Source organism: Kineococcus sp. AC630 (genome assembly GCF_979255925.1).
The window spans coordinates 1-57,147 of sequence record NZ_CEEDMJ010000016.1 but is presented as its reverse complement, the minus strand read 5'-3'; the positions used below and the strand labels follow the sequence as shown (position 1 = coordinate 57,147).

Genomic DNA, 57,147 nt, shown 5'->3' with positions numbered 1-57,147 from the left:
CGGCGAGCACGGTCGCGATGCGCAGCGGCAGCACGACGATCCGCCAGATCAAGCGCTTGGGGCGCCGTTGATCGATGGACCACGTGACCTCATCGAGCACTGTCGTCGCCACTGCTGTCCCTTCTCGCGCTTCGGGTCCTGTCCTGCATTCAAGCTGGACACGAACGCACGAACCACCCGTTGCGGGTGCGGACCTCCCTACCGGTCGTACCGCGCTACCCGCGGTCGCCGGTGGCTGGCGAGCAGGCACCCGCCGGCTCCGAGCGCCCCACACGGACCCGCCTCCCCGGCCCGCTCGCGAGAGCCTCCACGACGAGGCTCCTGAGTGGAATGAACCACCCGGCGACGATGGGGAACGACCCACCTCGTGAGTTCGCGGACGCCGGCCACAGGCAGGCGTCACGGTCATCCCGCGGTGCGCGTGACGCCACGATCGCGAGACCGTCTGGTCACCACGTGATCGTGCAGGCCGCCGGCGCAACAGATCGGCAACCCCTGACCCGCCACCTCGGCAACACTGAAGCGGTGGACCCGCTCTACCGCGCCCGAGCCCGCGCCCTCATCGGCGATCCACCTCCCGAGCAGATGCCCCGGTGGGCCGCCCTGGCCCTGACCCGCGGCTACGACTCCCCGACCCTGCGCGAACTCGCCGGCGCCCACGAAGACCCCGCCACCCTGCGCGACCTGCTCACCGACGCACTCGGCGGCCCCCGACTCAACGAGCACCAGGCCCTGTGGGTGATGGCCCACACCTACGCCCGCAGCATCGTCGACGGCCTGATCAGCCCGAAGGAGGGAGGAGAACTCCTCTGGAGCATCTCCACCAGCCTCGGGCACCCAGACGAGCTGAACGGGCTGCTCGACGAGACCACCGACTGGGAGTACGCCCACGAACTCGACCCCGAGGAGATCCGGCAGCGCATCGTCACCGAAGCACAGCACCTCCTGGAGGTCGTGACCATCGAAACCCTCGACCAGGAACCCGACCCCGACCGTTTCCTGGACCTCGACGACGAAGCCGCTCCCACCCGAGAAACCTGACGTCCACAGCAGGACGTCGCCGACGATCCCGCCTCCGGGACCGATCACCGCACGGTCATCCCGCATCCGGCGTGATGGGCGTCTTCTGCGCGTTCACAGCCTGAGCGGGCAACCGCCGGGCCAGCCACGGCAACAGCACCAACGCCCCCGCACAGCCCAACGCGACCGCGGCCCACGGCAGCCACGACCCCACCGCGAACAACCCCACCAGGAGCGGCGCCAGCAGCGCGGCGGCGTTGAAGCTGTACTGCACCGTGGCCATGTACCGACCGTGGGCCCGCACCGGTGCGGATGCCTCAGCCATCGCCAACACCCGACCGGTGAGCATCCCCGAGCACGCCAGCACCACGGTGGCGGCCAACAGCCACACCGGCTGCCACGACCTGGCGATCAGGGGTGCGCCCGCACACATCGCGCACCACGCGATGGTCAGCACGGCACCCAGGGCGACGGTGCGCGTGCGCTTCCACGATCTGGTCCACCGCACCACCAGACCAGCACAGGTGGAACCGATGGCCGTCAGCAGCACCACGCACGCGCCGGGGATCCAGGCGGGTGCGCGAAGCCGGTCCAGTGCCCAGACGGAGAACCCCACGAGGAAGACGTCGGTGGCCAGACCGGTCAAGGCCATCATCACCAGCAGGACGAGGAAGGGGCGGTCACGCCACGGACGGGGGGTGTCAGGGGTGCCCACGAGCTGAGCAGGCCCCTTCTCGCCGGGCCGGTCTTCACCCGTTGCGAAGAGGTCGTGCTGCGCCTTCGTCAGCGGCGCGTCGGAGTCGCTGTCAGCGTCTTGCCGTGCCGCCGGGGTTCCGCCTGCGCGCTGGACCCGGAGGTTGCCTGCGACGAGGCGCCACAGCAGGCCCGCGGCCAGCAGGAAGGTGAGCGCGTCCACAGCCACGGCGATGCGCAGGGCGGGCGTGTCCAGCCAGGTCAGGAGAGCCGCAGCGACCAGGGCACCGATACCGAAGGCGGCCGAGCGGATCATCTCGACGTGGGCGAAGGCACCGTCCTTGGGTCCCTCACCGGCGACAGCGGAGATCAGCGAGAACAAGGAGCTGTAGAAGGTCTGCGTACCTGCCGCGACCAGCACAGCCCCACCGATCGCGAAGACCACCCCGGGCCCCAGCCGAGTTCCCGCGCTGCTGCCGACGGTGCCGGCCAGGAGGTAGAGCGTCATCCCGACGGCCTGGATGAGCTGAGAGGTGATGACGACGCGGCGGGGTCCGAAGCGGTCCACGACGCTCCCGACGACCAACGGTGCACCCAGGCCCAGGAGGGTGCCCAGGAAGAGCAGGGTCCCAGCCAGTCCGACGGAGAGGCCGACGACCTGGACGCTGTAGACCAGCACCAGGGGCAGGAACAGGCCGGAGCCGAAGTTGTCGACGGCCAGGGCCAGGAGCAGTCCCCGTCGTGAGCGACCGTTCTCGCGGGGCCAGGTCGGGGCCTTCTCGCTGTCCACGGCGGCGTGTGTCACAGGTCTTGAACGTAGGGCAGAACCGTCGCCGCAGGAGGAACCGCCGGTGTCGGCGTGGCGCAGGCCGACGTCACGGTCATCCCGCAGTTCGGGTGATGTGAGTCCAATCCGTCGTCGAGGCGGAAGTCGTGGTCCGGGTCAGCCAGTGCCCGTACCGGTCATGACGACAGGGCGGGCCGTTGCCGCAGAACCCCCGCTGCTGCCGATCGGCGCGCCAGTGATCCCGTCGCCGACGTCTCACGGTCTCGCTGCCGTCGTGGGGACCCCGAACCCGACACACCGACGGAGACCTGACGCTCCCGGCACCAGACCCTCAGCAGCTACCACCACCGCCACCGTCCCCGCCGCTGCACCCCCCGCCGTCCCCGAAACCGCCTCCGAAGCTCCCACCGGTGTCGCCACCCGGGTCGCCACCGGACCACCCCACACCGTCGGATCCGCCCCCACCGCCGTCGTTGAACCAGAACGGAGTCGTGCGTGCAGATCGATGAGTTCTCCGACCCGGTCGCAGGTGATCGACGACACCGAGCACCAGGACCACAGCGGCGACGATGAAGAACAGGACGACCACGAGGACCACCTCCGTTCGTCTCCTCCGCTACCGGCAGCAGCAGGAGCAGAGACGCTGAGCGCAGCGTGGCACAACACCTCCACCCCCTGAGGCAGAACGCATCGATGTCCGCTCCCACCAGGCACACCCGAGGCACCTCGGGCCGGTAGGGGCCGAGACGTCCCGGAGGTACTCCCTTCCCGCTTCCCGCCGTCGCGGACGTCGGCGACGTTCCGGTCACGACGACGTGCGGGCGGCGCCGCGGTCGTGGCACGGCTGCTGTGGCACTCCACCTCCGGCAACAGCACCCGGTTCGACGTCGCCGTCGCAACAGGCTGATCCCAGCAGACAGGACCCCCCAAGCCCCGGCATCCTGACCCGGTGACCGATCGCCCTACGCCGCCACCCGTTCTTGCCCGGCTGCTGGGTCGACGACGCGGAACGGATCCCAAGAACCCCCTCCTGGTGGCCCTGGACTGCTTCACGGCCGTCATCGCCCTCCACCTGGCCGTCATCGGCTACCTGGGGTTGCCGCCCTGGTTCGCCGTGACCCTCACCCTCTTGGCCGGCCTCGCGATCTTCTACGCAGTCCGAGAACTCTTCCTCTGGCAGCAGCACCTGCGCCTCACCCACCGACGAGGCATCCCTGACGTCACCTCGCCGCGGACGTTTCCGGCGTCTGACCCTCCACAGCGGTAGGCCCCGCACGGCACTCTGCCCACCTCGCTGACTCACCTTCCACCGTGGATCGCTTCGACGTACCGCACCCGCCGGCCGAGCAGACGGAGGTCGCCCGGCTCAGGTCACGACCAGACGCAGCAGGACCTCCCCGGCCGCACCCAGCGGCAACACCAACAGCAACCACGCCGCCGCCGAACCCACACCCCGAACTCGTGCACCCACCGCCCGCGCCGCCGACGCGGTGGCGCCGAGGACCACCACCAGCAGAACACCGAGGACGCAGGAGACGACCGCCTCACCCGGGTAACGCAGGTAGACCCCGTAGGTGACCACTCCCTCCGCGAGGAAGACCCCGCCCAGCAGCGCCGCCCCCAGCGCGGCCACCCGTGGCGCAACCGCCCGTCGCCACCACCAGCCGGCCACTCCCAGGACCGGCCCGCCGAAAACACCGGTGGCGGCCCACAGCACGACGTTGGAGGGGTTGACGCCGAAGCCGCGCGCAGCGGACACGGCGTAGTAGCCGGCGACCTCCCCGAAGCACACCGCGACACCGGCCAGGACCGCGGCCCAGGGCCGCCGGCTCCAGGCACCGACCAGGAACGCGGGAGCGACCCAGGGGCCCACCGCGTTGGCCAGCCCGGCGAACGGCCAGGGCAGCAGCGTCTGCAGCCCCGACGTCGACGCCCCCCACACCACGCCGATCAGCACTGCCGCACCGAGCAACGGTGCCGCGCCCAGCCCACCGACCGAACCGTCGCGCCGGCCGCGCCCAGCCCACGGGAGACGGGGCGAGGTCCTCACGGTGGCGGGTTCGCTCATGGTCGAAGCCTGCCCCGCGGCGATCGGTCTGAACATCACCGCGTGGTCGGATCCTCGACCAGCGATTCATCATGCCCCGGGTTGACGGCCGAGCTCGAACCCACGCTCGCGGCGGTGCTGGTGCCGGCGGTGGCGGGGGAGGTCCTCACCGCGGCCGTGGCCCACCTCCTCCCCCGCCGTGACACTCTGCTCCTCCTGGAAGTCCTCCAACCGGTGGGGAAGGTTCCCGTGAACGTCAGCTACTCCCTCGCCTACCGCCTCGGCATCACACCGTGGGAACGCGCCATGGAGGTGGGCGCCGCCCAGTTCACCGCGCTGATCGAGCGCGAGGAGGCCGAGCGCGTCGCCCCCTTCGGCCACGCCCTCGACCTCGGGTGCGGCACCGGCGCGCACGCCGTGCAACTGGCCGGCCGTGGTTGGGACGTCAGCGCCGTCGACGCGGTGCCGTCCGTCGTGCGCCGCACCACCGAGCGGGCGCAGGAGCACGGGGTGGACGTCCACGCCCTCGAAGGCGACGTGACGGCACTGGACCCGGCCCGGATCGGAGCCCCCGTCGACTTCTTCCTCGACGCGGGCTGCTTCAACGGCCTCCGCCGCAGGCAGCGCTCCGCGCTGGGCCGCGGGATCACCGCCTGCGCCGCGCCGGACGCCACCCTGCTGGTGCTGGCGTTCGCGCCGGGGCGCCGGGGGCCGCTGCCCCGCGGGGCCAGTTCCTCCGACGTGACCGAGGCCTTTCCCGGCTGGGACGTCGTGGCCCAGGACGCCACCGACAGCCGGGGATTCCCGGGGCCGCTGCGCGCTACCGCTCCGCAGTGGTACCGCCTGCGCCGCCGCTGACGAGTGTTCGTCCCGGACGTTCCGGGAGGTGTGCCACCCCCGTGGACGGGGAAGGTACCGGGGGTGATGTTCACCCTCTTCCGCACCCTGGCCGCCGTCCGCGGGGCCAAGGCGCTGCACCCGCGCGGGACCGTCCACACCGGCCGACTCGTCCGGCACGGCCTGACCCCGGGGACCGGGGTCGCCTGGATCGACGAGCCGGGCGCGGACCGCACGGTCGTGCGCCTCTCCCGCGGCGCCGGTCTGCCCGCCCCCTGGCCCGACGTCCTGGGCCTGGCCCTGCGCGTCGAGTCCCCCGACGGCGGTCCCTGGGACGTGCTGCTGTCGACCACGCTGGGCCGGCGGGTGCCGTTCCCGCGCCGTGACGTGCGCTCGGGTCTGCACTCCAGCATCGCGGCCTTCCACGGGCCGCGCGGGCCGTTGCTGCTCGGCGCCCGGCACGTCGGGAACCGGTTCCTGCTCGCGGTGGCGACCCCGCGCGGGCCGTGGAGGCCGTTCGCCGAACTGTTCCTCGACGAGGGCGAGGTGGACGAACCGATCACGTTCGAACCGGTCCGGAACGCCGTCGCGGGGTTGAGCGTGCCGCAGCGGTGGCGCCGGATCCGCGAACCCGGGTACGCCGGTTCGCGACAGGGCCGCCGCTGACCGGGTTCACCGGGTCCGCACGTTCACCGGCAGCGGTGGGTAGAAGGTCTCCGGCAGGGCCCGCAGGGCCCGGACCATCGCGTCCGTCCCGTCGAACTGGAAACCCAACTGCGTGACGTACGCGGCGCACGCCTCCACCTTGGCGTCGAGTTCCTCCTCCGTGGGGTACCGGGGGTCACCGAGGGGAGCCTCCGCTCCCGCCCGCAGGACGTAGGGGGTGTCCGCCCACCGGGCCAGAGGCAGACCCCGGTCGTGGGCGAGGGCGTCGACCGCCGTGCGCACGTGGCGGTGGTCGACGTGGTCGCCGAGAGCCTGCGGCCCCAGCAGCAGGTCCACGGAACCCCCGAACCGCTCGTCGAGGAACGCCGTGAGGGCCTCCCCGATCGCGACCGGGCACCCCTCGTCCCCGGCGACGACGGGCCCGAAGAGCGCTGCAGCGCTGTGGTACCCGCGGTGCGGCGCTTCGAGCAGGGGGAGGTGGAAACCTCTCGTGCCGAGGGCAGCGCCGGCCGCGACGTCCTCGGCACGACGCAGGGCCATGTAGTCGACGTCGTCGGCCAGACCCTTGTCGGTCTGGCAGGCCAGCGCGAAACCCGTCGGATCCGCCACGCTGCCGGTGAAGACGGTGAGCACCGTGACCTCGGCCCCCGCGGCCACCAACCCGGTCAACAACGCCCCGGCGGAGAACACCGCGTCGTCCAGGTGCGGGGAGACGGCGAGGACCCGCGCGGGGTCCACCCCGGCGCGGTTCACAGGAGGTGGGGGGTCACGAGGAACCGGCAGTCGGCGTCGGCGGTCGTGGGTTCCACGCCCCGACCCCTGCTGGTGGGGCGTTCGGCGGGCGGGACCTGCGTCCACGCGGTGTCCGGCGAGGTGGCGACGACCCGGTGGTAGACGGCTTCCACACGTTCCGTCAGAGCCGGCCAGGACCAGACCTCGCGCACCTCGCTCAGCGCCTGCTGCGCCAGCTTCGGCCCCAGGGCCGGGTCGTCGAGCAGCCGACGCAGGGCGTCGACCAGACCCGCGACGTCGCCGACCTCGTGGAGCAGACCGTTCTCGCCGTCGCGCACGCAGTCCACGACGCCCACCGTGCGGGTGGTGACGACGGGGAGCCCGGCGGCCATGGCCTCCAGGATCGTGTTCGAGAAACCCTCGGACTGGGTCGGCGAGACGAACACGTGACCGTCGCGGTAGACGGCGGGCGCCTCGGTGTAGGGGACGTAGCCCCGCTGCTCCACGACGTCGTCCAGCCCCAGTTCGGTGACGAGTTCGGCGACGGCGGTGACGTCGGGGCCGATGCCGGAGACGAGGAGCCGCACCTCCCGGCCCTCCGCGCGCAGCAACGCGAGACCGTGCAGCAGGTCGAGGACGCCCTTGCGACGGTCGACGCGGCCGTGGAAGAGGAGCGTCACCGGCCCGTCCGCGGGCAGCACACCCACGGCGACCTCGTCGGCGGGGGTGAAAGCCTGCGTGTCGGTGGCTCCACCGACCAGGTCGAACCGTTCCGGGTCGGTCCCGTGGTGGTCCACGACCTCGTCGGCGAACGTCCGGGAACCGATGAGGACGGCCCCGGCGTGGTCGAGGACCGTGCGGATCCCGACGGAGTGGGCGGGACAGCACAACCCCACCCAGTGCCCGTCGCCCCCCTGGACGCTGACCACCGAGGGCAGGCCGAGCGAGGCGGACGCCTCCAGGACGGCCATCCCGGTGGGCCAGGCGTACTGGGCGTGCAGCAGGTCGAAGGGTTCCTCGGTGTGCAGGCGCTCCACGGTCTCGCGCATCGTGGCGATGTCGGCGTCGAAGTCGGCGGGCAGACCCTCGCCCGACCGCTGCTCCCCCGACGCCTCCAACCCGATCGCGCGCACCCCGGCCGGGACCCGGTCCGCGGGCGGCGGACCGCCGCCGTAGACGGCGCTGCCGGCGGGGTCACCGCGGAACTGCGACACCAGCACGACCTCGTGGCCGCGGGCCACCAGACCCTCCACGAGCTTCTCCGCGTACACGCTCATGCCCGAGACGGCGGGCCAGTAGCGGCGGGAGACGAGGCAGATCCTCATGCGGTCCATCCGTTCTCGCGGGCCACGGCGGCCGCGTGCAGTGCCGGTTCGCGGTAGAGCGGGTACAGCTCCCCCAGGACGCGGTCGAGCGCGGCCCGGTCCAACCAGGCCGGCTCGCCGAGGCGTTCCCGGGCGGCGTCGGTGAGGTGGACGGGTTCGGCCGAGGCGGGGACCCCGTCCTGTCCGGGCACCCCGAGGCCGGCGATGCCGTGCAGGCCCGTTCGCCCGTCCCCGCGTTCGAGGAGGTCCACCACCCCGCGTTCCCCGATGCGGCCGTAGCTGACGATCTCGACCTCCAGCCCCGGAACCACGACCCGGGCCACGGCGACGGGCTCGGCGGAGCAGTCGAGCACCAGCACGTCGAACCCGCGCTCGCGCAGGAGACCCACGAGGTGGGCGCAGAGGGCCTGCTGCTCGTCGACGCCCTCGGGGGCCCGCCAGGTCGGCAGGGTGTCGAAGCGACGCCGGCTGCGTTCGGCCAGGACGACGGGTTCGAGCAGGGACCGCAGCTGGGCGGCGTCCTTCTCCAGCCAGCCGAGCATCCCGCGCAGGGCGCGCTCCTCCTGGGTGGAGGGGTCGGCGGCGTAGCGCTCGACGTAGCCGGCGGGGCTGATGTCCCGGACGGCGTCGAGGTCGCCGTGGGTGAAGGCCTTGCGGGAGCGGGCCGCGGCGAACTCCAGCACGGCCTTGCGCAGCGCCACCTCGCGGTCGGGGTGGGCGGCCTCGCCGGCGGCGGTCACCATGACCGGCTGCAGCGGGTCGTCGTCGGCGCCGACGACGGTGATGTTGGCGATCCCCCACCAGTCGTTGGCCAGCTTGGGCACGACCCGCACGCCCGCCGCCCGCAGCCGGGCCAGGGCGTCGCGGGTCACGGGGTCGGTCACGAGCTCGTCGTCGGGGCCGAGGTCGAGGACGACGCCGGTGTCCAGGGCCCGGAAGCGGGTCCCGTTGCCGTCGCGCTGCAGGAGTTCTCCGATCCCGTGCGCGACCGCGCGTTCCAGGCTGTCGCCGGCGCCGAGGCCGTTGCCGTGCCGGGTGACCAGGCGGGGCAGGTCGTCGACGAAACCCTCGGGCAGTTCGTCGGAATCGCGCAGCACGACGTCGGCGGGGGCCCAGACGCGCTCGCCCGTGCCGTAGCGCTGCAACGGCAGCCAGTTCAGCGTCACGTCGGGCGTGTAGGGCGCGCCGGCGTCCAGGCACACCGCCGGCGGGTCCAGGACCGCGTCGGCTCCGAGTTCGGCGACCAGCTCGTTCCGCGTGGCGCGCCGGTGTTCCAGGGTGGCCACGGTGCGGCGCAGCAGACCCAGTTCCGCGGACTCGCCCCAGCTGGAGCGCCGCGCGTCGGCGTCGGTGCCGCCGTACCCGTGGCCGATGGCGGCCACCCCGGCGTCGCCGGTCGCGGCGATCGTCCACCACGAGGGGATGCCGACGGTGTCCAGGCGGTAGGTCGGGAACTGGAAGCGGTCGCGCTCCCCCAGGACGTCGCGGAAGCGTTCGGTCGCGAGGTGGTCCTGCCCCTCCTGGACGGGGTGGTCGACGGTCAGGCGACGGGGTGCGGTCACGCGAAGACCTCCACGGTCCTGGTCAGCAGGTCCATCGGCACCGGGGACGCCGACGGGGGGTTGGCGAGCATGTGGTCGACGAGGGCCACGACGTGGGCCGTGGTGACCCCGCGGGCGAACTCGAAGGGACTGAAGACGGTGTCGAACTCCAACTGCCCGACGATCTCGCGCATGCTGCGCAACTCGGCCCGGGACAGCGGGATCTGCGCGTGGAACGCCTTGTGGGCGCTCAGCGCCGCGGCGTTGCCGTCCTCGTCGAGGTCGATCTTGAGGGAGTCGCCGCAGAAGAACAGTCCGCGATCGGCGTCGTGCAGGACGCTGTGCCCGGGGAAGTGCCCCCCGGTGCGGTGCAGGGTGATCCCGGGGGCCAGCTCGGTCCGGTCGTCGGCCGGCCAGGTCACGCGGAAGGCCTTGGTCCAGGTGAGGTCGTGGACGCCGACGGAGACGACCGGCGGGTCGAGTTCGTCCTGCAACTGCCACAGCCCGCCGAAGCCGTGCACGTGGCTGGAGGCCAGGACGCGCAGGCCACCGCGGCGGCGCAGTTCAGCCAGCGCATCGGCGGAGTACCACGGAGCGGCCTCGAAGCCGAGCAGGCCGTCGGAGGTCTCCAGCACCCAGCCGTGGGACCCGAGCCCCACGACGGGGTCGCACCAGAACTCGGTGACCCCCGGTACGGCCTCGCGCCAGGACGTCGTCACGAGCGCGTCGACCTCGGTCTCGCGCAGGAACTCGAACCCGTCGACGGGCAGTTCGTTGCGGACGTCGGAACACACCGGGCACGACGGCGGCGGGGTGTGCGCGAACCAGCGCTGCCAGTGGCCGCAGTTCGTGCAGGAGTAGGCGCGGTGCTCGCGGTGGGCCCGGGTGGGCAGGGGTGCCAGTTCCGCGGCGCGGACACCGCGCATCGCGTGGGCGTCGTCGGGTCCGGTCATGCTCGTGCCTCCACGGGTCGGGGCTGCGCGCCGAGGGCGTCGTGCAGCAGGTTCAGCAGGCGCAGGTCGCGCGACATCGGGAAGCGCCAGTCCTCCCCGCCGGTGACCGCGGCCTCCAGGGCCCGCAGTTCGCCGGTGAACGGCGAGGTGGTGGTGTCGAACTCCAGGTCGCGGGACGCGCCCGTGGCGGCGTCGATGAACTCCACGCGGCCACCGGCGTCCTGTCCCATGGTGTCGTTGGCGACGAGCTGCCCGGCGGTACCGACGATCTCGAGCCGACGGCGCGGCAGGGTCTCGACGGTGTTGAACGAGTTCGAGATCGTCACCAGCACCCCGGAGGGGGTGCTGCCGACGAGGACGGAACCGTCGTCGACGGCGTAGTCGTGGACGCGGTGCTGCACGTGGGTGGTGGCCGTGGCCACGTCCTCGCCCAGCAGGGTGCCGACCAGGTCCAGCCCGTGCGGGGCGAGGTCGATGTAGGCCCCGCCACCGGCCCGGACGGGGTCGACGCGCCAGTTGTCACCCGTGGTGCTGCCGGGCGGAGCCCACCCGGGCGGCAACCAGCACGCGTAGACGATGCGGACGGCCGTGACGGTGCCCAGGTCACCCCGGGCGATGAACTCGGCCATCACCTCGTGGGCGGGGTGGAACCGTTGGTCGAAGGCCGTCGCGGCCACCACTCCGGCGCGTTCGCACCCGGCGACCAGCGCCGCGGCGTCCTCCAGGCTCGCCGCGAGCGGCTTCTCGCACAGGACGGCCAGCCCCGCGTCGGCCGCGGCCAGCGCGACCTCGCGGTGGGCGTGGTTCGGGGTGGCGACGTAGACGATCTGCGCCCCCGGGGTGACGAAGGCCGTGGCCAGGTCGTCGTGCGCCTGCGCGCCCGGGAAGCGGGCTGCGAGGGCGGTCGCCGCCTCCAGGTCACGGTCGACGACGGCGACGACCCGGCTGGTGGCCGACGAGGCCAGGGCGGGGGCCATGTGGTCACGGGCGACCCAGCCCGCTCCGGCGATGACCCAGCCGGTCCGCTCGCCGTCGTGCAGTTCGTCAGGGGTGTTCACGGGACTCCTCGGTGGACGGGGTGCTCAGCGCACCGGGATGCCGGCGCCCGCGAGGACACCGAGCTGGAACTGCTGGACGGTGCCGGGGTGGACGATGTCCAGGTCGTCGAGCGCCTGGGCAGCGGTGAACGCCGCCTCGCGGGCGTGGTGGTGGACCTGCAGCACGCGGTCCAGGACGTCAGCCGTGTTGAAGACCCGCCCCACGGGGGTGTCGGTGGTCTCGCGCTGCGGCAGCAGCACCCGCAGGCGCTCCGCGAGGCCCTGCGGCAGCTGCTGCAGGGAGCGCTGCTCCAGGGCCGCCAGCACGCGCAGGTAGTGCTCCCCCAGCAAGACCTCGCCCCCGAACCCGGCGTCGGGGAGGTCGCCGTTGGGCAGGTGGTGAGCCAGTGCGACGAGGAACGCCTCGCCGCGCCCCACGTCGAAGTGCGGGGCGACGAGCGCGGAGTACACCGCGGTGACGAAGCAGTGGTCGCCGTGGCTCTCGGGGGGTTCCACGACGACGCGCGGCAGCACCGGGTGGGTGGCCCCGGCTCGCGGCTGCCGGACCAGGGCGTCGACGAAGGCCGGTGCGGCGGGGAGGAGCTCCTCCGCGAACGGGTCCGGGTCCAGCGCGGCGCGCAGGTCGGCGAGGTCACCGAAACCGCCCTCGGCAGTCGCCGTGACGGCGTCGAAGGCGCGCTGCAGCACGAGCAGACGTTCACCCCGGTCCAGACCGGCCGTGGCCAGGACGTCGGCGTCGACCCCGGCGAGACGGGCCGCGACCAGGGCGTGGGCCACCTCCCGCAGGGCCAGGGCCAGGATGTGCTCCACCGACCAGTCCTGCAGGAGAACGCGCCAGGACCGGACGAACGCGCGGTCGGCGAGGGAACCCGGTCCCCGGGCGTCGCGCAGGCGCTTAACGTCCGCCACCTCCCGCAGGAGCTGCAGCGTGGAGGGTTCCACCACCGGACCTGCGGAGGAACCGGAGTTCGCGGGATCGGGCCCCGCGACGGAGACGGGTCGAGGAGAGGTCATCAGCGGGTTCGAGCTCCTGCGCTCGGCACGGTGAACGGCACGGCGTCACTGTGCCCCGCTCCCCGGGAGTCCGCACACCGGACTCCCCGTGACGATTCTCACGTCCTGTGACTCCGGAAGCGCGCTCGGTCAGATCGTGCGTATCGTCGTCGGGCGCAGCACCGAGACTGCTGCCAGGCTGATCCGACTCTTCCCCTCCACCGCGACTCACGCGACCACGAGGAGCACCTGTGCCCGAAACCTCCCTGACCCCCTCGACCTCGCGCGCCCGTCTCGCCTACAACGCGAACGGTTTGCGCTCGGTGAGCCTCGACGACGCCGTCCGGACGCTGGCCGACCGCGGGTACGACGGCATCGAACTCTCGCTCAACGCCCAGCACGTCGACCCGTGGACGTTCTCCGCCGCCGACGCGGCCCGCCTGCGCGAAACCCTCGCGACGACCGGCATGGTCGCGTGCAGCCTGGCCACCGGGGACCCGCACCTGCTGAGCGAGGTGGCCTTCGAACCCGCGCTCGTGGATCCCGACCCCGCGGAACGGGCCCGCCGGCTGGACCTGTTGCAGCGCAGCGTGCGCATCGGGGTTCTGGTCGGAGTTCCGCTCGTGGCGTTCTCCACCGGCAAGCGGCGTCCCGAGGTCGCTGCAGCCCAGGCCGACGCGTGGCTGGACGAGGCCCTGGCCGTCCTGCTCGACACTTTGCACGAAACCCTCGACGCAGCGGGACTCCCCCGCGGCAGCACGGTCCTGGGCATCGAGCCCGAACCGGGGTTCCACTGCCGGACGAACGCCGACGTCGCGGTCGTGCTGGAACGGACGGCGAGCCCGGACCTCTGGCTCAGCCAGGACCTCGGACACTGCGTCGTGGAGGAGGAGGACGCCTTGGGTTCACTCTCCCGCCACCTCCCGATCACCCGCCACCTGCAGGTGGAGGACATCGCCGACCGCGTGCACGCGCACCTCGTTCCCGGAGACGGGGACGTCGACTTCGACGCCGTGGGCCGGGTCCTGGCCGAGGGGTACGAGGGCTGGATCAGCGTGGAACTCTACGACCACGACCCGGTGCACCGCGACGCCGCTCAGCGCAGCGGGGAGTTCCTCCGCGAGCGCTTCCCGTCCCTGACGCGGCCGTCCCGGTCGATCGACCTGTCGTCCCTGGAGACGAGGAGCACCGCCGCGGCTCACTGAGTCGGACCGGCCGTCGCGGGTTGCTGCTGGGTGATGCAGTGGACGCCGCCGCCGCGTTCGAACAAGGGGCGGGCGTCGACGGTGACGACGGTGCGGCCCGGGTAGGCCTCGCCCAGGATCGAGCGGGCGCGGGCGTCGGCCTCGGGTTCGCCGAAACCGCAGGCCACCACCCCGCCGTTGACGACGAGGTGGTTGATGTAGCTCCAGTCGACGGGGCCCGTACCGTCGTGCAGCGTCGCGGGGGCGGGCACGTCGGTGAGGGTGACCGTGCGGCCCACGGCCTCGAAGGCCGCCTCCAGTTCCGCCCGGCACTGGCGCGACACGGCGGCGTCGGGGTGTGCCTCGTCCCGCTGGTGGTGGACCAGGACGTGGTCGGGCGCGGCGAAGGTCGCGACGATGTCGACGTGGCCCCGGGTGCCCAGTTCGTCGTAGTCGCGCGTGAGACCGCGGGAGAGCCAGACGGCCTGCGTCGCACCGATGGTGCGCGCCATCTCGGCCTCGACCCGCCTCCGGTCCGCGAACGGGTTGCGCCGGGGATCCAGCTGCACGGTCTCGGTCAGCAGCACCGTGCCGGTGCCGTCGACGTGCAGGCCGCCGCCCTCGGCGACCAGCAGGGAGTCGACGACCTCGGCGCCGACGTGCTCGGCGACGACCCGGGCGATGCCCGCGGACTTCTGCCACTCCGCCCAGTCGGGGGCACCCCACCCGTTGAAGATCCAGTCGACGGCGCCGAGAACTCCCGGACGGTCGCGGTCGAGCACGAAGGTCGGGCCCACGTCGCGCATCCAGAACTCGTCGAGAGGGGCTTCGACGATCTCCACGGCCGGGTCGAGCGTGCGCCGGGCCCGGGCGGTCTCGCTCGGGTCGACCACCATCGTCACGGGTTCGAACTGCGCCACCGCGTGGGCGACGTCGGTCCAGGCCCGGTACCCCTCCTCCCGGGTCTGCGCCCCGTCGCCGAGGGTGAAACCCTCGCGGGGGAACGCCATCCAGGTGCGCTCGTGCGGATCGGTCTCAGCGGGCATCTGCCACATGACAGTTCCTCTCGGTTCGGGGACGGCGGTGTTCGCGTGCCCGGCGGTCACCAGCCGGTCCTCAGGACGTGCCCCAGCGCGTCGGCGAACACGTCGACCGAAGCGCGCGAGACGCACAGGGGTGGTTTCACCTTCAGGACGTTGAGGTGGTCACCGGTGGGTTGCATGACGACCCCGAGTTCCAGCAGGCGGTCGCAGATCGCGGCCGTCTCCTCGGTGGCGGGTTCGAGGGTGGTGCGGTCCCGCACGAACTCGACGCCGAGGTACAGGCCGGAACCGTGCACGGTGCCGACGAGGTCGTGCTCGCGGCCGAGGTCCTCCAGCCGCCGCTTCAGGTGCGCGCCCACCACGCGGGCGTTGTCCTGCAGTCGTTCCGACCGGATCACCTCGAGCACGGCCGAGCCGACCACCGCCGAGACGGGCGACCCGCCGGTGGAGGAGAAGAAGTACCCCTGCGTGCGGTAGCGGTCGGCGATCTCCCGGCGGGTGATCACCGCCCCGAGGGGGTGGCCGGCACCGATGGACTTCGCCACCGCCACCACGTCGGGCACGACACGCTGCTGCTGGAACCCCCAGAACCACTCCCCCAGGCGTCCGAAACCCACCTGCACCTCGTCGGCGATGGCGAGACCACCGTGGCGGCGCACCGCGGCGTAGACCTGCTCCAGGTACCCCTCGGGCAGCGCGACCCCTCCCGCGTTGCCGAAGTACGGCTCGCAGATCAGCCCCGCCGGCGGACGTCCGCCGGCGGCGAGTCCGTCGATGACGGCCACGGCCTCCGGGGCGTAGCGCCAGGCGTCCGCGCCCCGGTGACGCCCGCGGTAGGAGTTCGCGGCGTCGACGGTGTGCACCCACGCGGGACGCGAGGAGAGAGCGTTCGGGTTGTCGGCGATCGACGTCGACACCGCGTCGCTGGCGTAGGTCCAGCCGTGGTACGCCTCACGCATCGCGACGACGTCGGGACGTCCGGTGGACGCCATCGCTAGCCGGACGGCCAGGTCGGTGGCCTCGGAACCGGAGTTCACGAAGAACACCGTGTCGAGCCCGTCGGGCAGCGTCGCGGACAACTGCTCGGCGTAGTCGGTGATGGCCCGGTAGTGGAACCGGGAGTTGGTGTTCAGCAACTGCATCTGCCGGGCCGCCGCGGCGACGACGCGGGGGTGCGCGTGCCCCACCGACGCGACGTTGTTCACCATGTCGAGGTGGACGCGGCCATCGACGTCGAGGAGGAACTCGCGCCAACCCCGTTCGATCTGCGGGGGCACCGCGTAGTAGTGCTCCTGCACCTCGGCGAGCACGCGGTGCCGGCGGCGCAGGACGTCGTCCCCGGTTCCCTCGCGCTCCCCCTCGGAGGGGACGCCGATCGCCCCCCCGGGATCACCGACGACCGCCCGCCACGCCCGCGCGAGCCGGGGTGTCACCCGCGCCGGTGGCGGGTCCTGTCCTGCGGCGCAACGCTGCACGAGGAGTCGGGTGCGGGCGGGGAGCACTCCTGACCCGTCGTTCCCGAGGTCACCGGTGACAACCACGGTCCCTCCCGTCGACGTCCAGCGGAGCGACTGCGCGCTCCGGCTGACCTCACCGGAACCCACCCCGAGGACCGTCGGTCGGGCCAGCCACAGGGTCACGCCGGTGGCCACGGTCTCGGCCGTCGCCGCCGGCGGTGGCAGGGAACCGGTGACGACCGGGCGCCAGGCGGGCACGGTGACGATCTCGGCGCCGGCGTCGAGGGCCGCCAGGGCGGCGGTCTCGAGGGTCGACGCGTCGAGCCAGGCCCCGGCGTCGTTCAGCGGCGACTCGGTCGAGGCGTCGAGTTCGACCCGGCGCGTGACGTGAGGCAGGAGGGTGTCCCCCACCCACGCCGGTTCCGGCGCCACCGGTCGTGCCAGCGCCGCGCGGGTCGCGGCGGTGAGGACGGCGAGCGGTACCGACGTGGCCCGTTCCAGGATGCGGAACTCGCGGTCGAGGGCGTCGGAGGCGTAGGAGTTCTGTTCGTCCAGGCGCACCTGGGCCCGGCCGCTGAGGACCAGCACCGCACCGCGCAGGACCACCAGCGGCCACAGGGCGGTGATCTCGTCGTCGTCCAGCGGACGGTCGCGGTCGAAGGCGCGGACGGCGGTCAGCGCGCTCTCGGGCGTGGCGCCGTCGTGGTGCAGGATCGAGGACACCGTCACCGCGATCTCGCCCACCCGCCACGACGCGCACACGTCGCCGAAGTCGATCACCGCGTCGGGGACGACCCCGCCCTCGGGCCGCAGGACGTTGTCGTCGGTGACGTCGAAGTGCCCGGCCTGCACCGGGAGTCCCGCGGCCACCGGGTCCAGCGCGTTCCGCGCCTGCGCGGCGGCCGCGCCCACGACCGCTCGTACCGCGGCGTCCGGTTCGAGCGGGAGGAGGGTGTCGACGACCCGGTCCGCGTGGCGCAGGTTCCACTGCAGCACCCGGGTCTGCGCCGGGTGGGTGAAGTCGGACAGGGCGGTGCTGATGGCGGCGGCGAGTCGCCCCATCGCCTCGACGACGGGTGGGGACAGGTACCCCGAGCCCATGAGGGTCCGCCCCGGGACGTTCTCGATGACCCGCGCGTGCAGCCGTCCGCCCGTCGTGTCCCACCACGCCGACATCACCCCGCGGGGACCGTCGACCAGACGCGGCACGCGCAGGCCGGGGTGGCGGTGCGCGACGACGGCGGCGGCCTCGTCCTGCATCTCGATCTCGGACTCGCTGAACACCGGGTTGCTGAGCTTGAGGACCCCCAGCGGCTCGCTGGACCCCCGGAGGAACAGCCGGAAGTTCTGGTCCTGCTGGCTCCCGAGGGATCGCAGGTCGACCTCGACGCCGAACACGTCGGCGACGTGGCGGCGCACCTCGTCGTCGGTGAGCGTCGGGGTGGGCAGGTCGACCTGGGCGAAGTAGTCGAAGACCTCGGACACGGCGTCTCCCTCGGGGACAGGACGGGACGGGTGGGCGTTCACAGCGGTGACTGCGGCGTCGTCGCGACGGCACCGGCGACCACGCCCGACCCGTCGCGCACCAGGACGACGACGAGAGGCCCGAACGGGGCGAGCCAGTCGCTGACGGGCGCGCGGTGGGCTCCGGCGTCGACCTGCGCCGTGCCCTGCAGGCGCCCTCGCTCCGACGTCGTGACGACCCGCACCCCGTCGACGAAGGCCGCGTGCTCGAAGCTCTCCCCGCCGACCACGGTCGCGCAGAAGCGCACGACTCCGTCGGCGTCGAGGCGCACCGCGTCCACGGCGACGGCGAGCTCCCCCGTCGCGGCGGGCCGGGCGACCGCGAACACGGCCTCGTCCGGCAGTTCCGGGGTGCGTGGCGGGCTCGTCCGGCGCTCGCGCAGGGCGGTGACCGCCGCGGCCAGCTGGACCAGCCGGGTGTCGCTGTAGGCGGGGCCGGCGATGGTGAGGCCGACGGGCATCCCCGTGTCGGCCATCGTGCCCATCGGCACGGTGACGGTCGGGATGCCGAGGTGACGGGGCACGAGGTTGCCGTTGGAGACCCACACGCCGTTGCTCCAGGCGAGGTCGGCCGACGCGGGGTTCACGTCGGCGTCGGCGGGCCCGACGTCGGCGGCCGCCGGGAAGACCACGGCGTCGAAACCCTCGGCGGTGAGCCAGTCCTCGAAGTCGACGCGCCGCGTGTGCTCCAGCCCACGCAACCCCTCCTCGAGGCTCTCGATCGCGCGCCAGTCGCACTGCCCCTGCCGGGCGCGGTCGACGTAGCCGGCGATGTCGTAGGCGAGGTCGAACGCGAACACCCCGTAGCGGTCCTCGAGCGCGCCGGGCGGCGCGGGGAAGATGCGCGCGGGATCGGCGTCGGCGAGCCGGTTCAGGGTCGGATCGTCGTTGCGGCGCAGGAAGTCGTCCATCGCCCAGACCGAGAGGTCGCCGATCTCGTCACGCAGGAACTGCCGGCTGACGAAACCCCGGTCGACGAAGTCGCGGTCCCCGTCGTGGAGCTTCTCGTAGTTATCCACGACCGGGAAGGGGGTTTCGACCACCTCCGCGCCGGCGGCCTCGAGGTCCGTGCGCAGGTCGGCCCACAACCGCATCACGCTGTCGCGGGTGCGGATCGGGTGCCTGGTGTCCGGGTCGGCGTTGACGTAGAGGCGCGGAACGGCCAGGCGCAGCCCGGCCAGCGGCAGGTCCTCGAGGTCGGCGAACGACGGCGGGCGCACCTGCGAGGGGCGGGGGAGGTCGATCCACGGCTGGGTGCGCCACAGGTCCCCGGAGGGGTCGGGGTCGTCGGCGACCACCACGTCCAGCACGTGCTGCAGGTCGCGCACCGACCGCGTGTGCGGGACGACCACGTCCATCGTGGGGACCAACGGCCAGTTGCCGCGCACCGAGACGACCCCGCGTGAGGGGGTGTAGGCGACGAGGGCGTTGTTTGAGGCCGGCGCCCGTCCGGACGACCAGGTCTCCTCCCCCAGACCGAAGGCGGCGAAGCTGGCCGCCGTCGCCGTGCCGGAGCCGTTGGAGGACCCGGAGCCGAAGGCGGAGGTCAGGTGGTCGGCGCTGTAGGGCGACTCGGCCCGTCCGTAGACGCCCCGCTGCATCCCGCCGGCCGCCATCGGCGGCATGTTCGTGAGGCCGAGGAACACCGCCCCCGCGGCCCGCAACCGTGCGACGGCGAAGGCGTCGTCGCGGGCCACCAGGCCGGCGAAGGCGGGAGAACCGCTGGCGACGGGCAGCCCCTTCACCTGGTAGGAGTCCTTGGCGGTGAAGGGGATCCCGTCGAGGAGTCCGAGTTCCCGACCGCGCGCGCGGCGCTCGTCGGCGGCCCGCGCCTCGTCGAAGACCGCGGGGTTGAGCACCGGGACGGAGTTCAACCGGGGGCCGGAACGGTCGTGGCGACCGATGCGGTTCAGGTAGCGGGCCACCAGTTCGACGCTGGTGACGGTGCCCGCGGCGAGGGCGTCCTGCAGCTGCTCGACGCTCGCCTCGACGACGGTGAAGGGCCTGGTGTCCACGGCGGGAAACATACACCGTTTGTTTTCCGACGGCCAGGGTTCCGAGCAGCCTGACGGCCGGTGACGCGTAGGCTCGGCGCGTTCCCAGGAGGTGCCCATCGCCAGACCGACGCGTCCACTGCTCAACCGTGAACTGATCACCCGGACGGCGCTCGCCCTCATCGACAGCCAGGGCCCCGAGGCCGCCAGCATCCGCGGGGTCGCCGCCCGTCTGGCCGTCAACCCCGCCTCGCTGTACAACCACGTGCCCAACCGCGCCGCCATGATCGAGGACGTGCGGGCCCTGGTCTCCGCACGTATCGACTCCGGACCGCTGCGGTCCCTGCCCTGGGAGGACGGCCTGCGCGCGTGGGCCCGCTCCTACCGCAGCGCCTTCGCGCGCCACCCCCGGGCGATCCCGCTGCTCATGACGGAGCGTGCCTCGGCACCCGTCCTGCTGGCCCAGTACGAGGACTTCGCGGTGGCCGCCGCAGCCGTCGGCTGGCCCGAGCGCGACGTGCTCCCCCTGCTGACGGCGTTCGAGTCCTTCGTCCTCGGCAGCGTCCTCGACATGTCCGGGCCGAGCGTCGTCTTCGACCCCACCGGCCAGGAGGCCGCCTTCCCCACGTTCACCGCGGCGTTCGCGACCCTGGCCGACGAGGACCCGCACGACCCGGTGGCGACGCGGGCCTTCGAGATGGGCCTGGAGATGCTCGTCGCCTCGTCCCGTCCCGGCGGCGCGACGGCCTGAGTCGGGATCAGAGGTTCCCCCGAGCACCTCACACCCGGTCCTCGACGGAACGGGCGTCCTCCCGCACCACGATGATCCCGGCCAACGACATCACCAGGAGCAGCGCGACGCAGAAGTCCGCGAACACCAGGTGCTTGATGAGGTCGGATGCCCCGTCGGTCAGCAGGGCCACCCAGAACTGCCCGGCCGCGGCCACGGCCAGGAACAGGCCGGCGCCACCGGCCGCGCGGGCGCGGGGGTTGTCGCGCACCATCCACGCCGTCGACGCGCACACCCCGACGGCCAGGACCAGCACCAGCACCAGCACGTTGGGAGTTCCGGCGAAGGCGGCCTGCCAGGCGGTCTGCACCAGGCAGACCCGGCACTCCTGCTGCTCCGGCCCCTTCCCCGCCTCGGCGGGGTAGGAGTACAGGTAGTCGCTGCGCAGCACGCCCATGGCCTGCACCCCGCGACCCAGCATGGGCAGCAGCCGCGACGGTCGGCTCAGGTACACCGCCAGCCGGTCCGACAGGCCGGCGTGTTCGTCGAAGTCGGCGAAGGCCGGCGAGTTCGCCGCACTCCCGGGAGCTCCGATCGCGACGCCGGAGGAATCGATCCACGAGGCGGGCAGGTCGAGGGCCCGGAGATCGGCTGCGGGGTCCGGGCTGTGCGGGAGCATCTCGACGAAGACGGCCGCGTAGTCGTTCTGGGTGGCCAGGCGCTCCGGCTGGGACCGCAGGAAGAGTCCGGTCCCGGCGACCAGGACGGCGGCCACCGCCAGAGCCGGGAGGCGCACGAGGAACCCCCGGCGGACGAGGCGCCACAGTTCGGCCCGGGTTCGGCGGACCCGCAGCCGGCGACCGCGGGGGGAACGCACGACGGGCGGTGCACGACGTCCGACCGGCCTCAGCAACAGCAGGGGCACGACGGCGACGAGCAGGGCGGCGTTCTGCGTCTTGGCCGCGATGGTGAACATCGCCACCGCCGCGACGAGGAGGAGGTGGCGCACTCCGACGACGTCGGCGCGCAGGTGGACCAGGACCGCGACGAGCAGGGCGAGCAGACCGGCGAAGGCAGCCGGTTCGGAGTAGGCCGAGGCGTAGTACCCGGCGAAGGCGCCGTCGGCGACCACCACCAGCAGTGCACCCGTCACCACGACCCGCGCGATCGGACCGGTGACCAGGAGCACGGCCGCCGCCGCGACGAGGCAGCCGAGCAGCACGCTGAAGACCACGGCGAGGTAGCGCAGGTCCAACCCGTCGACCCCGCCGAGCAGGTGGGTCAACCGGGTGGCCAGCCAGGCGAACCACAACTGGGTCGAGTGGTACGTCTCCCCGTCGGCCCCGCAGTCCTCCCCGTACCAGGTGTGGTCGAGCCACAGCGGGTAGAAGAACTCCCGCGTCGACGTGTTGTAGGGGTTTCCCTGACGCAGACCCAGCTGGCACAGCAGCCGGTTGCCGTCCCCCTGGTCGCTCATCCCGACGATGCCGCCGGCGAGCATCCGCAGGAGCAGGAACACCGTCGACGACACCGCCAGCACGGCGAAGGCCGGGAGGTTCCGGCGGAGGCACCGGTTCAGCAGACGCCGGACGCGTCCCCCGACGGCCGTGACGTCCAGCCCTGCGACCACCTGTCCACGGACCGGTCCGGTGGTCATCGCGGCGTCAACCCCCCGCGCACCGTGCCGGTGCGGGAACCGTCGAGAGTGGTGAGCCAGCACTCGGCGATCCCGTTGCGGTGCAGCACGGTGGGGCGCCACCCGGACGTTCCGGCCACGCCGCCCGCGGAAGCCGGTGCGCCACCGGTCCCGCTCGCCCCGTGGCCTCGGACGTAGGTCGAACCGTTGGACGCGCAGGCCTGCCGCTCGGTGGCCGGGTCGGTGACCGGGACGTCGCCCGCGCGTTCGGCGGTGTGCGGCTGGTCGCAGGTGAGCAGTTCCTCCCCGTCGGCGCACAACCGGATCCGGGCCGAGTCCTGGCGGCCGAGGGCCCCCGCCAGTGAGGTGTCCAGCGTCGGCACGACGCCCGGGGCAGCGCTGACGACGAGGTCGCAGGCGACGGTCCGCTCGCCGTCGGCCCACTGCGCCCGCGTGGGGTACTTGGCGAAGACGCTCAACCCCCACTGGCTGTCGAGGGCGTCGGCGCCGAGGTAGTCGCGCACCGTCAACGGGCAGACGTCGGCGCCGTGGGCGGTGAGGATCTCGGGAGCGGGACGCTCCGGGCCCAGGGCGGCGACGTCGGCGTCGAGGGTGCCTCGGGCGTAGGTCTCCAGCGTGTGCGGTGTGGCGCAGTCCACCGCAGGCGAGGTGTCGCTCAGGGCCACCATCTCCTCGGCGGTGGTCTTGAGCTTGCACGCCCCGACCACCACCGGCGCTTGCCCGGCCGTCGCGGGACTCGTGGGCGCACTGCAGGAAACAGCGCACACCCCGAGGGACAGCAGGAGCGCCGCCGCCGAGGCGGGGCGACGCCGGGTTCGAGGGTGCGACGAGCGGCTCCGGGAGGTGTGACGACCCACGCTGACTCCTGACCTGGAAGACGACCGCCTCCCATCGGTCAGTCAACTAACACCATGAGCCCAAACAACTAGTTGCTTAGCGGACACCGGTGCACGATGGACACCTCAGGGCAGGTGCCCGGCCTCACGGGCGGCGACGGCCGCCGCGGCACTGCTGCGGACCGCGTACTTGCGCCGCGCGCTGGCCAGGTGCTGGGCGACGGTGTTGGTCGACAACCCCAGCCGCACAGCGATCTCGGCGCCGTTCAACCCCTGCTCGACCAGGCCCAGCACCTCGCCCTCCCGCGCGGTGAGGACGGTGGCGGTCGAGGCCGGACGGGCGGCGCGAGCCTGCTCCTCGAGACGCGTCAGCTCGGCTTCGGAGATCAGCACGACCCGGCCGCCGGCGGCGGACTCCAGCACCATGCGGTGCTCGCCGGCGGCGATGGCCTCGAGCAGGTGCGGCCACAGTCCGGCCGCCAGGTCCCGGGCGGCGTCGGCAGTGCTCTCAGCCCGCATCAGGGGTGCCTCCTCCAGGGTTCTCGCGATCGGGGCCGGGCCGTGGGTCGTCGGCGTCACTCGCCGTTCCCCCGATCACTCTCCCGCGTCGTCCAGGACTCCCTGCACACTAGTCACCCTCCGCGCTCGCGCACGTCCGCCCTGCCGGGGGTCCACCCGGATCCCTCCGCGCCGCAACGGTTCGCGTGATCACCGCTTCCTCGACGGACCGCGGCGCCCGTCGTTCCCGCGACCGCCGACGGTGTGACCGTCTTGCAACTAACCATCTCGCCAGGAATGGTTAAGCAATCTGGTACGCCGACCGATCCTTCTCTAGAAGCTGCAGCAGACGGCCTGAGGAGGATCACCATGCGCTGGAAGCGATGGGTGGAGGACGCACGGGGCACCACCGGCCTCGCCGAGGACGGAGCGTCCACGGGTCGCCTCGTCTCGGTCTCGGCTCCGCTCCCGCAGCTGGTGGTGCGAGGCGCGCAGGCCGACCAGGTGGGCCGCGGCGGGGACGCAGGGGCCGAGCAGCTCGAGCTGTTCCCGCCGGCCGTTCCCATCGTCACGACCGCGGCCGAGCACGACGTGGAACCGGCACCGCCCAGGACCTTCGCCGACGCCGCCCACGACGTCCTGGCCGAGCTCAACGACCGCCTGCCCATGGCGACCTGGGGGGTGAGCCGGGTCGTGGACCCGGTCTACACCGTCCTGGCCGTCGCCTCGGGCATCGTCACCGTCGGCGACGCCTTCCGCTGGGAAGACACCCTGTGTCGCACCATGGTCGCCAGCGGCAGTCCTCGCCTGATCGTCGACGTGGCGGACCAGCCGGGGTACGCCGAGAGGGGCCTCGCCGAGGTCCTCGGCATCCGCTCCTACACCGGCGCCGCCCTGCGGGACCGCGACGGTCGACTGCTGGGCACCCTGTGCGGGTTCTCGCAGGAGGTCATGGACCTCAGCGGTCTGGGTGTCCGGTCGTGGCTGAGCACGCTGCAGGCCCGGGCGAACGAGCTGGCCGAGGTCCTGGAGGCGGAGCTGGAGCTCCTGGAGGACCAGCGCGGCGCCGAGCGGCGCGTGACCCGGGAGCGTGGCGACGAACTGACCGGGCTGCCCGACCGCCGCGGCTGGGGCTTCCTGATGCAGCGCGAGGAGGAACGGGCCCGGGCCTACGCGGAACCGTCGGGCGTGCTGCTGCTGGACCTGGGTGCCACCCGCAGCGTCCGTCCCCTGCGCCGCGCCGCCGCCGCCGCCGCCGGCGCGCTGGCCGGACGGGGCAGCGTGGTGCGCCTGGACGGGCGGCAGCTGGGGGTGCTCTGCACCGCCGACGACCACCAGCGGCTGCGTGCGGTGGCCGACGCCGTGCAGACGGCGGTGCTGGCCTCGGGATGCATGCTCACCTCCGGGTGGGCCGTGCGGGAGGCCGGCGCCGGTCTGCCCGGGGCGTGGCAGCAGGCCGAGCGACGGCTCATGCTGGTGCGCCGAGCGCAGACGACCGCGTGAACCCGCCGCAGCGGGGCGAGCCGGGCAACGTCGAGCCGATCCTGCCGTCCGGCGAGGTGTTCCTGCACGAGGCGGAGCAGGCCTTCCAGGACCTCGACCCGCGCACGGCGGGGTCCGAGCGGGCCGCCAGCCTCGACGTGGGGCTGGTGCGTCCCGTCCTCGCCGCCTGCTCCGTGGCCGTGCTGATCGCCCTCTTCGTCCTGGCCCGGCACGTCCAGCACGCCGAGGCGGTGGTGTCAGCGGTCCTCGCCCGGACCGTCGGGCTGACCGACGCCCACGCCGTCGGCAGCGTCGTCCTGTTCAGCGTGCAGGGCTACTGGACCGGATACCGGGTCACGCTGGGGTGCACCGTGGCCTTCCTCATCGTCCCGTTCTTCGCCGCCACCGCCGTCCTGACGGGCATCCGACGGGTACCCGTCGCCCGGGCCCTGACGGCCCTGACCGCCGCGGTGGTCACCGTGGTCACCTTCAACCAGGTGCGGCTGACCACGATCGCCCTGGGCATGGCGACCTGGGGGCCGGCCGCCGGCTACTCCTACACCCACGTCTTCGTCGGCACCGTCATCAGCACCTTCGGCGTCATCCTGGCCGGGGTCGCGTACCTGACGGTCGTGCTGCGCGGCACCTTCACCCGCGCGGGTGCCCACCATGAATGATCCCCGCTGGTACCTGGCGATGCTCAACACCGGCGCGTTCCTGCTGTGCGTCAGCTTCCTGGTCTACGTCCTGTGCATCCTGCGCCCCTTCCTGCGCCGGCGCGACACCCTGCCCGGGGACCCCGACGGTTTCGACCTGCACTTCGTGGTGCCCTGCCTGAACGAGGAAGCCGTCATCGCCGGCACCGTGCGCCACCTGGCGTGCACCTTCCCCTCCGCCCGGCTGTGGTGCGTCGACGACGCCTCCACCGACACCACCCCCGACCTGCTCGCCGACCTGGCCCGGGAGTTCCCGTCCGTGCGCGTCCTGACGCGCCGTCGCCCCGAGGCCCAGAAGGGCAAGGGGGCGGCGCTCAACCACGCCTGGCGGGCCATCGACGCCGCCCTGCCCGCCGGGGTCGACCGCACCCAGGTGCTGGTGGGCATCCTCGACGCCGACGCCCGACTGGACCGGTCGTGCCCGGACCTCATCGCCGGTCCGGCGATGTTCGGTGACCCCGAGGTCGCCGCGGTCCAGGTGCAGGTCCGCGTCACCTGCGACGTCGACGCCCTGGTGAGCACCGACCTCGACGACCTGGGCAGCGTCTTCGACGCGGCGGTCCTGGACGCTCCGCCGCGGCGGGACCCGCTGCTCATCCAGCTGCAGGACCTGGAGTTCACCGGCCCGATCGCCGCGATGCAGGTCCTGCGCCGACGCACCGGCAGCGTCGGCATGGGCGGCAACGGGCAGTTCACCCGGATGTCCGCGCTGGACCGCGTCGCTCTCGAGCACGGCACCCCCTGGCACGGGGCGCTGCTGGAGGACTTCGAGCTGGGCCTGCACGTCCTGCTGACCGGAGGGCGCACCGAGTACTGCGACGACACCTTCGTCTCCCAGGTGGGGCTGACCCACCTGCGTCCGCTGATCCGTCAGCGCAGCCGGTGGGCGCAGGGCGGCATGCAGTGCATGCAGTACCTGTGGCGCGTCCTGAGCTCCCCCGACGTCCCGCTGCCGGCCGCCCTGGAGATCGCCTACTACCTGTGCGTGCCGTGGTCGCAGATCGCGGGCAGCATCATCTTCCCGCTCGCCCTGGGGCTGGACGTGTACTACGCCGCCACCACCGGCGGCGGGCCGACGGCGTGGTGGGTCGCCGGAGCGTGGGGGGTGGTCCCGCTGGCCGTCCTGTTCGGCGCGCTGCCGCACGCGCTGTGGGGCCCGCTCTACCGGATGCGCACCCGCAGCGGGATCAGTCACGGCCGTGCGGTGCGTCTGGGGCTGGCGAACATCGGTTACGGCTACCTGCTGCAGCTGGCCGTGTGGTGGGCCCTGGTGCGGGTCCTGCGGGGGCGCAACGACTGGAAGAAGACCGACCACGCCGCCGACACGGCCGGCACCCACACCGAGACCCACTCCCGGGCCCCCCTGGTGCAGCCGGCCGTGATCAGCCCGCGCACCGGCCACACCACCCACGACCCGCACGCCGAGCTGCGCGGAGGCGCACGATGACCACGACCCCCACCACCACGAGCACCACGGTCACACCCCGGCGCCGGAACCGCTGGGCGGGACGACTGCTGGCCACGGCCGGCGCCGCCTCGGCCCTCCTGCTGGGCGCCACCGGCCCGGCTGCCGCGGCGGGTGAGTGGATCTCCGTCGCGTCCGCCACGGCCGTGACGGTCAACCTGGTCGGTGGGTCGGTCACCTCCGGCACGGCCAAGGCGAGCAACGACGGGACCCAGAGCGAAGCCCCGCAGAGCGTCACCCCGGCACTGGCCGTCAGCGGCTCCGCCCCCAACGTCAGCGCCGGCGTCCTGACCCAGCAGGCCCGCGCCTTCGTCAACGGCAGTTCCGCGGCGTGCGCCGGCGTGGTCGGCACCGGCGGGAGCATCTCCATCAACTCCGCCGGGGTGTGCACGGTCAACGCCGGATCGGGCGGGGTGGTGATCGAGGTCCCCGGCGTCCTGCGCATCAAGGCCTCGGCCATCACCGCGCAGTGCACCGCTGACGCGACCGGGAAGGTCACGGCGAGTGCCTCGTTGGCCAACGCCGCCGTCTACACCTTCGCCCCGATCACCGGTACGGAGCTGAAGCTGCTCGACCTGCTCTCCACCCCGTCACCGAACTCCGGGCTGAACGTGCTGGCACTGGCGAAGCTCGGACTGAACGTGCAGACCAGCCCCGACGGGGCAGGCAGCATCTCGGCCAACGCCCTGGAGGTCACCGTCTTGGGCAGTGTCGTGGGGATCAAGGTCGCGAACGTGACCTGCGGTCCCACCAAGGCCACCCCGGCGATCCCCGCGCAGGGTCTACCGGGGGCCGCCGGGGTGCTCGGCGCGGCCGGGTGGGCGCTGTTCCGCTACCGGGACGTGCTGCTCACCTCCCCGCACCGCGGACGCGTGAGGGCGTGACCGCGGTGACCAGGGAGAACCAGTCCCTGACCCGACGATCCAGGACCCCCCGGACGACACCAGGACGGACGACGCCATGACCACGCAGGCACCCCGCATCGCGGTGGTCCTGGGCACCCGCCCGGAGATCATCAAGCTCGCCCCCGTCCTGCACGCGCTGGGACCGGCGGCGGAGACGGTGTTCACCGCTCAGCACTACGACCCCGAACTCAGCTCCGTCTTCTTCGCCGCGTGCGGCCTGCCCCGGCCCGCGGTGACCCTGGACGGCGTCGGCGGGAAACCCCGCGCCGAACAGATCAGCGTCATGCTGCACGCCCTCGGCGACCACTTCCGGCGGTACCGCCCGGACGCCGTCGTCGTGCAGGGCGACACCAACAGCGCCAACGCCGGCGCCCAGGCCGCTCACTACCTGGACGTCCCGGTGGTGCACGTGGAAGCCGGTCTGCGCAGCCACGACCGCGCGATGCCGGAGGAGATCAACCGGCTGGTCATCGGCGCGGTTGCGGACGTGCACTGCTGCCCGACGCCGCGCAACGTCGACAACCTGCTGGGTGCCGGTGCGGCACCGGACACGGTGCACCTCACCGGGAACCCGGTGGTGGAAGCCACCTGGCGGGCCCTCCCGACGCCGGGCGAGCGGGCCGCGCTGCTGGCGACCTGGGGCGTGCGGGCCGGGCAGTTCGTGCTGGCGACGGTGCACCGGCCCGAGAACACCGACACCCCGGAGCAGTTGTCCGCACTGCTGGACGGACTGGGCGCCCTCGGGCAGCCGGTCCTGCTGCCGCTGCACCCGCGCACCCGCGCCCGTCTGGACACCTTCGGCCTCTCCGTCCCTGCGGGCGTGCGGTGCCTGCCGCCCACCGACCACGCGACCTTCCTGGCGCTGGCCGCCGAGGCGGCCGTGGTCGTGTCGGACTCCGGGGGCGTGCAGGAGGAGGTCACCGTCCTGGGGAAACCCCTCGTCGTGGTCCGCCGCAGCACCGAACGGCCCGAGAGCGTCGAAGCCGGTTTCGCGGTGCTCACCGACGTCACGGGGATCGCGGACGCCCTCCGGCGTCAGACCCGGTCCGGCTGGCCCGAGCACCTGGCCCAACTGCCCTCACCCTACGGCGACGGCCAGGCGGGCCGGCGGATCGCCGGCCTGGCCCTGACCGCGGCGGACCACGCACGCCGTACCAGCGCGGGCACGACCGTGCAGTCTCCTCGGTGAGGACACACCGGCCTCAGCGCAGGACCGGAGTGGAGGCCGCCAGCGCACCTGTCAGGAAGTTCCTGGGGACCCGACGCGTGGTCCGCTGCACCGTCGTGGAGCGCTCGCGATCGGAACTGCCGGTGACAGGCGGGAGAGAGACGACCGTGGCATTCTAGATACGGTCTGTGCGGATGCTTCCAACCCGGGGAGGACGACAGTGGAGGACGAGTTCTCCGACGGCTCGGCGCGCTACGCCCGCGCGCGCCAGTTGGTGCAGGGCCTGCAGGACCTGTGGGGCGACGAGATGCCCCCGACGCCCGACCCCGCTCTGTCGATCCTGCACGACGCGGTGGCCCTGGACGACGAAGCCGGCCGCGGGCGCGGGCTGGTCGTGCAGGGTGATGGCCTGAGCTACGAGGTCCTGGCCGAGGTGCTGCGCCGCTTACCGGGAGCGGACGGCGGGGCGCCGCTCCCGCTGGCGCTGCTGGGGGAGATCCGCGCGGCTCTGGGTGTCGGAACGGGCGGACGACCCGGGGTGGGATCCCAGGAGCACCCCGACCCCGAGCGGGGTCCACCACGACCCCTCGTACCGCTGCTGACTCCCGGGGTGGGGACGTGGGAGTTGGACCTGCGCAGTGCGCGGGTGGTCTGGGACACGAAGTGCGCGGCACTGCTCCACGTCGAGGATTCGGGTGCGCCCCTGGCGCAGCAACTGAACGAGGTCATCCACCCCGACGACCGGCACCTGGTCGAGCGGTCCCTGTCCACCACCTTCGACACCGGCGACGACTACGACGTGCGGTTCCGCACCCGCCGGCCCGGCGGCGGGTGGACCTGGCAACGCGGGAGCGGACGGCTCCTGCAGCTACCCGACGGGGACGCCCGCATCCTCGGTCTGCTCTCCAACGCAGGCTGATCCTCTCCCTGGCCGCAGCGTCTGGAGGGAACCGGGTCGGTCCTGTCCGGGGGCGGGGCCGACGCTGCACCGGTGAACGTCACGAGTGGCGGTTCAGTCGCGCGACTGGGGTGAGCCCGGTCCGACGTCCTCCTCGCGCGCGTGCAGGTCCGCGGCTCCGTAGACGCCGCCGAGGAGCCCCTTCGCCGCGTCGTGCGTGTCGTGGCCGACGACCTGCGGGTGGTGCAGGTCGAACGCCGGACGCTCCGACCGGATCCGGGGCAGCGACGTGAAGTTGTGCCGCGGCGGCGGGCAGGACGTCGCCCACTCCATCGACATCCCGAAACCCCACGGATCGTCGACGGTGACCCGCTCGCCGTGGCGCGCGGTGCGGTAGACGTTCCACAGGAACGGGAGCATCGAGGCACCCAGCAGGAAGGAACCCAGCGACGAGATCTGGTGCATGCTCTGGAACCCCTCCCCCGGGAGGTAGTCCGCGTAGCGACGGGGCATCCCGGCCGCACCCAGCCAGTGCTGGATGAGGAACGTCGTGTGGAACCCGACGAACAGCATCCAGAAGTGCAGCTTGCCCCAGCCCTCGTGCAGCATCTTCCCGGTCAGCTTCGGCCACCAGAAGTAGAAGCCCGCGAACATCGCGAAGACGACGGTCCCGAAGACGACGTAGTGGAAGTGGGCCACGACGAAGTAGGAGTCGTGCAACTGGAAGTCCAGCGGCGGCGCGGACAGGATGATCCCGGTCAGCCCGCCGAACAGGAAGGTCACGAGGAACCCGACCGCCCACAGCATCGGGGTGTCCAGGGTGAGCGTGCCGCGCCACATCGTGCCGATCCAGTTGAAGAACTTCACCCCCGTCGGGACCGCGATGAGCATCGTCATGAACGAGAAGAACGGCAGCAGGACCTTGCCCGTGGCGAACATGTGGTGGGCCCAGACCGTCACCGAGAGGCCGGCGATGGAGATCGTCGCGAAGACGAGACCCTTGTAGCCGAACACGGGCTTGCGGCTGAACACCGGGAAGATCTCGGTCACGATGCCGAAGAACGGCAACGCGATGATGTAGACCTCCGGGTGCCCGAAGAACCAGAACAGGTGCTGCCACAGCAGCGGCCCGCCGTTCGCGGCCTCGAAGACGTGGGCCCCGAGGATGCGGTCCGCGGCCAGCGCGAGCAGCGCGGCCGCGAGCACCGGGAACGCCATGAGGACCAGCACGCTGGTGATGAGGACGTTCCAGGTGAAGATCGGCATCCGGAACATCGTCATGCCGGGAGCGCGCATGCAGAGGATCGTGGTGATGAAGTTGACCGCACCGAGGATCGTCCCGAACCCCGAGAGGGCCAGACCCATCACCCAGAAGTTGCCCCCGAGTCCCGCGCTGTGGACCTGGTCGGACAACGGAGCGTAAGCCGTCCAGCCGAAGGTGGCGGGGCCGCCCGGCACGAGGTAACCCGCCCCGGCGATGGCGCCACCGAACAGGTACAGCCAGTAGGACAGCATGTTCAACCGCGGGAAGGCGACGTCGGGGGCCCCGATCTGCAACGGCATGATCGCGTTGGCGAAGGCCGCGAACAACGGCGTCGCGAACAGCAGCAACATGATCGTCCCGTGCATGGTGAAGGACGCGTTGTACTCGTTCTTCGTCGCGTACACCTGCATACCGGGCTCCCACAGTTCCGCCCGGATCAGCAGGGCGAGAACTCCGCCCAGCAGGAACCACACGAACGCGGTCACGAAGTAGAGGTTGCCGATCACCTTGTGGTCGGTGCTGGACAACCACCGGGCCAGCACCGACCCGCGCCGCGGCGGCACGGGAACCTCGCGGGGCTGACGGGTGGTGGGTTCGGTCGGCGTAGTCGTCACGGCTCGTCCTGGGCTGTGGGCAGGGGGTCCGCGTGGCTGCAGACGATCACTCCGGCGGGTGGTCCACCAGGAGCACGGAACCAGCATGGTCGTCCCGGCCCCCGGAGGCAAGTGCCCCCTCTCGAGTCCGGTGCGGTTGCCGGTCCCACCGGACCTGGGCACCATGGGGCGAGGACCACGTCCAGGGTCGAACCGACCTCGGTGTGGTCCGCCACCGCTGCCGAACCAGGCGCAGCGCACGAGGCGGGGAAGTCCCCGCCCGAGCCCCCGGGGAACAGCCGTGATGCAAGCTCAGATCGTGGAACGTCTGCGTGACGCCGCCGAGGAGATCCGCGTCCACCCGGGATCGGCGGACGCCCTGACCGTCCGGCTCGACGACGGGACCAGCCTGACGGGAGTTCCCGTCGCCGTCGAGGACCGGGAGGTCTACCTGCAGGTGGCGCTGGAACCCGAACCCACGGCGGTCCCGCTCGAGGCCGTGTGCGCCCTGGAGGTGGGGCTGCCGTGAGCGCGGACCACTCGCGAGTGCCTGTGCTGCAGGCCATCACGGAATTCCACCGCCGCGGGGACGTGGTGTTCGGACCCCCCGGGCACAAGCAGGGTCGCGGCGTGGACCCGCGCGTGCTCGAGGTGATGGGCCGGGGGACGTTCGCGTGCGACATCCTGACCCTCAACGGGCTCGACGACCGCCGGGAGTCCCAGGGTGTCGTCAGCCAGGCCGAGGAACTCATGGCCGACGCCGTCGGAGCGGACACCACGTTCTTCTCGACCTGCGGGAGTTCCCTGTCGGTCAAGGCGGCGATGATGTCCGTGGCCGGTCCCGGGGAGAAGCTGCTCGTCTCCCGCAACGCGCACAAGTCCGTCATCGCGGGGGTGATCCTCTCGGGCATCGACCCCGTGTGGGTGCACCCGCACTTCGACGACGACCTCCACCTCGCGCACCCCCCGGAGCCGGCCGACGTGCGTCGTGCGCTGGAACTCCAGCCCGAGGCGAAGGGTGTGCTCCTCATCACCCCCACCGACTGGGGCACCTGCGCGGACATCGCGGGCGTCGCCGAGGTGTGCCACGAGTTCGACGTCCCGCTGATCGTCGACGAGGCGTGGGGCGCGCACCTGCCCTTCCACGGCGATCTTCCCGCGTGGGGCGTGGACGCGGGAGCGGACCTGGTCGTCACCAGCGTGCACAAGATGGGATCGGCCATCGAGCAGAGTTCGGTCTTCCACCTCAAGGGTGACCGGGTCGACCCCGTGGTCCTCAGGCAACGCGAGGACCTGCTCGGCACCACGAGCTCGTCCCCCCTCGTGTACGCCAGCCTCGACGGCTGGCGTCGGCAGATGGTCGAGCAGGGTGAGGAACTCCTGGGGTCGGCGCTGCGGCGGGCCCACCGCGTGCGCGCCGAGGTGGACGGCCTCCCCGGCCTGCGGGTCATGGGCCGGGAGGTGGTGCACCCCCGGGGAGCCTTCGACCTGGACCCGCTGGCCGTGACCGTCGACGTCCGGCCGCTCGGGATCACCGGGTTCCAGGCCGGTGACTGGTTGCGGGCGGCCTGCCACGTCGACGTCGGCTCGGCGGACACCTGCCGCATCGGTGCCCGCCTCACCCACGCCGACGACGCCGCCACGGAGGAGGTCCTCCTGCGCTCGCTGCGCCGCATGGTCGCGGAAGCCGACGGGATCGGCGGCGGACCCTCCGTCCGGTTGCCCTCGCGGGCGGGTCTGGCGGTGGAGAGCGTCATGACGCCGCGCGAGGCGTTCTTCGCTCCCGCCGAGGAGGTACCCCGCGACCGCGCGGTGGGCCGCGTGTCGGCCGAGGTCGTCAGTCCCTACCCACCGGGCGTTCCGGTCCTGGTCCCCGGGGAGGTCATCACCCGGGAGGCGGTCGAGTACCTCGCCAGCGGGGTGGCCGCAGGGATGCTGGTCCCCGACGCGGCCGACCCGTCGATGGAGGTGCTGCGCGTCGTCCGGGGCTGAGGGCCGGCCGGCGTCCGGTCACCCCCGGGGTCCCCGGCTGCGCGGGCGCGGGGACGACGCTCGGTACGCGACGAGGAGCTCGCGCAGTCCGGTGGAGAGCGGGTCACGCACCAGCAGGACGGCCAGGTCGCGGAGCTTGACGTTGCGGTCCTGGCTCAACCGGGACATCACCTCGAACGCCTCCTCCAGACCGCACGACAACCACGCCGCGACCATCCCCTTCGCCTGCTCGATGGACGCGCGACTGGTCATGGCCGTCCGCAGGTTCTGCACCTCCTGCTGCAACGCCTCCACCTGTGCCCGCGCCCCGAGGACGGTCGCCGCGGCGGCGGTCACCGTGAGACCGAGATCGAGGTCGTCGGCGGAGTCGAAGGCGCCCCGCTGTGCGCTGTAGTAGGTGAGCACGCCGATCACCTCGCCGTTGAGGGTCCCGTTGGGAACGGCGTTCACGGTGATCGGTACCGACAGCCCGGCGCGCACCGGCGAGGCCCCGGACAGCACGCTGAGACGCGGCCACCGGTGGTCCTGACCGACGTCCTGGACGAGCACCGGAACGCCGTGGGCGAAGGCGTCGACGCCGGGGCCCTCCCCCGCACGGCTTTGCAGACCGTCGGCGAGCTGCGCGGTGCGGGAGTCCGCCGCCCCGTCGCGCGGGGCGCAAGGGTCTCCCAGCGCGATGCTGCACCAGTCGGCGGTCGGCAGCGCCCGTCCGGCCACCGTCACCAGCCGTGACAGCAGGTCCGGACCGCAGAGCTCCTCCGGTGGGAGTTGCGCGAGCTGGGCCAGCTGCAGGAGGACCGCCGTCTGCTCGAGGTCCACCTCCAGCGCGTCGAGGCCGGACGGTTCCTCGGCTCGTTCCCGGCTCGGGGGTGCGGTGCGGACGATGGACGCGGTACGTGCAGGCATCGGGTGCGGGGTGGTGGCGCCGGTCGTGGTGGACATCGCGAGATGACTCCAGGGTCGGTCGGAGTGCATTCCCGCTGTTGGACGCAGAGCAGATGATGGCACGTCCGCCGCGCGTCCGGCAGGTGGGTTCCGCGTCGATGATCACCGTATCCCCGGGCTGATCGTCCGGGGGCACTCCCGAGCGGCCGGGTCGCCGCGTCGCGCAGGACGGAGGCCGGCCAGTGCGCGGATGCGCACCCAGCCGGCGAGGTGGGCGAGGAGGTCGTCACGGGGTTCGACCGCGTGGACACGAGCTCGTCCGCGGGGTTCGTCCGGGACCGGGTCCCGTGCCAGCACGTTCGGCCGCCACCGCAACCCGGTCCCGCAACTGGTGCGACGGGTTCCTGCGAGTACTCTGTGCCCAGAGTCGAAGGAGCGGCCGCTCTCCCACCCCGCGAGGTGTCGCCGTGGACCTCCTGTCCCCCACCGAAGAACTCTCCGTCGTCGTCGCCCGCAGCACCGGTGCGCTGCTGACCGGCGGGGTCGTCGAGGTCGTCCTGCCGTTGCTGACCGAACTGGTGCTGGAGACGGTCTCCGGGGCGGACGCCTGCGCGGTGACGGTCCTGGACACCGCGGGCCGCGCCTCCACCACCGCCGCCAGTGACGAGATCGCGGCGCATGCTGACGAACTCCAGTACCGGGACGGCCAGGGGCCGTGCTTCGAGGCCGTCGCCCGTCGCCACCGGACGGTCGTCCACGACGTGCGGACCGAGGCCCGGTGGCCGCGGTGGGCCCTCGACCTGGAGGGCCTGGGGTTCCTGTCGCTGCTGAGCGTCCCGCTGGTGGCCGGCGACGACGTCCTGGGCGCGATCAAGGTCTACGGGCGCGCCCCGCACGCCTTCGACCTGCGCAGCGAACGCGTCCTCAGCCTCACCGCCGCCCAGGCGGCGGTGCTGCTGGCCGAGGCCCGGGTCGCCGAACGCGGACGGCACCTGAGCGCCGACCTGAAGCGGGCGCTGCGGCAGCGCGACGTCGTGAACACCGCCCGGGGGATCGTCGTCCAACGCGACCGCGTCGACGAGGACCGCGCCACCGAGGTCCTCCTCGACCTGGCCACCCACGAGGGCCGACCCGTCCACGTCGTCGCCCGCGCCCTCGTCGACGCGGCGACCCGCCGCCGGCCGTGAACGGCTCGGTGGCCGCACCTCCCGACCCGGTGCAGGAGGCCCAGCGACGAGCGCTGCGCCGGGCCCTCACCCACCCCGGCCTGAGCCTCGGGGAACTCTGGCGGACGTTCTTCGCCCTCGGGGGTTCCCTCGGTCCGGACGAGGTGGAGGGTTTCCTCGCCGGTGAGTCGTTGCCGGTCCGGGACCGCACCCTGCTGGCCCACGCCGCCAACCAGCGGCTGACCGAACGCAGCGCCGGGTTGCTGGTGCCCGTCGGTCCGCGCCGCCCCCGCGCGGCCCGCAGCGCCGGGACCGCACTGGCGACGCTGTTGGACAGCGTGCAGCAGGCCTCGGCGGGCGAGTTCGGGCTGATCGCCGACCGGGTCGGCCGCAGCCGCGGGGTCCGCCTGGTGATCTACCTGGCGGACGACGAACGCCGGCTCCTCGTCCCGTTCGACCCCGTCCGCGAGGACCGCGTCCGCGGACCGCTCCTCATCGAACGCACCCTGCCCGGGCGGGCGTTCCGCAGCGGGCGCACCCAGACCGCACTGACCGGTCCGCACCCGCGCTGGTGGATCCCCGTCTTCGACGGCGCCCAGGTCACCGGCGTCCTCGACGCGTCGCCCCTGGACCGGCACGATCTCTTCGACCCGCTGCTGCGCAACGAGTTCGAGGTGCTGGCGCGGCTCGTCGGGAGACTCGTCACGGCCGCCGGGGCCACAGGTGACACCGTCGACGCCACCCGGCAGACCCGCCCCCGGTCGGTCGCCGCAGAACTGATCTGGCGACTGCTCCCACCGCTGACCGCGCGGACCCGGTCGTTCAGCGTCAGCGGACTGCTCGAACCCGCGGCGGACGTGGGGGGCGACGTGTTCGACTACGCCCTCGCCCCGGACCACGTCGACCTCGCCGTCTTCGACGCGATGGGTCACGCCCTGGACGCCGGCCTGATGGCCTCCGCGACGCTCGCGGCCTACCGCACCTCCCGCCGCGCCGGCGGCGGCCTGCAGGCCCAGGCCGCGGCCATCGACGCCGTCCTCGCCGTGCACTTCCCCGACGCGCTCGTGACGGGGGTCCTGCTGCACCTGGACCTCACGACCGGGCGCCTGCGCTACCTCGGGGCCGGTCACCCCGCCCCGGTCGTGCTGCGGAACGCGCGCGTGGTCACCGAACTCTCGGGAGGACGGCGCACACCGTTCGGTCTCCCGGTCGCCGGGAACGACGGGCTCCCCCTCGGGGAGTTCACCCTGCAGCCGGGCGACTGGCTGGCCCTGCACACCGACGGGGTGGAGGAGGCCCGCGACGAGGAGGGGAACTTCTTCGGCCGGCAGCGCCTCGTCGACTTCCTGGAGCGCGCAGCGGCAGGAGACCTCGGCCTCGCCGAGACGGTCCGTCGCCTGACCCGGGCGATCATGGACCACCAGAACGGCAGCCTCCAGGACGACGCCACGATCCTGCTCGCCCGGTGGCGGGATCCCCGGAAGGAGAGTTCGTGAAGACCGCAGCGAGCAGCACGTGGGTCCCGGACGACGGCGGGAGCAGGTTGCCCGCCGGCGAGGCCCACGCCTGGGAACCCGGACAGAACGCCACGCTGTGCGGCGTCCCGCTGCGGCGGGCCGGACTGGCCCGCTTCCCGCACGTCGAGTTCTCCGACCTCGACCGGTTCACCGGTGGCAGCGGGGACCAGGTCCGGTGGACCTGCCCGAAGTGCCTGGCGGCCACGGGTGGACGGGCCACGGGCCGCCGTTGGGTCCGCAACGACCCCCGTCCCTGAAAAGCGACCGCCGCAGCGGGGTTGCGTCCGCGGCGGAACCGCCCGTGGTTTCTGCCGCAGCTCCAAGCGGCGGGCGGAGACCCCTCGAACGCTGGAGCAGTCGTGGTCCGTCACGGTTCCGCCGTCCGCACCCTTCCCGCAGCGGCCGGTTGCCGTTGCCACCGGCGCGTGGGCCGCTGAGCGACGCCCTCACCACCTTCCTCCTCAGCGCGGGGGGTGAACCCCGACAGGAGGACCTGATGCGACTCGCGCAGCGGGCGCACACGGTCGACGTCCTGCGCGACGAGGACGTGCAACTCACCCTCCTGCTGCTCTACGAACTGCACCACGAGGGCATCGACCAGGTCGTCGACGACCTCGAGTGGGACCTCGGTCTGCTGTGGGTCCGCGCCGACCTGGAGATGGCGTTGCAACGGTCACTGCAGGTCCTCGTGCACGGACGGCACGGCTTCGGTCGAGGGACGCGGCCGGAGTTCCTCACCGGCCCCGCGCAGGTCGACGCGGAACTCGCCGCTCTCGCGACCGCCCGGGACGCCACGGGGCTCACCGCGCACCTGGCCCTCGACGCCGCCCACGGCGCCTACGTGAGCCGGCTCCCGGCGACGAGCCTGGCCGCCGTCAACACCGCGACCATGTTCGGCCTGCACCGCAGGGACCGGGGGGCCCTCGCCGGGCACCTGGCCTTCTCCCACCTGCGTTCCCCGTCCCTCGGCGCCGCCGTCGGTCCGGGACGTGAACTCGTCGCGAGCCTGCTGGCGACGGAGCCCGAACTCGCGGCGGACGTCGTGTTCGGGGCCCGGGCGGGCGCCTCCCTGGCGCGGCTGGTCGCCGAGGAGGTCCTCGGGGCCTGGTCGGCCGGCACCAGCTCGCTGCTCCCGGCCGACCACCACGACGACGCGCCGGACAGCCACCAGGTCCTCCGGCTGGTGGGGCGACGACCCCGGGGATGAGGGACCACCGCGTTCGTCCGCCCGCCCCCGCGTCAGCGCCCCGGTTGCGCCGGGTTGGTCGGCACCCCCTGGGAGGGCGGGTTGACCGGCGGACCGGGGGTCACCGCGGTCGGCGCGGGCCGGAACTCCTGCAACAACTCGTGACCGTGCTCGACGAACTCCACCTCGCGGTCTCGGAGGTCGTCGAGGGTTTCGAGACGTCGGAACTCACCGGCGCGCTGCGGGTGCCGACGTCACGACCTGCTGATCGTCAGACAGCTCCAGCGGGCCACACCGGCAGGAGCCGGTTCTCCGGCGAACCGTCAGGGTCGGGCGGCGTGCTCCACCCGTTCACCGGGACCCGGATCCGCACGCGCTCCGGCGGGTGGCTCCCCGCTACCGCCACCAGTCGTCGCGGCCCGAGACCGGGAGCCGGCGCTTGTGCTCGGTGGCCCGGTACCGGGCCTCGATGGCCTCGGCGACCTCCTCGCTCACGGTGCCGCCCTCGAGGTAGGTGTCGATGTCGGCGTAGCTCAGACCGAGGTTCGCCTCGTCGGTCTGGCCGGGCTGGTCGTCGAGCAGATCGGCGGTCGGCGCCTTCTCGTACAACCGGACCGGCGCCCCGAGGTGCTCCAGGAGCGCCCGGCCCTGCCGCTTGCTCAACCCGGCGAGGGGGACGACGTCCGCACCGCCGTCGCCGTACTTGGTGAAGAACCCGGTCACCGCCTCGGCCGCGTGGTCGGTGCCGACGACGAGGAGGTTCTGCTCACCGGCGACGGCGTACTGCGCCACCATCCGCAGCCGCGCCTTGACGTTGCCCTTGACGAAGTCGCTCAACGGCTGACCCGTGGCGGACTGCACGTCGCGGGCGACGCCGTCGACGCCGTGCTCGATGTTGAGGGTGAGCCGCTCGTCGGCGGCGATGAAGCGCAGTGCGAGCTGGGCGTCCTCCTCGTCCGCCTGGCTGCGGTACGGCATCCGCACCGTGACGAACCGGGCGGAGGCGCCCTCGGCACGCACCGCCTCCACCGCGAGCTGGCACAGGCGCCCGGCGAGGGTCGAGTCCTGCCCCCCGCTGACGGCGAGCACGTAGCCGGCGGCACCGGTCCGCAGGAGGTAGTCGTGCAGGAACGCCACGCGCCGCGTGATCTCTACGGCGGGGTCGACGGAGGGGACGACGCCGAGTTCGTCGGCGATGGCTCGCTGGTGGGGACGCACGGCAGGAGTATCCCGCGCAGGTTCTCCGCCGTCAGGACACGGTCACCTCGTCGAGGGGCCGCGGTTCCGGTGCCGAGGGTCCCCCGAGCGGCGCATCGAGCCCCGCCACGTTCGTCCCGATGACTCCTGCATGTTCTCCTCCGTCCCTCCCGGCAGCCGCGTCGTCGGCTTCTCGCGCGAGGGCGGGTGGTGCCAGGCACCCCTCTGCCGGCACGACCTGCCGACCGGCGCCGCCCTGGTGGCGACGCCCACGGGCACCGTCCTGCACCTCGGTCCGGCCTGCGCGCGACGGGTCCTCGGCGTCCAGCTGACCCTCGACGACCTGCAGGCCATCGAGGCCCGCCGGCACGCGAGCTTCGTGATGGGGTTGGCCTTCGTGCACGCGGCCTTCGTCTCCGAGGACCACGCGCTGTGCGCCCGCATCGCCGCCACGCTGGACCTGCTCGCCCCCGCCACCATCGCCGAGCTCGTCGTGCTGGAGGCGGCCCGGTCGCGGCTGCAGAGCGTTCCCGTGCCGGTGCAGGTCCCCGTCCCGATCGAGGTCGAGGTGGAGGTCGCCTAGGGTCTGGCCGTGCCCCTGCCGATGAGCCACCCGCACCAGCGCTACAGCATCAGCGGCTACCAGGAGGACCCCGACGCCCCCGAGGACGCCCTCGAGGTCGCCTGGTCGTGCGACCTGCTGCGGTTCGGCCAGAGCTTCGGGCTGGTGAGCAACGACGGCACGGGCGGGGCGAACCGCTACAGCTTCACCGACACCGCGCACGGCGAGGAGTTCTGCGCTGCGGCCAGGGAACTGCACCCGGCCGCCGCGCACCCGGAGGACCGGCTCGTCGCGGAACTCGTCACGATCCGGCAGATGAACTCCCTCGACCAGGTCGCCTACTGCCTCGACGACGACCGGTTCGAGGAACTCGGCGAGCACCGCGTCGCCGAGACCGGCCGGACCTTCGAGGAGGTCCGGACGTGGCTGGCCACCGAGTTCGCCGGGCGGGCGCCGCGCATCTGGGACCGGAACGCCTCGGCGATGGTCCCGGTCGCGCCCACCCGGTGAACTGCGGCGGGACTCAGGCCGCGGCGACCGTGGTGGCGGCGACGAGCCCACGCAGGACGACGGTGAGCTTCTCCACGACCTCGGCGTCGTCCTTGGGGTGGACGTCGGCGAAGCGGACGACCGAACCCGGGATCGCCATGGTGATCTCGGTGAGGACGTCGGCGCCGGCGATGCCGAACGCCTTGCGCGCGTCGTCCTGGGCCCACACGCCGCCGAACTGACCGAACGCGGAACCGATGGCGACGAGCGGCTTGCCGGTCAGGGGGCTGGCGCCGTAGGGACGCGACGCCCAGTCGATCGCGTTCTTCAGCACGGAGGGGACGGTGCCGTTGTGCTCGGGGGTGACGACCAGGACGGCGTCGGTGCCGGCGATCGCGGCGCGGAAGTCGGTGACGGTCTGCGGCACGCTGCCCTCGACGTCGATGTCCTCGTTGTAGAAGGGCAGGTCACCCAGGCCCTCGAAGATCGTCAGCTCGACACCCTCGGGCGCCAGCTGCACGGCGGTCTCGGCGATCTGACGGTTCGTGGAGGCGGCGCGCAGGCTGCCGACCAGCACCAGGACGTTGGTCATCGTGGATCTCCTCGCAAAGCGGGTGGGAAGGGGCGGACACGCCCGTTCCTGATGCGGACTGTAGTCCGTTTCTCTTGTCCTCTTCAAGCATCCGGACGGGAAGGGCCTACGCTTCACCCGTGCGCCGCACAGTCAGCCTCCTGGGCTCCCCGCCGCCGCCGGAACGCGCCGACGCCTCCCGCAACCGGGAACTGCTGCTGTGCACCGCACGCCGCCTCGTCCGGGACGTCGGTGTCGCCGGCCTCAGCATGGACGCGCTCGCCGCCGAGGCCGGCCTCGGCAAGGGCACCGTCTTCCGCCGCTTCGGGTCCCGCGCCGGGCTCTTCGCCGCCCTGCTGGACGAGTACGAACGCGACTTCCAGGCCGCCTGCCTCAGCGGTCCACCCCCGCTGGGCCCCGGCGCGGAACCGGTCGCGCGACTGGTGGCCTTCGGCCACGAGCGTCTGCGGTTCCTGGCCGACCGCGGCTACCTCCTCCGCGAGGCCGACGCCCACCTGACCCGCGGGGCGAACGCCCCGGCCGCCTTCGCGCGACTGCACGTCCGGGTCCTGCTGCAGGCCGCCGGTGTCGAGGGCGACGTGGAGGTGCTGGCCTTCAACCTGCTCGCGGCGCTGGAGGCACCGCTGGACTTCCACGTCGAGCAGCAGCCCGGCGCCGTCCCGCCGCTGTCCCCGCAGCGGCTCGCCGCCGGGTGGAGCGACCTCGTGGCCCGGGTCGTGGGACCGGCGCTCGCGTGAGTCCCGTCAGACCGTGCGCTGGTACAGCACGTGGTCCTGCCAGGAACCGTTGATCCGCAGGTAGCGCCGGGCCACCCCGATCCGTTCGAACCCGTTGCGCTGCAGCACGGCCTGCGAGGCGGAGTTCGACAGCAGCGTTCCCGCCTGCAACCGGTGCAGGCCCAGCCCCGCGGGCGCCTCGGCGAAGGCCGTGCCCAGCAGTTCGGCGACGGCCGCCGTGGCCACCCCGCGACCGTTGACCGCCTGCGCCACGAAGTAGCCGACGTCACCGGACTGGAGGGGCCCGCGGACGATCCCCGAGACGGTGATGCGGCCCACGACCGCTCCCTCGTGCTCGATCACGCAGGGCACCACCCGGCCGGCGGTGTGCTCCGCCAGCAACCGGGCCAGGACGTCGTGCTGACCCTGGGCGGTGAAGTACTCCGGTGCCCGCTCGGGTTCGAACGGGGCGAGGAAGTCCCAGTTCTCCCGCACCAGCGTGGCCAGGGTCGCCGCGTCCTCGAGCGTGACGAGGCGCAACCGGGTCCTCACGAGAGGACGAACCAGACGGTCTTGCCGCTCGAGGCGTGCTCCACGCCCCACCGGTCGGAGAGGATGTCGACCAGTGCCACCCCACGACCTCCCTCGGCCTCGGGGGCCACGTCGCGACGCACCGGGGGGTGCGGGTTCCCGTCGGAGACCGCCACCTGCAGGCCCGCGCCGTCGTCGCCGCCGCAGGAGACGCGGACCCGCACCGGCGGGCCACCGTGGCGCACCGCGTTCGTCACCAGTTCGGAGACGAGGAGCTGGGCCTCGTCGAGCACCCGCGCGTGGTGGCGCCCGCAGTAGGCCTCGCTGAGGAACGTGCGGGCCCGACGCGCGGAGTGCTCGTCGTCGGGCAACGTGATCTCCGCAGCCGGGGTCGCCTCGCACACCCCGCCATCCAACCAGGTCAGGACGTGAGCAGCTGCACCAGTTCGGCCGCGGTGCGCGTCACCCCGGACCGCAGCGCGTCGACCTCGGCGTCGCGCACGTGCCCGGCGCTCAACTGCTCGGCCGGACGCGAGGCCCGGGCCGGGTCCAGGATGCGTTCGGAGAGTTCGAGTCCCAGCCGCACCGACGTCGCCAGCGGGGTCGCCCAGCCGGGGCGGTCCACCTGCGCCATCGCCTCGGAGAGCTCGTCCGGGAACGCCCAGGCCGCGAGCGCCTCGGCCGACACCCGGGTGTGGGTGGCGCCGTAGCGGCGGTTCTCGGCCTCCAGCAGGTCGTCGCGGTCCGCGGCACCGGCCACCAGCACCGGGTACTCCTCGGGGTCGCAGCGCACCAGCAGCGCCTGTCCGAGGCGGGCCAGCAGTCCGACGGAGAACGCGTCCGGGGCCTTCGCCCGCAGCCTCGGGGCGAACTCCGCGGCCGCCACGGCGGTGAGGACGCTGCGGTCCCAGAACCCCTCGAGGGCCGGGGGGACGTCGTCGAGGCCGGCCATGGCGGAGACCGCCAGGCTGCGCACGGTGGAGAAGCCGACGACGGTGACCGCGAACGCGGGGGCGGACACCGTGCCGGAGAGGCCGAAGTAGGCGGAGTTCGCCAGGCGCAGGACCTTCGCCACCAGCGCCGGGTCGTAGCTGAGCGTCCGTCCCAGCGACTTCGCGTCCGAGCGGTGGTCGTCGGCCTCGGCGATGATCTTGGCCGCGACGGGGCGGTGCGAGGGCAGGTCGTCGAGGGCGGCGGAGATCCGGCCCAGGACCTCCACGGCACCGGGGACGAGGGTGGAGACCACCTCGGGGGCGTGCGTCTCGTTCACGCCGTCACCTCCCGCGGTGCGGGCACGTGCACCGGGGGCGGTGCGAGGGGGTGCGGGTGCAGCAGACCACCGGCGCGCAGGACCTCGACGAGGGCCTCGCGGGTCAGCGGCCGCGAGTAGAGGAAACCCTGGACGGCCTCGCAGCCGAGGTCGCGGATGACCGCGTCCTGTTCCAGGGTCTCCACCCCCTCGGCCACGATCCCCAGGCCGAGGGTTCGCGCCAGCGAGACGACGGCGGCGGCGACGGCGCGGGCCGGTCCCCCGGCGACACCCTCGCCGACGCTGTGCAGGTCGCGGACGAAGGACCGGTCGACCTTGAGGTGGTCGACGGGCAGGTCCTTGAGGTAGGCCAGCGAGGAGTACCCGGTGCCGAAGTCGTCGATGGCGACGCGGGCTCCGTCGCGGCGCAGTTCCTCCAGCACCGTGCGGCAGGCGCGCAGGTCGCTGGCGAGCGAGGTCTCGGTGACCTCGAGGCAGATGTCGCGCAGGTGCAGGCCGGCTGCGGCGATCGTCTGCCGGACCCCGGCGGAGAAGCCTTCGGCCGCGAGGCTGACCGCCGACACGTTCACCGCGACGTAGGCCGGGGTGTGCGGCAGGTCGCCCGCGACGTGCGCGGCCCGCCACGAGGCGAGGTCGCGGCAGGCGAGCGCCAGGACGTGGGCGTCGAGCAGCGGGACGAGGTTCGCGCGTTCGGCGAGTTCGACGAACACGTCCGGCCGGATCGGCCCGAGTTCGGGGTGGGTCCAGCGGCAGAGGGCCTCGAGGCTGAGCAGTTCGGCGGGCGAGCCGGGGCGCACGATGGGCTGGTAGTGGACGTCGACGGTGCCGCGCGACAACGCCTCCCGCAGGTCGGCGACGAGGCGCAGGGCGCGTCGGGCGCGCTGGCGGACCTCGTCGTCGAGCAGGGTCCAGCGTCCCCCGCCGGCGGCCTTGGCCTCGTGGACGGCGATCCCGGCGTCGCGGACGACCTCCTCGGCGCTGCAGGTGAGGCCTTCGAGCAGGACGACGCCGATGCTGGCGACGAGCCGCAACCGCAACCCGTTGACCTCGACCGGGGCGAGGACGGCGTCGAGGACGCGACGTGCGGTGGCCTGCACGGCGTCGAGGTCGGTGAGGTCGGCGCAGACGAGCACGAACTCGTCGCCGCCGGGCCGGGCGACCATGTCGCCGCCGCGGACGGTCCGGGCGAGTCGGCGCGCGATCTCCACGAGGACGGCGTCGCCAGCCTCCGGGCCGAGCCCGTCGTTGACCGTCTTGAAGTCGTCGAGGTCGACCATGAGGACACCGACGCCGCTCCCCGCCTGCGGGGCCACGGCCTGCGGGGTCAGCAGGTCGGTGAGCCGTTCGAGCAGGGCGAGACGGTTCGGCAGTCCCGTCAGCAGGTCGTGCTGGGCCTGGTAGGCCAGCCGGTGCTCGCGGGCCAGGCGGTCCGTGACGTCCTCGACGGTGCCGATGAACCCGGCGCCGTAGCCGGGGGTGCGACTGGGGGCCAGTCGCACCGCGACCCAGCGGACCTGCCCGGCGGCGTTGCGCAGCCGGGTGTCGAGGGTGACGCGTTCACCGGCGAGGACGCGGGCGACGGCGTCCACGACACCGCTGCGTTCGTCGTCGACGACGTGGGTGAGCCACGCGGTGCCGCAGAGTTCCTCGGCGGGCAGGCCGATGAGCTCGGCGAAGGCGTCGTTGACGCGGGAGAGGCGGGCCCCGACGTCGGAGACGATGGTCGGCACCGGGGAACTCTGCGCCAGGGTGGCGAAGCGCTCCTCCGCCGCACGCAGCGCGGCCTGGGCCCGCTCGTCCTCGGGCAGCACGACGGCCAGCACCCAGAACCACTCGCGTCCCTCGCGTTCCGGGACGGGCCAGGCGACGACCTCGACGTGGCGGGACTCCCCGCCGGAGGTGAGGGCGTCGACGGTGCAGCGGATGCGGCGGTCCCGCGAGAGGTGTTCCCCCTCGGGGGACTCCTCGCGCCGGCGGAGCAGCCGGGTGACGGCCCGGTCCACGAGGTGGTCCGAGGCCACCCCGAACAGGTCGGCGGCGGCGGTGTTCGCCCAGCGGACGCGGGCGACCTCCAGGGGGGCGGGGGCCTGGGGGCGGGAGACGACCAGGACGGGTTGGTCCGCGGCTGCCGCGAAGTGCAGCAGTGCGGCATCGACACCGGTGGTGGAGTCGTCGCTCCCCCCGGCGTGCTGGCTGCGCCACGCGTCGTTCAGCACTGGTTCCGTCCACGGTGGTTCCCGGCGGCACCTTCCGTGGGCCGCATCAGGGTGTTCATCGGCACGGAGCGCCACGAGTTGATCGTTCGGGGTGGTGGATGCGTTCACCTGCGCGGCACCTGGGTGCGATCGGATGCGGAGCGTGAACACCTCCCCCGGCCCTTCCCGCCGTTCGATGCTGGCCTCCGGACTCGTGGTCCCCGCCGTCGCGGCCCTGCCCGCGGTCACCGGCGCGAGCAGCGCGGCCGCCGCACCCGTCACGTCCGGCGCGACCCCGCGGGGGTCCGCGGGGCGCTTCGACCCCGACTCCCCCCGCTTCTGCCTCGCCGTCCTGCCCGACACGCAGTACCTCTTCGACGCCGACAGCACCGAACCCACCCCGCTGCGGGCCACCCTGGAGTGGCTGCGGGAGAACCGGGCCGAGGAGAACATCGCCTTCGTCGCGCAACTGGGCGACGTGACCGAGCACGGCACCGAGGCCGAGCTCGCCGCGGCCGCGCAGGTCTGGGACGGGATGTCCGGGAGCGACCTGCCGTGCTCGGTGCTGGCGGGCAACCACGACGTCTCCGGTGACGACCAGCGCGGCCCCACCCCGTACCTGGACCACTTCGGCCCGGGGCGCTTCCGCGGGATGCCGACGTTCCGCGGCGCCTCCCCCGACGGCTACCACAGCTACCACGTCTTCACCGCGGGCGGGCGGGAGTGGCTGCTGCTGGCGATGGACTGGCGCGCCTCCGAGAAGGGTCTCGCCTGGGCCGCCGGCGTCCTGGACGCGAACCGGACCTTGCCCACGATCCTCACCACCCACGAGTTCGTCGCCGCCGACGAGCACGGGGTCGCTGCCCTGTCGGAGTACGGGAACACCCTGTGGCAGAGCGTGGTCCGGGGCCGCGACCAGGTCTTCCTCACCCTGAACGGGCACTTCTGGCCGGTGGGGCGGACCGTCCTGGTCAACGACGCCGGGCACGAGGTGCAGGCGCACCTGACGAACTACCAGGACCAGTACTACGGCGGCGCCGCGATGATCCGCCTCTACCACGTCGACCTGGCCCGCGGGATCGTCGACGTCGAGACGTTCTCACCGTGGCTGGAGTCGATCCCGCAGGACGAGCGGAACCTGCTCGCGGCGGAGAACCTCGAGAAGTCCACCGACCTCGACCGGTTCAGCTTCCCCCTGGTCGCCGAGGAACGGTTCGCGGGTTTCGCCCCACCGGCCCTGCCGGCGCAACGCCCCGACCGCGACGTCATCACGAAGGACACCGCCGCCTACTGGCGCTTCGACGAGGTCCGCGGGGTCGAGGGTTCCGTCGTGGGTCCGGGGACGAGGGTGCGCGACCGCACGGGCAACGGCAACGACGTCACCGCGCGCCTGGTCGGGGCGGCGGGGGCCGGGGCCCTGACCTGGTCCGGTGACCACCACGACGACGCTCCCGCGCACGCCAGCCTGCGCTTCGACGGGCACCAGGGTCCCGACGGCGGGGCGGTCCTCGAGACCGGTCCCGACGCCCCGGTGAACTCCGAGCAGTTCCTCGACGGTTTCACCATCGAGGTGTTCCTCAAACTGCCCGACCCGTTCGTGGGTGACCACGCCTGGATGGGGGTCCTGAGCTGGGAGGGCAACAACGGCGACGCGGGCAAGACCAGCGGGTACACCACCGAGGAACCCAGCTGCAGCCTCAACGTGACGTCGGAGTGTTTCCTGCAGTTCGTCCTCTACCCCTCCCTCGACGACGTGAACCCGACGTCGTGGACGCACGCCCTGACCCCCGGCCGCTGGACCCACGTCGCGATCGTCAACGACGGGGAGCACACCGTCGTCTTCGTCGACGGTTCCAAGGTCGTGCGCAACCCGGCGCAGCGGGCCCGGGGCATCGCGACCCTCGGCAAGCCCTTCGCCATCGGTGCGACGCAGTCGAACGAGGAGTTCGGGCAGGGGTTCTACGGCTGGATCGGCGACGTGCGGATCTCCTCGCGCGGTCTCGACGTGACGGAGTTCCTCACCGCGCGGTAGCCTCGCGTCAAACGTCCGGCCCCGAGGCCGGTCCGCCCCACCCGGAAGGACGCGCCGTGCTCACGGCGTTCTTCGCGACGGCTGCGGCGGGCCGGATCGGCCTCGCCACGACCAACGTCGCTCTCCTGTGGTTCGTGCTCCACCGGACGGGGTCGTTCGGGGCCGCCGGTGCCCTCGGCGCCGGCCTCGCGATCTCCGAGGCCCTGATCGGGCCGCAGACCGCCCGCGCCGTCGACCGGTTCGGGCAACCCCGGGTGCTGCCGCTGCTCGCCGTCGCGCACGCGGGCGCGGTGCTCGTGGTGCTGGGGGCGACCGGACCGGGTTCCTCGCGGTCCACCCTGGTCGTCCTGGGCGGCCTGCTGGGCGCCACCCTCCCCCAGCTCGGGGCGTTCTCGGCCGCCCGCTGGTCGCACCGGTTCCCGCCCGGTCCGGAGTTGTCGCGGGCCTTCGGGTGGGAGGCCACCGCGAACTCCACCGCCTACCTGCTCGGACCGGCCCTGGGTGTGGCGCTGGGCAGTTCCGGGCACTCGGCGTCCGCCGTCCTCCTCGCCGCCACCCTGGTCGTCGGGGCCACCCTGGTGCTGGGGTTCCAGCGACGTTCCGCGTCCCCGGGGCGGCGCTGCGGCCCGCGCGGTCGGGTGGGGCTGCCCCGCGGGGTCGGGTTGCCGATCGCGGTGAACGTCGCGATCGGGGTGCACTTCGGAGCCGTGCCCGTGGCGGTGGCCGCCGCGGCCCGCGGGACGGGGGCGGCGACCTCGTTGGTCGTCGCGTCCAGCGCCGGGGGTCTGCTCGCCGGGCTGGCTCTCTCGGCGCTGCCCTGGCGCGCACCGGCCCGGCGCCGACTGCGGGTGAGCGCCACGGCGTTCGGACTGGCGGCGCTCCTGCTGATCGTCCCCTGGCCGGTCCCGGCCCTGGCCGTGGTGCTCCTCGTCGTCGGGGCGGCCGTACCGCCGGTCCTGGTGGCGACGTCCGTGCTGGCCCGCGAGCGCGCCCCGGCCGGCGCGCTGACGAGCACGTTCTCCTGGCTGGCCTCCTGCAGCGCCGCGGGGAGCGCGGTCGCCGTCGCGGGCGCGGGCGGACTCGTCGACGCGGTCGGGCCGCCGGGCGCCTTCGCGCTGGCGGGAGCGGGTGCCGTGGGGGTGAGCGTGCTTGAGAGGATCGTGCGGTGAGACCGCTGCGCCCGACCCGCCTCCTCAGCCTGGAGTCGGGGTTGTGGGCGCTGGACGAGACCCAGCCCGTGGCCGCGGTCCTGGACCTGCGCACCGGGAAGGTCGAGCGGATCGTCAGCTGGCCGGAGGTGCCGGCCGAACCCGTCCCGACCCCGTGGCCGCCACCGCGGCTGCTGCCGGACGGTCCCTCGTTCTGGACCCACCCGCACGGCGACGCCCCGCTGGTGCGGATCGGCCCGGACGGGGTGGAACTCGCGGTCTGGACCCACGGGCTGCGGTTGTCGGCGGTGGGCCCGGACGGCGTCTGGTGCGTCCCGTCGCCCCCGCCCCAGGACATCGTCCGCACCGCCGACGGCCGGCCCAGCTGGGGGCTGCAGCCCGCGCAGCTGCTGCACGTCGGCCGCGGCGGTCGACCCCGGCGCACGAACGTCGACGCCCCCGTGCGGGCGGCGCAGGCGGAGGAGTCGGGGTTCTTCATCGCCCTGGACGACGAGCCCTGGCACCTGGAACCCCTGGGGGCCGACCTCCACGAGGTCGTCTGGAACACCCGCTGGTTCCGGATCCCCTGGGGTGCGGAGCTCGGCGACGAACTGCGCGACGTCGCGGAACCCGTCGAGCACGGACCGGAGGTCCGCACCGAGGACGGTCGCGGAACCCACTCCTGGCTGGACCCGTGGAGCGCCGGGGCCGACCGGCACGGCGTCCGACTCGAGGGGGCCCGCTGGGGTTTCGGCTGGCGGGCGGACGGGATGGCGGCCGCGGCGGGGCACCTGGTCGCCCTGGTGCACAACGCCGAGGGGAACCCGCTGCGCCGGATCGACCTCGGCCGGGGGACGACGACGTCGGCCGCCCTCGTGGGAACCGGTCCGACCGAACGCCTGACCGTCGCCGTGCGCCGCGACGTCCCGGGGGCGTTGCGGGCCCCGGTCGACGTCCTCACCGTGCAGCGCGGCGGAGACGTCTCCCTCCTGCTGGGGGCGGGTTCCGTCGACGTCGCCGACCACGTCCGCCCGTTGGCCCCACGGCCGCTGGAGTCGGGTTCCTACGTCCGCCAGGTGCTGGCGAGCAACGGGAGGCTGCAGGAGCACTGGCGCACCGACGAGGGGTTCTTCCCGCTCGTCGAGGGCATGACCGCCGTCCGTGCCCGCCTCGTGGGCGACTGGCCGGACACGTTGCTGGAGTGGACGTTCGAGCACCCGGACCGACCGGGGGCGCGGCTACGGCGACGGATCCCGTTGTTCGACGAGTCGGGTCGCATCACTCCCCCGGACACCGCGGCCGTCGTGCTGATGGAGGACTTCCAGACCGGTCAGGTGCCCGGGACCGAGCACGCCGTCGGCGGGTTCATCGACTTCTGATTCATCGACTTCTGAGCGCCTCCTCGGTCGCGCGCGACGCGATGGACTGCAGCGCGGCGACGTGGTCGCGCAGGGCCGCCGAACCCGTGTCGGTGAGGGCGAGGACGGTCCTGGTGTAGCGACCGGAGGCGACCTTGCGGATGTCGACGTAGCCGGGGGCGGCCAGCGCGGTGAGCTGCTTGGACAACGTGGGAGCGCTCATCCCGCAGTAGTCGGCGACGGCCTTGAACTCCGCCTCGGCGCACCCCGACAGGTAGGCGCAGATCCGCAGCCGGGCCGCGGAGACGAGGACCTCGTCGAGGTCGGGCACGACTCAGGCCTCCGGCCTGCGGCGCAGCGCCCAGAACCAGGTGACGCCGGAGGCGAGACCGAGGAGGACGAAGACGGCGCTCATCGTGGAGTCCGCCGTGAACCCGACGACGGCGAGCCCGGCGAGGACGAGCAGGAACGTCGTGTGCTCGGTGCGGACCCGGCCGCGGTAGCCGACCAGCCCCCGACGTCGACGCCACCGGTCCGGCAGCAGGAACGCCGCGGTGAGCAGGGCGACGGCTCCCACGAAGGCGAGCAGGTGCGCGGGTCCGTGCCCCTGCCCGAGCAGCACCACGCCCAGCCCGGCGCAGGTCCCGGCGGTGACGGCGAGGGAGGTGGGGAGGGCCGGGCGGGCGGCGTCCTGGAAGGCGCGCAGAGCGTCGGCGGCCTGGGTGGCGGCGTGGTCCTGTTCCATGACCAGGAACCTAGCAATCACTTTCCGTGATGGCAACCAGTTGCGATGTTCTGCTCAGCCCTTCAGCAGGACCAGCACGCTGCGGCCCTGCCAGGTTCCCGCCGTGGTCGGCCAGCTCGTGATCCCCTGCGCGGGGTCCGCGCCCGCGTCGGTCCAGCGCAGGACGAACGGCGTCGGTTTCGCCGGCCCCGGGTCACGGTGGTGGGCGTAGTTGAACTCCAGCAGCGGCTTCAGCACCGGACCGGCCTCGGCGATGCGCGCGTCGATGACGCCCTGCAGGTACGCCGGGTCGGAGAACTGGTCGATGATCTCGCAGTCGCAGCTGTAGGCCAGCGTCCCGATCTCCCCGGGGGCGGCGACGCGTTCGTCCCCGACGATCCGGGCGAGGTCGGTCCCGGCGGTCCGGTACTCGGCGGGCGTCGCGAAGTTCGCGAACACCGGCGGGTAGCGCCACGGCAGCGGCAGGGCCGCGGACGGTACGCAGACGGCGAGGCCCACCAGGGCCAGCACCGACACCGCGCCCATCGGGACCCACGTCGCCCGGGACCGCGACCGCTCACCGCTGAGGACGCCGGCCCCTAGCACCGCCGCGAAGGACAGCGACGCCATCGGCGCGACGTAGTACCACTGGTAGGGCGGGACCCCGAGGACGCTGTAGACCGCGAAGTACCCCACCCCGCCGAGCGCCAGACCGAGCACGGCTCCCGTTCCCGGCCGGGCGCGGCGGCGCAGCAGGGCGAGCACGAGCAGGAGGAGGACGACCACCCCGACGAGGGCCGCGGCCACGCTCACCGCGACGGCGCCCGGCGTGTTGAGCGCGTAGTGCGTCCACAACCCGCGCAGGTAGGTGCGCCCCTCGCCGAAGTTCCGCTGGTTGGTCTTGATGACGAACGTGTCGGGGATGGCCGACCCCAGCCACCACCAGCTGGCCGCGAACCACGGCAGGCAGACCAGCGCGCAGACCCCGACGGCGACCGGCAACCGTCGGCGGACACCGCGGCAGGCCAGCGCGATCACCACCACGAAGACGACCATGTCGAGTCGGGCCAGCAGGCTGAACGCCGCCACCACCCCGTAGGGGAGCGCCCGGCCGGCGAGACCGGCCGAGAGCAGGCCGGTCATGCCGGTGAAGATGAGGACGACCTCCAACCCCTGGGCGGAGACCAGGAACGGGTTGGCCAGCACCACGACGAGCGCGGCCGCGGGCCAGGCCAGCGACAGGCCCAGCCGCCCCGCCGCCCGGGCCGACCACCAGCCCGCCAGCGCGCCCAGCAGGGTCGTGAGCACGCCCAGCGCGAGCTCGCCGTCGGGACCGGCGAACGGCTGGACCAGCCGCAGGCAGCCGGCGAGCAGCGCGACGTTCAACGGCGAGGTCGCCGCGTTCGACGTCAGGCCGGGGGTCATCCCCCAGTGCGCGTGCTCGGCGACGTTGCGGGCGTAGGCGAGGGTGATGTAGGTGTCGTCGATGAGCCCGCGGGAGGTCACCCAGCTCAGGAGGGCGCCGAGGAACGCCCCGAAGAGGGCGAGCCGCAGAGCCGGGTGGGAAGAACGCATGGGCGCCATCCCACCACACCCCGCGCACGACGACGGGCGGCCACCTCGAGAGGTGACCGCCCGCGGAGCGCGAGGAACTCAGGCGTTGGTGAGCGACCGGAGCACGTACTGCAGGATGCCGCCGTTGCGGTAGTAGTCCGCTTCACCCGGGGTGTCGATGCGCACGACGGCGTCGAACTCGACCGTCCCCCCGTCGGTCTTCGTCGCGGTCACCTTCACCGTCTTGGGCGTGCGGCCCTCGTTGAGTTCGGTGATGCCGGTGATGTCGAAGCTCTCAGTGCCGTCCAGGCCGAGCGAGGCCGCGGTCTGGCCCTGCGGGAACTGCAACGGGATGACGCCCATGCCGATGAGGTTGGAGCGGTGGATGCGCTCGAAGCTCTCGGTGATGACGGCCTTCACGCCCAGCAGCGCGGTGCCCTTCGCTGCCCAGTCGCGCGAGGACCCGGAGCCGTACTCCTTGCCGCCGAGGACGACGAGCGGGGTGCCCTGCGCCGCGTAGTTCTGGGCGGCGTCGTAGATCGCAGCCTGCGCCCCACCCTGGGTGAAGTCACGGGTGAACCCACCGGAGACGTTGTCCAGCAACAGGTTCTTCAACCGGATGTTGGCGAACGTCCCCCGGATCATCACCTCGTGGTTGCCGCGTCGGGACCCGTAGGAGTTGAAGTCCTGGCGCTGCACACCGTGGTCGGAGAGGTAGACGCCGGCCGGGCTGTCCGGCTTGATGGAACCCGCCGGGGAGATGTGGTCGGTGGTGACCGAGTCGCCGAGCAGGGCCAGCACCTTGGCGCCGGCGATGTCGGTGACCGGCGACGGCTGGGCCTGCATGCCCTCGAAGTACGGGGGCTTGCGGACGTAGGTGGACTCCGCGTCCCAGTCGAAGGTGTTGCCCTCGGGCGTGGGCAGGCCCTGCCAGCGCTCGTCACCGGCGAACACGTCGGCGTAGTCCTTGACGAACATGTCCTTGCTGATGGCCTCGCCGATGACCCGCTCGACCTCGGCCGCGTCGGGCCAGATGTCCTTGAGGAACACCTCGGTGCCGGACTCGTCGGTGCCGATCGGGTCGTGGTCGATGTCCCAGTCCATCGTCCCGGCGAGCGCGTAGGCGATCACCAGCGGCGGGGAGGCCAGGTAGTTCATCTTGATGTCGGGGTTGATCCGGCCCTCGAAGTTGCGGTTGCCCGAGAGCACCGCGGTGACGGCGAGGTCGTTCTCCTGGACGGCGGCCGAGACGGCCTCCGGCAGCGGACCGGAGTTCCCGATGCAGGTGACGCAGCCGTAGCCGACGAGGTGGAACCCGAGCTTCTCGAGGTAGGGGGTGAGCCCGGACTTGTCGTAGTAGTCGGTGACGACCTTGGAACCCGGCGCGAGCGAGGTCTTGACCCAGGGCTTGACGCTCAGTCCGCGCTCGACGGCGTTCTTGGCCAGCAGCGCCGCCGCGATCATGACCGAGGGGTTGGAGGTGTTGGTGCAGCTGGTGATCGAGGCGATCGCGACCGCACCGTGGTCGATCTCGGTCTCGGTGCCGTCGTCCATCGTGATGGCGACCTTCTTGGAGGGCCGGCCGTTGGCGTGGCCGGGTTCCGCCGGCTCGTCGCGCTCGTCGCTGGAGGAGGCCGAGGGCGCGTCGGAGGCCGGGAAGCTCTCCGCGCTGGCCTCGTCCTGGGAGGAGCCCGCCACCGCGTCGACGGTGTCGCTCAGGGCGCTGGAGGCGCTGTTCACGCCGGGGACCTCGTCGTCGACGTAGTCGCCGAGCGCCGCGCGGAAGGCCTCCTTCGCCTCGGCCAGCACGATGCGGTCCTGCGGGCGCTTCGGTCCGGCGATGCTCGGGACGACGGTGGAGAGGTCGAGTTCGAGGTACTCCGAGAACACGGGTTCCGTGCTCGGGTCGTGCCAGAGGCCCTGCTCCTTGGCGTAGGCCTCGACCAGGGCGACCTGGTCGTCGCTGCGGCCGGTGAGGCGCAGGTAGTCCAGGGTCACGTCGTCGATCGGGAAGATCGCTGCGGTGGAACCGAACTCCGGGCTCATGTTGCCGATGGTCGCGCGGTTCGCGAGCGGGACCGAGGCCACGCCCTGGCCGTAGAACTCGACGAACTTCCCGACGACGCCGTGCTTGCGCAGCATCTCGGTGATGGTCAGCACGACGTCCGTCGCGGTCGCACCCGCCGGGATGGAACCCGACAGCTTGAAACCCACGACGCGCGGGATGAGCATCGAGACGGGCTGGCCGAGCATGGCCGCCTCGGCCTCGATGCCGCCGACGCCCCAGCCCAGCACCCCGAGGCCGTTGACCATCGTGGTGTGGGAGTCGGTGCCGACGAGGGTGTCGGGGTAGGCCTGGAGCTCACCGTCGACCTGGCGCGGGAACACCACGCGGGCCAGGTGCTCGATGTTGACCTGGTGCACGATGCCGGTGCCCGGCGGGACGACCTTGAAGTCGTCGAAGGCGGTCTGGCCCCAGCGCAGGAACTGGTAGCGCTCGCGGTTGCGGCCGTACTCGATCTCGACGTTCCGCTCGAAGGCGTCGGGGCGACCGAACACGTCGGCGATGACGGAGTGGTCGATGACGAGTTCGGCCGGGGCCAGCGGGTTCACCTTGGTCGGGTCGCCACCGAGGGCGGCGACGGCCTCCCGCATGGTGGCGAGGTCGACGATGCAGGGAACACCGGTGAAGTCCTGCATGATCACGCGCGCCGGCGTGAACTGGATCTCGGTGTCGGGTTGCGCGGACGGGTCCCAGCCGGCGAGCGCCCGGATGTGGTCGGCGGTGATGTTCGCGCCGTCCTCGGTGCGCAGGAGGTTCTCCAGCAGGACCTTGAGGCTGAACGGCAGCTTCGCCGAACCCTCCACCGCGTCCAGACGGAAGATCGTGTAATCCGTTCCAGCGGCTGTTAGGGTAGCCTTGGCTTCGAAGCTGTTGTGGCTGCTCACCGGGAGCTCCTCACTCGTCTTCCGTCGTCATCGTCATCGATCCGTGCGTGGTGTCGATGCTCCCACCGGCGGGGGCGGGACCGCGCGCGGGGTCCGTCGCGACGGAACTCCCGGAGCATTCATCTCGACCACTTATCTCGACGTCAAGATACCACGCAGGCCGTGGTCGACGGCGAAGACCAGCGCGAACACGCCGAGGAGCGTGCAGTACCCGGCGGTCGCGGCGAGCACCCCGGCGTGCGGCCCCTCCCCCAGGTGCCCGTCGCTCAGCAGCCGGGCGGTGACCCGGCGCGAACGCGCCCGCGCCGCCAGGTAGGTCCAGGCGCCCGCACCGCAGCCCACGACCCCCAGGACGAGCGCGAAGACCCCCAACTGGGGGGCCAGCAGCCGGGCACCGGCGAGCGACCCCACGAGGAGGGCCAGGGCGCTGCGTCGCCAGGCGAGCGCCGTCCGCTCGGGCTGCAGGCCCTCGTCGAAGATCACCGAAGGACCAGGCCGGCGAGGACGAGCAGCCCGGCGAGCACCGCGCCGACGGTGAGGGGCGAGGCGAGGGTCGGGGAGGCCAGCGGCGCGCGGAGCCGCATCGCCCGCTCGTCCCGCGCCCACCCGCGCCAGGCCTGCAGCGGGGTGAGCAGCCCGAGGACGATGAGGACCACCGACGCCGCGAACCGGAACCCGGGCTGCAGCGCGAGGTCCAGCCCCTCCAGGGCGACCCCCGCGGCCAGCAGGGCCAGGGAGGTGCGGATCCAGGCCAGGAAGGTCCGCTCGTTGGCCAGCGAGAACCGCGGATCGGGTTCGTCACCGACGCCGTAGACGCTGCGCGGGAACCTCTCGTCACTCACGGTCCCGATCATCCCCCAGACGTGTCGGACGGCGACGGATCACCCGGACGGGGGCACCCGGACGCACTACTGACGGCTTGAGAAGGATCACGCTCGGTCAGCACAGTAGGGGGACGACCCCCGACGGACTCGGCGTCGCCCAGTTCCACGGCGCGGGGGACGCGCCGGGCGGGAAG

53 protein-coding genes (1 of these 53 only partly in view) are annotated in these 57,147 nt (G+C 72.9%); 24 read left to right on the top strand and 29 right to left on the bottom strand.

The window, feature by feature from the left end; all coding sequences use genetic code 11:
- A protein-coding gene (locus AC0I8G_RS17295) for a hypothetical protein (RefSeq protein ID WP_471731037.1) crosses the window boundary here: on the bottom strand, nt 1-112 show its 5' end (the start). Its footprint begins 449 nt before the window's first position; 112 of the gene's 561 nt are visible here — the first part of the coding sequence; its start codon is at nt 110-112; its stop codon lies beyond the left edge, outside the window.
- Nucleotides 113-456: 344 nt separating this feature from the next.
- Between AC0I8G_RS17295 and AC0I8G_RS17290 the strand changes: the two genes are divergently transcribed.
- Nucleotides 457-1,041 (top strand): hypothetical protein, encoded by a 585-nt coding sequence (locus AC0I8G_RS17290; RefSeq protein WP_471731036.1) that lies wholly within the window; start codon nt 457-459, stop codon nt 1,039-1,041.
- Nucleotides 1,042-1,096: 55 nt separating this feature from the next.
- On the opposite strand, the gene AC0I8G_RS17285 is transcribed toward AC0I8G_RS17290, so the two are convergent.
- Complete coding sequence (locus AC0I8G_RS17285) at nt 1,097-2,518, bottom strand: MFS transporter (RefSeq protein ID WP_471731035.1); 1,422 nt, start codon at nt 2,516-2,518, stop codon at nt 1,097-1,099.
- A gap of 931 nt (nt 2,519-3,449) precedes the next feature.
- Between AC0I8G_RS17285 and AC0I8G_RS17280 the strand changes: the two genes are divergently transcribed.
- The gene (locus tag AC0I8G_RS17280; RefSeq protein WP_471731034.1) at nt 3,450-3,767 is read left to right on the top strand and encodes a hypothetical protein; all 318 of its coding nucleotides are present in this window, start codon (nt 3,450-3,452) and stop codon (nt 3,765-3,767) included.
- Between the two features lie 99 nt (nt 3,768-3,866).
- Here AC0I8G_RS17280 and AC0I8G_RS17275 read toward each other — a convergent pair whose 3' ends face one another.
- The gene (locus tag AC0I8G_RS17275; protein ID WP_471731033.1) at nt 3,867-4,568 is read right to left on the bottom strand and encodes a DUF6518 family protein; all 702 of its coding nucleotides are present in this window, start codon (nt 4,566-4,568) and stop codon (nt 3,867-3,869) included.
- A gap of 81 nt (nt 4,569-4,649) precedes the next feature.
- Between AC0I8G_RS17275 and AC0I8G_RS17270 the strand changes: the two genes are divergently transcribed.
- Together AC0I8G_RS17270 and AC0I8G_RS17265 are read left to right on the top strand one after the other, a co-directional pair.
- The gene (locus AC0I8G_RS17270; RefSeq protein WP_471731032.1) at nt 4,650-5,405 is read left to right on the top strand and encodes a methyltransferase domain-containing protein; all 756 of its coding nucleotides are present in this window, start codon (nt 4,650-4,652) and stop codon (nt 5,403-5,405) included.
- Nucleotides 5,406-5,468: 63 nt separating this feature from the next.
- Nucleotides 5,469-6,050, top strand: a complete 582-nt coding sequence (locus tag AC0I8G_RS17265) for a hypothetical protein (protein ID WP_471731031.1) — start codon at nt 5,469-5,471, stop codon at nt 6,048-6,050.
- Nucleotides 6,051-6,056: 6 nt separating this feature from the next.
- Here the strand turns inward: AC0I8G_RS17265 and AC0I8G_RS17260 are convergent, their stop codons facing one another.
- Genes AC0I8G_RS17260 through AC0I8G_RS17235 form a run of 6 tightly spaced genes read right to left on the bottom strand, consistent with a single transcriptional unit; the run spans nt 6,057 to nt 12,673 of the window.
- Entirely contained in the window at nt 6,057-6,788 is a 732-nt protein-coding gene (locus tag AC0I8G_RS17260; RefSeq protein ID WP_471731030.1) for a PIG-L deacetylase family protein, read from the bottom strand.
- Nucleotides 6,789-6,799: 11 nt separating this feature from the next.
- Complete coding sequence (locus tag AC0I8G_RS17255; RefSeq protein WP_471731105.1) at nt 6,800-8,107, bottom strand: glycosyltransferase family 4 protein; 1,308 nt, start codon at nt 8,105-8,107, stop codon at nt 6,800-6,802.
- Complete coding sequence (locus AC0I8G_RS17250) at nt 8,104-9,669, bottom strand: YcaO-like family protein (protein WP_471731029.1); 1,566 nt, start codon at nt 9,667-9,669, stop codon at nt 8,104-8,106. Before AC0I8G_RS17250 ends, AC0I8G_RS17255 begins: the two co-directional genes overlap by 4 nt.
- Entirely contained in the window at nt 9,666-10,601 is a 936-nt protein-coding gene (locus AC0I8G_RS17245; protein WP_328291868.1) for an MBL fold metallo-hydrolase, read from the bottom strand. Before AC0I8G_RS17245 ends, AC0I8G_RS17250 begins: the two co-directional genes overlap by 4 nt.
- Nucleotides 10,598-11,659, bottom strand: coding sequence for a Gfo/Idh/MocA family protein (locus AC0I8G_RS17240; protein WP_471731028.1), 1,062 nt, complete (start codon nt 11,657-11,659; stop codon nt 10,598-10,600). The genes AC0I8G_RS17245 and AC0I8G_RS17240 overlap by 4 nt, the downstream gene beginning before the upstream one ends.
- Nucleotides 11,660-11,683: 24 nt before the next feature.
- Nucleotides 11,684-12,673, bottom strand: a complete 990-nt coding sequence (locus tag AC0I8G_RS17235; protein ID WP_471731027.1) for an HD domain-containing protein — start codon at nt 12,671-12,673, stop codon at nt 11,684-11,686.
- Nucleotides 12,674-12,903: 230 nt separating this feature from the next.
- On the opposite strand from AC0I8G_RS17235, the gene AC0I8G_RS17230 reads away from it, so the two are divergent.
- Nucleotides 12,904-13,857: a sugar phosphate isomerase/epimerase family protein gene (locus AC0I8G_RS17230; RefSeq protein ID WP_471731026.1), complete on the top strand. Its 954-nt coding sequence runs from the start codon at nt 12,904-12,906 to the stop codon at nt 13,855-13,857.
- Here the strand turns inward: AC0I8G_RS17230 and AC0I8G_RS17225 are convergent.
- From AC0I8G_RS17225 to AC0I8G_RS17215, 3 genes are read right to left on the bottom strand one after another with little or no spacing between them, the layout of a single operon-like run.
- Nucleotides 13,851-14,882, bottom strand: coding sequence for an agmatine deiminase family protein (locus tag AC0I8G_RS17225; protein ID WP_471731104.1), 1,032 nt, complete (start codon nt 14,880-14,882; stop codon nt 13,851-13,853). The genes AC0I8G_RS17230 and AC0I8G_RS17225 overlap by 7 nt on opposite strands.
- 56 nt (nt 14,883-14,938) lie before the next feature.
- Complete coding sequence (locus tag AC0I8G_RS17220; RefSeq protein ID WP_471731025.1) at nt 14,939-17,821, bottom strand: aminotransferase; 2,883 nt, start codon at nt 17,819-17,821, stop codon at nt 14,939-14,941.
- A 38-nt stretch (nt 17,822-17,859) separates the two neighbouring features.
- Nucleotides 17,860-19,887 carry an amidase gene (locus tag AC0I8G_RS17215; protein ID WP_471731024.1) on the bottom strand — a complete coding sequence of 676 codons (2,028 nt, stop codon included), beginning with the start codon at nt 19,885-19,887 and terminating at the stop codon, nt 17,860-17,862.
- Nucleotides 19,888-19,966: 79 nt separating this feature from the next.
- Here AC0I8G_RS17215 and AC0I8G_RS17210 point away from each other — a divergent pair, with 79 nt between their 5' ends.
- Entirely contained in the window at nt 19,967-20,605 is a 639-nt protein-coding gene (locus AC0I8G_RS17210) for a TetR/AcrR family transcriptional regulator (RefSeq protein ID WP_471731023.1), read from the top strand.
- Between the two features lie 28 nt (nt 20,606-20,633).
- Here AC0I8G_RS17210 and wsfD read toward each other — a convergent pair whose 3' ends face one another.
- The 3 genes from wsfD to AC0I8G_RS17195 all read right to left on the bottom strand — a co-directional run bounded on the left by wsfD (nt 20,634) and on the right by AC0I8G_RS17195 (nt 23,596).
- Complete coding sequence (wsfD, locus tag AC0I8G_RS17205) at nt 20,634-22,241, bottom strand: glycan biosynthesis hexose transferase WsfD (RefSeq protein WP_471731022.1); 1,608 nt, start codon at nt 22,239-22,241, stop codon at nt 20,634-20,636.
- Entirely contained in the window at nt 22,238-22,951 is a 714-nt protein-coding gene (locus AC0I8G_RS17200) for a septum formation family protein (protein ID WP_471731021.1), read from the bottom strand. The genes wsfD and AC0I8G_RS17200 overlap by 4 nt, the downstream gene beginning before the upstream one ends.
- Before the next feature lie 252 nt (nt 22,952-23,203).
- A complete protein-coding gene (locus AC0I8G_RS17195) occupies nt 23,204-23,596 on the bottom strand; it encodes a LuxR C-terminal-related transcriptional regulator (RefSeq protein WP_471731020.1) in 393 nt (130 codons plus the stop codon).
- Nucleotides 23,597-23,944: 348 nt separating this feature from the next.
- On the opposite strand from AC0I8G_RS17195, the gene AC0I8G_RS17190 reads away from it, so the two are divergent.
- The 6 genes from AC0I8G_RS17190 (at nt 23,945) to AC0I8G_RS17165 (ending at nt 30,230) form a co-directional block, all read left to right on the top strand.
- Nucleotides 23,945-25,078, top strand: a complete 1,134-nt coding sequence (locus AC0I8G_RS17190; protein ID WP_471731019.1) for a GAF domain-containing protein — start codon at nt 23,945-23,947, stop codon at nt 25,076-25,078.
- Nucleotides 25,075-25,734, top strand: a complete 660-nt coding sequence (locus AC0I8G_RS17185; RefSeq protein ID WP_471731018.1) for a hypothetical protein — start codon at nt 25,075-25,077, stop codon at nt 25,732-25,734. Before AC0I8G_RS17190 ends, AC0I8G_RS17185 begins: the two co-directional genes overlap by 4 nt.
- Complete coding sequence (locus AC0I8G_RS17180) at nt 25,727-27,220, top strand: glycosyltransferase family 2 protein (RefSeq protein WP_471731017.1); 1,494 nt, start codon at nt 25,727-25,729, stop codon at nt 27,218-27,220. The genes AC0I8G_RS17185 and AC0I8G_RS17180 overlap by 8 nt, the downstream gene beginning before the upstream one ends.
- Nucleotides 27,217-28,122: a hypothetical protein gene (locus AC0I8G_RS17175; RefSeq protein WP_471731016.1), complete on the top strand. Its 906-nt coding sequence runs from the start codon at nt 27,217-27,219 to the stop codon at nt 28,120-28,122. The genes AC0I8G_RS17180 and AC0I8G_RS17175 overlap by 4 nt, the downstream gene beginning before the upstream one ends.
- A 76-nt stretch (nt 28,123-28,198) precedes the next feature.
- The gene (wecB, locus tag AC0I8G_RS17170; protein ID WP_471731015.1) at nt 28,199-29,332 is read left to right on the top strand and encodes a non-hydrolyzing UDP-N-acetylglucosamine 2-epimerase; all 1,134 of its coding nucleotides are present in this window, start codon (nt 28,199-28,201) and stop codon (nt 29,330-29,332) included.
- Nucleotides 29,333-29,531: 199 nt separating this feature from the next.
- Complete coding sequence (locus AC0I8G_RS17165) at nt 29,532-30,230, top strand: PAS domain-containing protein (RefSeq protein WP_471731014.1); 699 nt, start codon at nt 29,532-29,534, stop codon at nt 30,228-30,230.
- Nucleotides 30,231-30,323: 93 nt separating this feature from the next.
- Here AC0I8G_RS17165 and ctaD read toward each other — a convergent pair whose 3' ends face one another.
- The gene (ctaD, locus tag AC0I8G_RS17160) at nt 30,324-32,036 is read right to left on the bottom strand and encodes an aa3-type cytochrome oxidase subunit I (RefSeq protein ID WP_471731103.1); all 1,713 of its coding nucleotides are present in this window, start codon (nt 32,034-32,036) and stop codon (nt 30,324-30,326) included.
- A 349-nt stretch (nt 32,037-32,385) separates the two neighbouring features.
- Between ctaD and AC0I8G_RS17155 the strand changes: the two genes are divergently transcribed.
- Both AC0I8G_RS17155 and AC0I8G_RS17150 read left to right on the top strand, forming a co-directional pair.
- The gene (locus AC0I8G_RS17155) at nt 32,386-32,595 is read left to right on the top strand and encodes a hypothetical protein (RefSeq protein WP_471731013.1); all 210 of its coding nucleotides are present in this window, start codon (nt 32,386-32,388) and stop codon (nt 32,593-32,595) included.
- Nucleotides 32,592-34,058, top strand: coding sequence for an aminotransferase class I/II-fold pyridoxal phosphate-dependent enzyme (locus AC0I8G_RS17150; RefSeq protein WP_471731012.1), 1,467 nt, complete (start codon nt 32,592-32,594; stop codon nt 34,056-34,058). The genes AC0I8G_RS17155 and AC0I8G_RS17150 overlap by 4 nt, the downstream gene beginning before the upstream one ends.
- An 18-nt stretch (nt 34,059-34,076) precedes the next feature.
- Here the strand turns inward: AC0I8G_RS17150 and AC0I8G_RS17145 are convergent, their stop codons facing one another.
- Nucleotides 34,077-35,000, bottom strand: a complete 924-nt coding sequence (locus AC0I8G_RS17145; RefSeq protein ID WP_471731011.1) for a GAF and ANTAR domain-containing protein — start codon at nt 34,998-35,000, stop codon at nt 34,077-34,079.
- 410 nt (nt 35,001-35,410) lie between these two features.
- Between AC0I8G_RS17145 and AC0I8G_RS17140 the strand changes: the two genes are divergently transcribed.
- From AC0I8G_RS17140 to AC0I8G_RS17125, 4 genes are all read left to right on the top strand, one after another.
- A complete protein-coding gene (locus tag AC0I8G_RS17140) occupies nt 35,411-36,130 on the top strand; it encodes a GAF and ANTAR domain-containing protein (RefSeq protein ID WP_471731010.1) in 720 nt (239 codons plus the stop codon).
- Between the two features lie 8 nt (nt 36,131-36,138).
- Entirely contained in the window at nt 36,139-37,605 is a 1,467-nt protein-coding gene (locus AC0I8G_RS17135) for a PP2C family protein-serine/threonine phosphatase (protein WP_471731009.1), read from the top strand.
- Entirely contained in the window at nt 37,602-37,883 is a 282-nt protein-coding gene (locus AC0I8G_RS17130; RefSeq protein WP_380262189.1) for a hypothetical protein, read from the top strand. Before AC0I8G_RS17135 ends, AC0I8G_RS17130 begins: the two co-directional genes overlap by 4 nt.
- A 239-nt stretch (nt 37,884-38,122) precedes the next feature.
- Nucleotides 38,123-38,833, top strand: coding sequence for a heme oxygenase-like domain-containing protein (locus AC0I8G_RS17125; RefSeq protein WP_471731008.1), 711 nt, complete (start codon nt 38,123-38,125; stop codon nt 38,831-38,833).
- A gap of 375 nt (nt 38,834-39,208) precedes the next feature.
- On the opposite strand, the gene nadE is transcribed toward AC0I8G_RS17125, so the two are convergent.
- Nucleotides 39,209-40,030: an ammonia-dependent NAD(+) synthetase gene (nadE, locus tag AC0I8G_RS17120; protein WP_471731007.1), complete on the bottom strand. Its 822-nt coding sequence runs from the start codon at nt 40,028-40,030 to the stop codon at nt 39,209-39,211.
- A gap of 130 nt (nt 40,031-40,160) precedes the next feature.
- Here nadE and AC0I8G_RS17115 point away from each other — a divergent pair, with 130 nt between their 5' ends.
- Together AC0I8G_RS17115 and AC0I8G_RS17110 are read left to right on the top strand one after the other, a co-directional pair.
- A complete protein-coding gene (locus AC0I8G_RS17115; protein ID WP_471731006.1) occupies nt 40,161-40,592 on the top strand; it encodes a hypothetical protein in 432 nt (143 codons plus the stop codon).
- A gap of 9 nt (nt 40,593-40,601) precedes the next feature.
- Complete coding sequence (locus tag AC0I8G_RS17110; RefSeq protein ID WP_471731005.1) at nt 40,602-41,081, top strand: hypothetical protein; 480 nt, start codon at nt 40,602-40,604, stop codon at nt 41,079-41,081.
- A 13-nt stretch (nt 41,082-41,094) separates the two neighbouring features.
- Here the strand turns inward: AC0I8G_RS17110 and AC0I8G_RS17105 are convergent, their stop codons facing one another.
- Entirely contained in the window at nt 41,095-41,652 is a 558-nt protein-coding gene (locus AC0I8G_RS17105; RefSeq protein ID WP_471731004.1) for an NAD(P)H-dependent oxidoreductase, read from the bottom strand.
- A gap of 119 nt (nt 41,653-41,771) precedes the next feature.
- On the opposite strand from AC0I8G_RS17105, the gene AC0I8G_RS17100 reads away from it, so the two are divergent.
- A complete protein-coding gene (locus tag AC0I8G_RS17100) occupies nt 41,772-42,389 on the top strand; it encodes a TetR/AcrR family transcriptional regulator (RefSeq protein ID WP_471731003.1) in 618 nt (205 codons plus the stop codon).
- A gap of 6 nt (nt 42,390-42,395) precedes the next feature.
- Here AC0I8G_RS17100 and AC0I8G_RS17095 read toward each other — a convergent pair whose 3' ends face one another.
- Genes AC0I8G_RS17095 through AC0I8G_RS17080 form a run of 4 tightly spaced genes read right to left on the bottom strand, consistent with a single transcriptional unit; the run spans nt 42,396 to nt 46,385 of the window.
- On the bottom strand, nt 42,396-42,920 hold the full coding sequence (locus AC0I8G_RS17095) for a GNAT family N-acetyltransferase (RefSeq protein WP_471731002.1): 525 nt from the start codon (nt 42,918-42,920) through the stop codon (nt 42,396-42,398).
- Nucleotides 42,917-43,303, bottom strand: coding sequence for an ATP-binding protein (locus AC0I8G_RS17090; RefSeq protein ID WP_471731001.1), 387 nt, complete (start codon nt 43,301-43,303; stop codon nt 42,917-42,919). Before AC0I8G_RS17090 ends, AC0I8G_RS17095 begins: the two co-directional genes overlap by 4 nt.
- A 17-nt stretch (nt 43,304-43,320) precedes the next feature.
- Complete coding sequence (locus tag AC0I8G_RS17085; protein WP_380161696.1) at nt 43,321-44,169, bottom strand: HDOD domain-containing protein; 849 nt, start codon at nt 44,167-44,169, stop codon at nt 43,321-43,323.
- Nucleotides 44,166-46,385 (bottom strand): putative bifunctional diguanylate cyclase/phosphodiesterase, encoded by a 2,220-nt coding sequence (locus tag AC0I8G_RS17080; RefSeq protein WP_471731000.1) that lies wholly within the window; start codon nt 46,383-46,385, stop codon nt 44,166-44,168. The genes AC0I8G_RS17085 and AC0I8G_RS17080 overlap by 4 nt, the downstream gene beginning before the upstream one ends.
- Before the next feature lie 133 nt (nt 46,386-46,518).
- On the opposite strand from AC0I8G_RS17080, the gene AC0I8G_RS17075 reads away from it, so the two are divergent.
- The 3 genes from AC0I8G_RS17075 to AC0I8G_RS17065 are packed head-to-tail and all read left to right on the top strand — an operon-like array spanning nt 46,519 to nt 50,923.
- Nucleotides 46,519-48,396: a LamG-like jellyroll fold domain-containing protein gene (locus AC0I8G_RS17075; RefSeq protein WP_471730999.1), complete on the top strand. Its 1,878-nt coding sequence runs from the start codon at nt 46,519-46,521 to the stop codon at nt 48,394-48,396.
- A 56-nt stretch (nt 48,397-48,452) separates the two neighbouring features.
- On the top strand, nt 48,453-49,565 hold the full coding sequence (locus AC0I8G_RS17070; RefSeq protein WP_471730998.1) for an MFS transporter: 1,113 nt from the start codon (nt 48,453-48,455) through the stop codon (nt 49,563-49,565).
- A complete protein-coding gene (locus AC0I8G_RS17065) occupies nt 49,562-50,923 on the top strand; it encodes a hypothetical protein (protein ID WP_471730997.1) in 1,362 nt (453 codons plus the stop codon). Before AC0I8G_RS17070 ends, AC0I8G_RS17065 begins: the two co-directional genes overlap by 4 nt.
- Nucleotide 50,924: 1 nt before the next feature.
- On the opposite strand, the gene AC0I8G_RS17060 is transcribed toward AC0I8G_RS17065, so the two are convergent.
- From AC0I8G_RS17060 to AC0I8G_RS17035, 6 genes are all read right to left on the bottom strand, one after another.
- On the bottom strand, nt 50,925-51,233 hold the full coding sequence (locus AC0I8G_RS17060) for a transcriptional regulator (RefSeq protein ID WP_471730996.1): 309 nt from the start codon (nt 51,231-51,233) through the stop codon (nt 50,925-50,927).
- A 3-nt stretch (nt 51,234-51,236) separates the two neighbouring features.
- Nucleotides 51,237-51,647 carry a hypothetical protein gene (locus AC0I8G_RS17055; RefSeq protein WP_471730995.1) on the bottom strand — a complete coding sequence of 137 codons (411 nt, stop codon included), beginning with the start codon at nt 51,645-51,647 and terminating at the stop codon, nt 51,237-51,239.
- A 54-nt stretch (nt 51,648-51,701) separates the two neighbouring features.
- The gene (locus tag AC0I8G_RS17050) at nt 51,702-53,201 is read right to left on the bottom strand and encodes a hypothetical protein (protein WP_471730994.1); all 1,500 of its coding nucleotides are present in this window, start codon (nt 53,199-53,201) and stop codon (nt 51,702-51,704) included.
- 78 nt (nt 53,202-53,279) lie between these two features.
- On the bottom strand, nt 53,280-56,129 hold the full coding sequence (locus tag AC0I8G_RS17045) for an aconitate hydratase (protein WP_471730993.1): 2,850 nt from the start codon (nt 56,127-56,129) through the stop codon (nt 53,280-53,282).
- A 132-nt stretch (nt 56,130-56,261) separates the two neighbouring features.
- A complete protein-coding gene (locus tag AC0I8G_RS17040; RefSeq protein ID WP_471730992.1) occupies nt 56,262-56,612 on the bottom strand; it encodes a DUF202 domain-containing protein in 351 nt (116 codons plus the stop codon).
- A complete protein-coding gene (locus tag AC0I8G_RS17035) occupies nt 56,609-56,983 on the bottom strand; it encodes a YidH family protein (protein WP_471730991.1) in 375 nt (124 codons plus the stop codon). The genes AC0I8G_RS17040 and AC0I8G_RS17035 overlap by 4 nt, the downstream gene beginning before the upstream one ends.
- Nucleotides 56,984-57,147 lie beyond the last annotated feature (164 nt).

What these genes read in the sequence shown, in the direction of transcription:
- AC0I8G_RS17235 (WP_471731027.1), bottom strand. Translation starts at nt 12,673, where the DNA reads ATGACCTCTCCTCGACCCGTCTCCGTCGCGGGGCCCGATCCCGCGAAC.
- AC0I8G_RS17105 (WP_471731004.1), bottom strand. Translation starts at nt 41,652, where the DNA reads ATGACCAACGTCCTGGTGCTGGTCGGCAGCCTGCGCGCCGCCTCCACG.
- wsfD (WP_471731022.1), bottom strand. Translation starts at nt 22,241, where the DNA reads ATGACCACCGGACCGGTCCGTGGACAGGTGGTCGCAGGGCTGGACGTC.
- AC0I8G_RS17055 (WP_471730995.1), bottom strand. Translation starts at nt 51,647, where the DNA reads ATGGAACAGGACCACGCCGCCACCCAGGCCGCCGACGCTCTGCGCGCC.
- AC0I8G_RS17115 (WP_471731006.1), top strand. Translation starts at nt 40,161, where the DNA reads ATGTTCTCCTCCGTCCCTCCCGGCAGCCGCGTCGTCGGCTTCTCGCGC.
- AC0I8G_RS17180 (WP_471731017.1), top strand. Translation starts at nt 25,727, where the DNA reads ATGAATGATCCCCGCTGGTACCTGGCGATGCTCAACACCGGCGCGTTC.
- AC0I8G_RS17215 (WP_471731024.1), bottom strand. Translation starts at nt 19,887, where the DNA reads ATGTTTCCCGCCGTGGACACCAGGCCCTTCACCGTCGTCGAGGCGAGC.
- AC0I8G_RS17255 (WP_471731105.1), bottom strand. Translation starts at nt 8,107, where the DNA reads ATGAGGATCTGCCTCGTCTCCCGCCGCTACTGGCCCGCCGTCTCGGGC.
- AC0I8G_RS17225 (WP_471731104.1), bottom strand. Translation starts at nt 14,882, where the DNA reads ATGCCCGCTGAGACCGATCCGCACGAGCGCACCTGGATGGCGTTCCCC.
- wecB (WP_471731015.1), top strand. Translation starts at nt 28,199, where the DNA reads ATGACCACGCAGGCACCCCGCATCGCGGTGGTCCTGGGCACCCGCCCG.
- AC0I8G_RS17125 (WP_471731008.1), top strand. Translation starts at nt 38,123, where the DNA reads ATGCGACTCGCGCAGCGGGCGCACACGGTCGACGTCCTGCGCGACGAG.
- AC0I8G_RS17035 (WP_471730991.1), bottom strand. Translation starts at nt 56,983, where the DNA reads ATGATCGGGACCGTGAGTGACGAGAGGTTCCCGCGCAGCGTCTACGGC.
- AC0I8G_RS17195 (WP_471731020.1), bottom strand. Translation starts at nt 23,596, where the DNA reads ATGCGGGCTGAGAGCACTGCCGACGCCGCCCGGGACCTGGCGGCCGGA.
- AC0I8G_RS17245 (WP_328291868.1), bottom strand. Translation starts at nt 10,601, where the DNA reads ATGACCGGACCCGACGACGCCCACGCGATGCGCGGTGTCCGCGCCGCG.
- AC0I8G_RS17075 (WP_471730999.1), top strand. Translation starts at nt 46,519, where the DNA reads ATGCGGAGCGTGAACACCTCCCCCGGCCCTTCCCGCCGTTCGATGCTG.
- AC0I8G_RS17175 (WP_471731016.1), top strand. Translation starts at nt 27,217, where the DNA reads ATGACCACGACCCCCACCACCACGAGCACCACGGTCACACCCCGGCGC.
- AC0I8G_RS17190 (WP_471731019.1), top strand. Translation starts at nt 23,945, where the DNA reads ATGCGCTGGAAGCGATGGGTGGAGGACGCACGGGGCACCACCGGCCTC.
- AC0I8G_RS17145 (WP_471731011.1), bottom strand. Translation starts at nt 35,000, where the DNA reads ATGTCCACCACGACCGGCGCCACCACCCCGCACCCGATGCCTGCACGT.
- AC0I8G_RS17275 (WP_471731033.1), bottom strand. Translation starts at nt 4,568, where the DNA reads ATGAGCGAACCCGCCACCGTGAGGACCTCGCCCCGTCTCCCGTGGGCT.
- AC0I8G_RS17050 (WP_471730994.1), bottom strand. Translation starts at nt 53,201, where the DNA reads ATGCGTTCTTCCCACCCGGCTCTGCGGCTCGCCCTCTTCGGGGCGTTC.